Source organism: Pseudoduganella aquatica (assembly GCF_009857595.1).
Classification (GTDB): domain Bacteria; phylum Pseudomonadota; class Gammaproteobacteria; order Burkholderiales; family Burkholderiaceae_D; genus Rugamonas; species Rugamonas aquatica_A.
Genome location: NZ_WWCU01000007.1, coordinates 1 through 57,671 on the forward strand (window position 1 = coordinate 1; position 57,671 = coordinate 57,671).

A 57,671-nucleotide genomic window follows, 5' to 3' on the forward strand; every position below is an offset into this window, starting at 1 on the left:
GCGAAATCTACATCACGGTCTTGGCGACCAAGGGCGGGTACGGCATCCAGTTGCTCTGCCCCGACGTTCCGTTTTCGGGGCAGATGGAATAATACAAGGGCGGGTTAGGCGAAGCCGTAACCCGCCACGGCCGGCTACAACGCCGGCGGCAGGTTGGCCAGGAAGGCGTGGATCTGCGACACCACCGCCGCGCCTTCTCCCACCGCCGCCGCCACCCGCTTGGTGGAGTTGGCGCGCACGTCGCCGATAGCGAACACGCCGGGCACGCTGGTTTCCAGCGCCGCCCGCGAGGGCAGGTCGGCCGGGTACACCCCCTTGGAGAAGTTGGCCTTGCACTGCGCCTTGGTCACGTCGAAGCCGGTGCGGATAAAGCCCTTGGGGTCGACGTCCACGCCGCAGTCGCTGAGCCAGCCCGTATTCGGGTCGGCGCCGATAAACAGGAACACGCGGCACACGTCGTAGTCGGTTTCCGAGTCGTCCCGCCCGCAGCGCACGCGCACCTGCTGCAGCCCCAGTTCGTCATCCCCCTCCAGCGCTACAATCTCGCTATGCGTGTGCAGCACGATATTCGGCGTGGCCTGGATGCGCTCGATCAGGTAGCTGGACATGGTGGCCGCCAGGCTCGGCCCGCGCACCAGCATGTGCACCTTGGACGCGTGCCCGGACAGGAACACCGCCGCCTGCCCCGCCGAATTGCCGCCGCCTACCAGGATGACCTCCTCGGTCTTGCACAGCTTGGCCTCGATAGGCGAGGCCCAGTAGTACACGCCGCGTCCTTCGAACTGCTTCAGGTTGGCCAGCGATGGACGGCGGTAGCGCGCGCCGCAGGACAGCACCACGGTCTTGGCCTGCAGCCGCGTCAGGCTGCCGCACATTTCCACCTGCAGCGGATAGGTGTCGCAGATAAGCCGCCCGGCCGGCGCCGGAATGGCGATCTCGACGCCGAACTTCTGCGACTGCACATAAGCGCGTCCGGCCAGCGCGCCGCCGGAAATGCCGGTCGGGAAGCCCAGGTAGTTTTCAATGCGCGCGCTGGCTGCCGCCTGGCCGCCGAAGGCGCGCGTTTCCAGCGCCAGCACCGACAGGCCTTCGGACGCGGCATATACCGCCGTCGCCAGTCCGGCCGGGCCGGCGCCCACCACGATCACGTCCCACACCTTGTCGCTGCTCAGCTCGGGCAGCATGCCCAGGCAGCGGCCCAGCTCCACATTGGTGGGGTTCATTTTCACGCTGCCGTCCGGGCACACCACCAGCGGCATGTCCTCGGGCTGCGGCTGGTAGTGCTCGCACAGCGCGCGCGCCTGGGCGTCGGACTTCGGGTCCAGCACGGAATAGGGATGGCCGTTGCTCTGCAGCCAGGTCTGCAGATTGTGCAGGCGTGGATGGCCGGGCGCGCCCACCAGCACGGGGCCGCCCGACGGCGCTTCGATCAGGCCCACGCGGCGCAGGATTAGCGCGCGCACAAGGCGCTCGCCCAGCTCGGCTTCCGCCACCACCAGCGCTCGCAGCGATTCGGACGGGATCACCAGCACTTCCACGTCGCCGACCGCGTCGCCGTTGACCAGCGAAGGGCGGTCCGACAGCTGGCCCACCTCGCCGCAGAACTGGCCCGCGCCGTGTTCGATGATCAGCGAGGTGTTGCCCAGACCGTCGTAGCGGCTGATGGCCACCCGGCCTGTCAGGATCACCAGCATGCCGAAGGTGGTGCGGCCGGCTTCGAACAGGCGTTCGCCGTTGCGGAAATGGCGCACGGTGCCGAAGCGGTGCATGCGCTTGATCTCCGCTTCGCTCAGCGTGGGGAACATCTGGTGGCGGCGCGATTCCAGCGAGCTGGGCAAAGTGCCCATGGCTACGCTGGCGTTCACTTCTGCTTCGAAAGGGGTGTCGTTGGCCATGGCGGTATTCGTGAAATAAGGGGCGGGTTTTTGTTACGGACAGTCTATCGCATGCCCCGGCTTTCATGCCAACATCTTATTGGGGAGCCAGGCTGGTACAATCTTTGCAATTATTTTTTGCAATTCTCCCTGATAAGCTATTTATGCCCGTCGTCCCCTCCATCCGCGCGCTCGATCCGCGCGAAACCGAGCAGTTTTTCGTCTACCTGAACGATCACCTGAGGGACAACGGCACGCACGGCCATCCGCTGTTTCAGCCCATGCCGCGCAGCCAGTCGGTCTTCCCGGAGGAAAAAGCCGTCGCCTTTATCAAGGGCATGGGCATTGCCGTCGGCCAGCCGGGCTGGCGCCGCGCCTGGGCCGCCACCGGCCAGGACGGCATTCTCGGCCACGTCGACCTGCGCGCGCGGCCCGAGGGCGGCAGCGCCCACCGCGCCTTGCTGGGCATGGGTGTGCACCGCATGGCGCGGCGCCAGGGCCTGGGCCGGGTGCTGGTGCGGTCCGCCATGGATTGGGCGCGCCAGGCCGGCCTCGAGTGGGTGGACCTGGAAGTGCTGAGCATTAACGAACCGGCGCGCGCGCTCTACCGCGACTGCGGCTTCCGGCAGACCGGCGAAATCGCCGACATGTTCCGCATCGACGGCGAGCAGCTCGCTTACACGCTGATGAGCGTGAAGCTGTAAGGTCCGGCCAACCCCGTGCCGGGCGCGCTTTCGCGTCCCGGATTAAAATGATCTTTTTTGCTGAACGAAAACAGAACTCAATGGCTTACATGACTATTGCCGATACGATCGGCAACACGCCCCTGGTGCAGCTGAAACGCATCCCCGGCGCCGACGCCGACGCGCGCGGCAACATTATCCTGGGCAAGCTGGAAGGCAATAATCCGGCCGGTTCCGTCAAGGACCGCGCCGCCATGTCCATGCTGCGCCGCGCCGAGGAGCGCGGCGACATCAAGCCGGGCGACACGCTGATCGAAGCGACCTCCGGCAACACCGGCATTGCGCTGGCGATGGCGGCCGCCATCCGCGGCTACAAGATGCTGCTGCTGATGCCGGAAAACCAGAGCGAGGAGCGCAAGCAGGCCATGGCCGCCTACGGCGCGCAGATCCTGCTCACGCCCAAGACCGGCGGCATGGAATACGCGCGCGACATGGCCGAGCAGATGCAGAAGGACGGCAAGGGCATTATCCTGGACCAGTTCGGCAACGGCGACAATCCGCGCGCCCACTACGAGGGCACCGGCCCGGAAATCTGGCGCGACACCGGCGGCCGCGTCACCCACTTCGTCAGCGCCATGGGTACCACCGGCACCATCATGGGCGTGTCGCAGTACTTGAAGGAGCAGAGCGAGGCGGTGCGCATTATCGGCGCGCAGCCGGAGGAAGGCTCGCAGATCGCCGGCATCCGCAAATGGCCGGAAGCCTATCTGCCGAAGATTTACGACAAGGCGCGCGTGGACCAGGTGGAATACGTGACGCAGGCGGCGGCCGAGCGCATGGCGCGCAGGCTGGCTGCCGAGGAAGGCATCTTTTGTGGAATTTCGGCGGCGGGCGCGTGCGAGATTGCATTGCGCATTTCGCAGACCGTGGAGAACGCAACCATCGTGTTCATCGTCTGCGACCGGGGCGACCGCTACCTGTCGACCGGCGTGTTCCCGGCGTAAGGGCAAAGGACTTTATCCCTCCGCCCGCGCGGGGGAGGGATCGCAAACCGGGGCGGCTTAGCCCTGGTTCGGCGTTTCGCCTTCTTTAGGCTTGAACTGCTTGTCGCTGATGCGGAACTTGTTGCGGCGGTCGCCCATCAGGTAGCGCAGGTCACGAATGCTCAGATCGCTTACTTCATGCATGCGGATCAGCAGCGAAGCACCCACCGGCAGGCGGTGGTGGCGGATTTTGCTGATCACCGGTGGCGCCACTTCCAATGCGCGCGACAGGGCGGCATCGTTTTTCAGGCGCAGGTTTTCGATCAGCGTGTCGAGCAGCCGGTTCGGATTGTATTGCAGCAGATCATCGCCTTCCGAATCGCTGTTCATATCGATACCCACTTGGTTAGTCATGATTCGTCTGTTCCTTCTGTAAAGTTTGTCCTGCAAAGTGAAACACTCGGAGCCTAGCCATGTTCATCCTTACTCGGGAACGAATTCACCACACGGACGGAATTCCGAAATAACAAGTTTCATAATATATACACAATTGTACAACATCACGCAATGTAATACTTACGAGCAATAAAAAATAACTGTTGCACGTAGATATCGTTGTCCGTCCGCAACAATGTGTGAGAATTGCCGCCAGCTGCGTGTGCTACCATGCCTCTGCAGATCCCGCACCATTCTTTGTCTTTTGCACAAAGTTGAGTATAGGGCAAAATCGCTCAGCATTGCCGCACGATATGATTCCTGTCGTGTTTCCAACTATCAATTATACAATAGCTGCCACGAGGCAAGATTTCAAGTGGCTTTACGCTTCCTTACAAGTCGCGGCGCGATAATTTGATGGCGCGTCCCAGCTCCAGCACCGACATGGCGTAGAAGTAGCTGCGATTGTATTGCGTAATCGAGAAGAAATTATTGCTGCCCAGCCAGAACTCAGTCGGCTCGGAGCCGTTCTGCAAATCCACCAGACCGAAATTCATTCCTTCCGGCAAGGTGGAAGTGGTGACGACGCCGGCGGACATCAAGTCCTGCGGGCGGAATTTTGCTTCCAGGCCCTGGTTGATAAAGCGTTCCCACTGGCGGCTGGGCGAGACGGTGGCGGCATACACCAGCGGACCCGGGTCGTCGCGGCGCCAGCCGTGCGCCACCAGGAAGGCGGCCACGCTGCCGATGGCGTCGGTGGGCGAGTTGCGCAGGTCCACCCGGCCGTTGCCGTCGAAATCCACTGCGTATTTCATAATGTTGCTTGGCATAAACTGCGGCAGGCCCACAGCGCCGGCGTAGGAACCCAGCAGCGAGAAGGGATCAATGCCGGCCTGGCGCGCGTACAGCAGCGTGCTTTCCAGTTCTCCCTTGAAGAAGGCCATGCGCGCCTCGCGCGCGGGCGCCAGCGGGTAGGCGAAGGCCAGCGTGGTGAGCGCGTCCATGACGCGGAAGCGGCCGGTGTTGCTGCCATACACGGTTTCCACACCGATGATGCCGACGATGATTTCCGCCGGCACGCCGTACAGCGCCTCGGCGCGCGCCAGCGCCTCGCGGTTCTCGTTCCAGAATTTCACGCCGCCGTTGATGCGCACCGGCTCGATGAACAGCTTGCTGTAGGCCTGCCAGTTCTTCGGCTTGCCGGGAGGGGCCGGCTTCATCAGCTGCACGGCCGAGTCCACGTAGCGCACCTGCATCATGGTCGCTTCCAGTTCCTTGCGGTCAAAGCCGTGCTTGGCGGCCATTTCGTCGAGGAACTGGCCCACTTCCTTCCACTGGCCGAAATTGACGAATTCGCCTTCGTAGTCGGTTTTCTTGGCCGGGACGGCCTTGGCGGGCTTGGCTTTCTTGGCCTTCGCTTTGCTGTGCGCGGCGGGCGTGGCGGCGGCGGCTGGCGCCGGCGCGGTACCGGCCAGTGCCAATGCCAGCAGGGCGGAGGAGAGCGTGTTGGTGTGCAAAGACAGTTTCATTGAATTCGTTTCAGCAAAATGGCCAGCCTTTTGGCGGGCGCCGTTATCTCATCAGCAGGCGCTGCATACTTGAGCGCGCCATACAATTCCAGAAAGGCCAGCATGGCCTCTTTCTTATCTTCCTGCCCCGCCATCGCCTGCAGGCGGCGGGCGTAGCTGTGCGGTCCTTCGTGCGGCGCGCGCGCCATGCCGCGCCGGGCCATTATGCGGCAGAACGCCGCGTACACCGCGTCCACCGGATCCGGCGGGACCAGGGCGCGCCGTTTGCGCAGCTGCAGCATCGCCAGCGCCAGCAGGGCGGACGCCGCCAGCGCCGCGCCGCTGCGCCAGTTGCCGAAGGCGCCGGATAGTTCCGCAAGGAAACTGCTCTGCCTATCTGGATTGTAATCCAGGACCCATTGATTCCACGCATTATTCACCGCCAGTGCGCGGAATCTGAGTTTCGCCAGCCACGAATTGCTGTCATTGGCGAAATTCATCAGGCCGTCCAGGCCGGTCAGGCCGAACGGCGCTTGCTGCGGCAGCGCGCGGCCCAGGCCCTGGTTGATGCGCTCGGGCGCGACGGCGGAGGTGGGATCGACCCGCAGCCAGCCTTGGCCCTCGGCCCAGATTTCGGCCCAGGCGTGGGCGTCGGACTGGCGCACGGTGAGGTAGCCGTCCACGGGGTTCAGTTCGCCGCCCTGGTAGCCGGTGACCACGCGCGCCGGCACGCCCATGGCGCGCATCAGCACCACGAAGGCGCCGGCGTAGTGCTCGCAGAAGCCGGCCTTGCTGCCGAACAGGAAGTCGTCCACCGCGTTGCGGCCCAGCAGCGGCGGCTCCAGCGTGTAGCTGAACTGCTGGGTGCGGAACATGCGCAGCACGGCCTGGGCCGAGTCCGCGGGGCCGCCGGGCTGGCGCAGCGTGGCCGCCAGCGCCAGGGTGCGCGGGTTGTAGCCGACCGGCAGCCGCAGCGCGCGGGCCAGCTGCGCGCCGTCCAGGCTGGGCTGCAGGCGGTAGGACAGGTAGGCGCTGGCCTGGTAGCGCAGCCGCTGGTGCACGGGCTCGCGGCTGATGAACTCGAACTCGTCGCTCAGGCCGGCGCCCAGGCCGGGCATGGGCAGGTTGGGATTGGTCAGCTCCAGCGCGAACAGCCAGCGCTTGCCGGTGGGCTCCATGGTCACTTCATGGCGCAGCGGCTCGCCCAGCACGGAGGCGCGCGAGTTGCTTTCGCCGGCGCGGTAGCGGGGGCGTTCGGTGCGGGTCCAGGTGCTGCCGTCGTAGTTGCTCAGCACAATGCCGCGCCAGTAGAGCTGGTTCTGCGGCGGCAGCGGGCCGAAGAAGCGCACCCGGTAAGCCACCTCGTCCGACAGCGCCAGGCCGGTCATGCTGCCGGGCGACATGGTGTCCGAAATGCCGCTGCGGGCGCTGCGGGCGTCGCCGGGCAGGCCCCACAGCGGGCCCTGGATGCGCGGGAAGGCGAAGAACAGCACCAGGGCCAGCGGCGCGGCGGCCAGGAAGATTTTGCCCGCCACCAGCAGGCGCTGGCGCAGCGGCGGCACGGCGCCGGTGTACTGGAAGGTCATCAGCGTGGCCAGCAGCACGATGATGGTGGCCACCATGCACAGGCCGGTGAAGATGGACTGGGAGTAGAAGAAATTGGTCAGCAGCAGGAAGAAGCTGAGGAAGATGACCACGAACAGGTCGCGCCTGGCGTGCATTTCCAGCAGCTTGAAGGCCAGCAGCAGGGCCAGCATGGCCACGCCCGCGTCGCGGCCCAGCAGGGTGCGGAAGGACAGGTAGACGCCGCCCATGGCCAGCAGCGACACCGGCAGCAGCAGCCACAGCGGCGGCATGCGGCGCCCCCGCAGCGTGATGGCGCCGCGCCACAGCAGCACGCAGCAGATGACGGCGCTGGTCCACGGGGGCAGATGGCCGAAGTGCGGCGCCAGCACCAGCAGGGCTGCGGCCAGCAGCAGCAGCGTGTCGGCCTTGTCGCGCGTGAGCCGCTGCGCCCATCGTGCCAGCGGCCCGGCCGATGCTGCGCCACGCGCGCTCACGCGTAGGCCTCCTGTCCATACAGGGCCAGCGCGCGCAGGCAGGCGCTCCGGTGAGCGTCGCCCAAGGCGGGCGGCAGGTCGTGGTGGCCCAGGCGGAAGCCGTAGGGCAGGGCGCGCTGCTCGGCCTCCAGCACCCAGCGCGCCATGCGCGACAGCCGCAGCTCCAGGTCCAGGGTGTAAGGCAGAAGCGCGAAGTCGAGCACCATCTCGGCCACCGCGCCGCCCTCGAAATGCTTGGTGCTGAGCTGTCCGCCCAGCGCCGGGTCGTGCCGCGCGATCTGGCGCCAGGCCAGGTGGCGCATGGGGTCGCCCGGCTGGTAGCTGCGGATGCCGGCGAAATTATCCAGCCCCACCTGGCCGTGCCCGTCCTCGCTGGCCGCGCCGCTCACCGGCAGCGGCGGCGCGTTGTTTTCCGGAGCGGGATAGACCAGCACGCGCAGGTCCGGCTCCCAGTAAGCCCAGGCGCGGAACAGGCCGAGCGGAAAACGCGTCACCAGGCGCACGCGCGGCGCCGCCAGCCAGCCGCGCCCCTCGGTGGCTGCCGCCAGCACCAGCGCCGCGCTGCCGCCGGCCGGCACGTCGAGCGCCTGGCGCGGCTCGCCGTCGTGCTGGAAGCCCAGCCACACGCCGTAGCGGCTGCGCGCCGTGCCGTTGTGGACTTGCAGTTCGAACTGCGCCTCCTGCCCGGAGAACACCGGCTGCGCCCGCCCCGGCGCCAGGCGCAGCATGGCCAGGTTGCGGGCCGTCATGACCATGTCGGCCACGGCGCAGGCGCCGGTGAAGAAGGTCAGCGCAAAGCCCAGGCCCAGCGTGTAATTGATGGAGCCGATCAGCATGATCAGCAGCAGTCCCGTGAACGCCATGCCGGGCCGCGTGGGGACGATGAAGACGCGCCGCATCACCAGCAGCACCTCGCCCGGTTCCGGGCCGCGCAGCTGGAACAGCCAGCTGTTCAGCCAGGCCCGCAGCCGGCCGGGGGGCGGAGGGGATAGTGGCCGGGGTGCGCCGGCGTCCTGCATGGTTTGCATGGCGCGGGCTTACACCGGCACCGATGCCTGCAATTGCAGCACCAGGTCGCGGCTGGCCAGGGCCACGCCGTGCGCCGCTTTCAGTGGCCGCAGCCGGTGCGCGCAGACCGGCACCAGCACCGCCTGCACGTCCTCCGGCAGAACGTGGTCGCGCCCCTCCAGCGCGGCCCAGGCGCGCGCCGCCTGCAGCAGCGCCAGCGCCGCGCGCGGACTCAGGCCCTCGGCGAAGGCGCCGTTCTGGCGCGAGGCCTGGGCCAGCGCCTGCACATAAGTGGCCAGCGCGGGCGAGACGTGGATGCGGCGCAGGCTGCGCTGCGCCTCCAGCAATTCGGCCGAACTCATGGCCGGCGGCAGCGACTTGAGCATGGCGCGCCGGTCGTCGCCCAGCAGCAGGGCGCGTTCGGCGGCCGGGTCGGGATAGCCCAGCGAGAGGCACATCAGGAAGCGGTCCAGCTGCGACTCCGGCAGCGGGAAGGTGCCAACCTGGTGCAGCGGGTTCTGGGTGGCGATCACGAAGAAAGGCTCGGGCAACGGGCGCGTGACGCCGTCGGCCGAAACCTGGCGTTCCTCCATCGCTTCCAGCAGCCCGGACTGGGTCTTGGGCGTGGCGCGGTTGATCTCGTCGGCCAGCAGCACCTGCGTGAAGATGGGGCCGGGATGGAAGGCGAAGCCGTTCTTTTCGCGCTCGTAGATGGAAATGCCGGAGACGTCGGCCGGCAGCAGGTCGCTGGTGAACTGGATGCGGTTGAAATTGAGGCCCAGCGAAATGGCCAGCGCGTGCGCCAGCGTAGTCTTGCCCACGCCCGGCACGTCCTCCACCAATAAATGGCCGCCGGCCAGCATGCAAGTGAGCGCCAGGCGCACTTGCTGGTCCTTGCCGACGATGACCTGGCCCACCTGGCGCGCTACCGCATGCAGTTTGGTATACATGGTTCCTGTTATTATCCCGTGGTAGATTACAACCTGATTCTATGCGAGAACCCGCATGGGAACCACCCCGATCGCTGCGGTAGAGACACGAGACATGAGTACAGCAATTTACAGCCACCCAGACTGCCTGCGCCACGAGATGGGCGAGTGGCATCCAGAATCGCCCGCCCGGCTGCAAGCGATTGCCGACCAGCTCATCAATTCTCACATTGACGACCTGCTGGAACACCGCGAGGCGCCGCTGGCGGCGCTGTCCGACATAGAGCGCAACCATAGCCGCAACGCCATCGGCATTGTGCGCGACAACGTGCCGGAGGCGGGCGACTACTACCCCATCGACGGCGACACCTCGCTCAACGCCCATAGCTGGCAGGCGGCCCTGCGCGCCGCCGGCGCCGCCGTGGCGGCCACGGACGCGGTGATCGACGGCGAAATCGGCAACGCCTTTTGCGCCATCCGCCCGCCGGGCCACCACGCGCGGCCGACCGAGCCCATGGGCTTCTGCATGTTCAACAACATCGCCATCGCGGCCAAGCACGCGCTGGACGTGCGCGGCCTGCAGCGCGTGGCCATCGTGGATTTCGACGTCCACCACGGCAACGGCACCGAGGAGGCGCTGATGGACGAGCCGCGCGCGCTGATGGTGAGCTTCTTCCAGCATCCCTTCTATCCCTACAGCGCGGTGGCGGCGGAAACGCCGAACCGGGTGAACGTGCCGGTCCCGGCGCATTCCAAGGGCGACGTGGTGCGCCAGCTGGTGCTGGACAAGTGGCTGCCCGCGCTGCACGCCTTCAAGCCGGAGATGATCTTCATCTCGGCCGGTTTCGACGCGCACCGCGAGGACGACATCGGCGGCATGGGCCTGGTGGAGGCGGACTACGCCTGGATGACGCAGCAGGTGATGGCCGTGGCCAAGGACTACGCGCAAGGCCGTATCGTGAGCTGCCTGGAGGGCGGCTACAACCTGTCGGCGCTGGGCCGCAGCGTAGTGGCCCACGTGAAGGCGCTGGCGGAGCTGTAGGCCGCTCTGGCACGTCTTAACGCGGCGCCAGCTTCAGGTCCACCTGTTCGACTATATTGGGGATGGCCGCCAGCACCGCCTGGACCGTGGCCCGGCACGCCGCCGGCCCGGCTTCCTTGCGCAGCGCTTGTTCCGCCTGCGCCGCCAGCTGGCTGAGTTCGTTGGCGCCTATGGTGCCGGCCAGTCCTTTGAGCGTATGCAGCGCGGACGCGGCGCCTGCGCAGCCTTCCGTATCGAGTGCCGCGCGCAGCTCCGCCGCAATCAGCGCGGCTTCCGCATTGAAGCTGCGCAGGGCGATCTGGTAGACCGGCACCAGGCCGCCCATGCGCTTGATGGCGCCGGCCGAGTCCAGCCGCGCCGGCGGTTCGGTGCGCGCCGCCGCGCCGATTGCCGCTGCGCTAGCCGGGCCGGCTGCCGCTGCGCCGATTGCCGCCGTCACGCCGGCCGCAGCCTGTTCGCGCCGAGGTCCCGCGTGGGACAGGATGACCCCGATCAGCTGCTGCAGGTCGAAGGGCTTGCCCACGTGGTCCACCATGCCCGCCGCCAGCGCCAGATCCCGGTCCGACTGCATGGCGTTGGCCGTCATGGCGATAATGGGCGGCGCGCGCTCGCCCAGTTCGGCAAGGATGGCGCGCGTGGCCTCGTAGCCGTCCATGTCCGGCATCTGGATATCCATCAGCACCACGTCCGGCAGCGGCCCCTCGCGCCGCACGGCGGAGATGGCGTCCTGCCCGCAGGCGGCCACCTCCACCAGCGCGCCCTCGTGGCTCAGCAGCTCGCGCGCCACTTGCTGGTTGGTCGGATTGTCCTCCACCAGCAGGATGCTCACCCGGTTCAGCAAGCGCCGCGACTGCGGCGGCTGGTCCAGCAGGGCGGGGCGCTGGCCGGAGCGCGCGTCGGCCACCGCGTTGAACAGCATCGACGCCGTGACCGGCTTGACCAGAACCCCGTCCAGCACCGGCGCGGCCCGGGCAGGCTCCTGCGCCTGCTTCTGCGCCAGCTGCTCGCGGTCATATGCGGTGACCATGATGATCAAGGGCGTGGCGGCGGCGGGCAGCAGCTCGCGCAGGCGCACGCTGGTTTCCCAGCCGTCCAGCAGCGGCATGCGCCAGTCCACCAGCAGCACGTCGTAAGGGTGGCCCGCGCTGCGTTCCATCGCCAGCCGGATCGCGTCCAGGCCATTGTCGGCCGTGTCAACGCGCCAGCCGAAGGACGCCGCCATGGCCGCCAGCACCTGGCGCGCGCTGGGGTTGTCGTCCACCACCAGGCAATCCAGGGCGTGCAGCTGCGCGGGATGGCCTTGCTGCGGCGGCGGCTCCGCCTGCGGCAGCGCCAGCTCGAAGCTGAAGGTGCTGCCCTGGCCCGGCGTGCTGGCCACATCCAGCGTCCCGCCCATCATGCGGGCCAGGCGCTGCGAGATCGCCAGCCCCAGGCCGGAGCCGCCGAAGCGGCGCGCGGTGGAGGCCTCGCCCTGGGAGAAGCCGTCGAAGATATGGCTGCGCTGCTCGGGCGAGATGCCGATGCCGGTGTCGCGGATGGCGAAGGCGATGCGCGCGCCGTCCGGCCCCTGCACCGGCCGCACCGACAGCACCACCTCGCCCTGCTCGGTGAACTTGATGGCGTTGCCGGTCAGGTTCAGCAGGATCTGCTGCAGGCGCAGCGAGTCGCCCAGCAGCCAGGGCGGCAGCGCGGGATCAACCTCGAACAGCACCTCAACCGGCTTGCCGCCCACGTAGGCGGACAGGATCACGGACAGGTCGCGCAGCAGCCGGTCCAGGCTGAATGGATGCAGGTCCAGCGCCAGCTTGCCCGCTTCCACCTTGGAGAAATCGAGGATGTCGTTGAGCAGGCCAAGCAGGGCGCGCGCCGCCGATTCCGCCTTGGCTGCGTAGTCGCGCTGGCGGCCGTCGAGCTGCGTTTGCTGCAGCAGCTGCAGCATGCCCAGCACCGCGTTCATCGGTGTCCGGATTTCGTGGCTCATGTTCGCCACGAAGTCCGACTTGGCGCGGCCCGCTTCCAGCGCCTGGTCCTTGGCCTCGGTCAGTTTTTCCACCGTGCGGGCCTGCTGGCGCAAGGCGTAGCGCCCGCCCAGCAGGGAGCCGGCCGCCATGATGAACAGCAGCGCCAGGAACATGGCGTCGTTGACGGCTTCCTTGCGCCAGGGCGCCAGGAAGTCGTCGCTGGACAGGCCCACCAGCACGAACACCGGATACTGGCCGATGCGTTCGATGCTGACCACGCGCTGCAGGCCGTCGCGCACGCTGGTGGTGGTGTAGGTGGCGTGCTGGCGCTGGCTGTTCAGCACCGCCAGCGTGGGCGCCGACAGCATGACCTGGGAACCCAGCGGCACTTCGGCCACCTCCGGGTAGCGGTGCAGCATGCGGCGGTCTTTGTCCACCAGGGTGATTACGCCATTCGCCCCCACGTTGAGGGACTTCAGCACGTCGGTGATGGTGCTGGTGGTCATGTTCACATAGGCCGTGCCGCCGAAGCGGCCGTCCTCGTAGGTGAGTGCGTAGACCAGCGGCAGTACCCAGTCGCCCGTGATGCGCGACTTGACCGGCACGCCGAACACCAGTTCGCGCTCCTTCTGTGCGCGCGGGTAGAACTCGCGGATGCTCAGGTTCTGGATCTTGGACAGGTCGATGTCCTCGCCGTAGATCACCCGGCCCTCGTTGTCCGAGCCGCGCACCGAGCGCGCGTGGGGAATGCGTTCCTTGAGCGAGCGCAGATAGGCGCTGAAGGCGGCGTCGCTGAAGCGGTGCTCGGCGTGCATGGCGCGGAATTCCTGCCCGGCGCGGCGCATGGCCAGGTCCACTTCGTAGAAGTGGCCGCGCAGGAAATGTTCCAGTGTAATGGCGAGATTGCGGGAGGTTTCTTCCGCATTGGCGAAGTAGCGCTGGCGGCTTTCGTGCAGGGTGTGGAGTACGAAACCAGTGACGATCAGGAATGCCGCCGCCACTGCCACTACCAGCACAGTAAATAGCTTGCGCAATCGCCGCAGTGTCTCGAATCTCATGTGCTTACATTAACACATGGCGGGTTACGCAGCTGCGCTGCTAACCCGCCCTACGCATATATACGACACACGGAAGGCGGCGCGGGGCCGCCTGTGCTTAGGCGCCGACGCGCTTGGCGCTGGTGCTGGACCAGCGGTACAGGGCGGACACCACGGCGGCGCCCACCACCAGCGACACCACCATGGTGGCGTGTTCGCTCAGCGAGTTGGCGATGGCCAGCGGCTCGCCTTCGCCGGACAGCACGATCAGGCCGGCCAGCGCCACGTTGAACAGGCTCTCGCCGACGATGAAGCCGGACATGATCAGCACGCCCAGGCGCTTGGCCACTTCACCCCAGCTCTGGTGGTGCACGGCGCGTTCGAACAGGTAGCCGGCGACGGCGCCCACCACCACCGGCGCGGTCACGGCGCTCGGCAGGTAGATCGCCAGGCCCACGCCCAGCGGCGGCAGGCTGTACTTGTTGCCCGACGCTTTTTTCAGCACGAAGTTGAGCACCACCAGGCCCAGGCCCAGGGCGGCGCCCCAGCCGATCAGGTGCCACGGCAGATTGCCACCGATAACGCCCTTGGCCAGCGTGGAGATCAGCGTCGCCTGCGGCGCGGCCAGCGGCTGCGAGGAGATGGCCTGCAGATTGGGCGCGCCGGCAAAGCCGTTGGCGCGGTTCAGCAGCTCCAGCACCGGCGGCACCACGCAGGAACCGGCGAACACGCCGATCAGCAGCGCAACCTGCTGCTTCCAAGGCGTGGCGTCGACCAGCTGGCCGGTTTTCAGATCCTGCAGGTTGTCGTTGCCGATCACGGCCACGGCCAGCACCACGGTGGTGACGAACAGCGCAAAGGCGATCAGCGCATGCGCCACTTCCGGACCCATGATGTGCTTGCCCACCGCGCCCACCGACAGGGCGGCGCCCAGCACGGTCAGGATGGCGATGCCGGAAACCGGGGAATTCGAGGAGCCGATCAGGCCAGCCATGTAGCCGCAGACGGCGGCGGCGAAAATGCCGGCCACCAGGATGTAGCCCACGCCGACAGCGATCAGCGCCGGCGCCACGCTTTGCAGCACGCCGCCTTGCAGGAAGGAAGCCAGCAGCCAGCCGGCCGGCACCATGGCGATCAGCGTCACCAGGCCGACGATAAAGATAGGCATATCCTGCTCGGTGCGCGGCAGCACGCCGCCGTTCTGCTTGGCGTGGCGCGACGCGGCCATGGCCGACTTCAGGCCGCCGATGACGGGCTTGGCGAGGCCGGCCAGGGTCACGATGGCGGCGGCGCCGATGGCGCCCGCGCCTATCATGCGCACATCGGTTTTCCAGACTTTCAGTGCCCAGTCGGCCGCCGAGGCGTCCGCCATGGGCTGGGCCGCGGTCAGGATGGGAACCAGGATGCCCCAGGCGATGGCCAGGCCGGCCAGCATGGCGATGCCGACGGTGATGCCCATCAGGTGGCCCGCGCCGATCAGGGCCAGCGAGCTGGAAGCGCCCAGGCCGGTGGCGCCGTTGCCGGTGCGGAAATAGACCGCCATTTCGCCGGCCATCACCTTCACGGCCGCGCCGGCCGCGTACAGCGCGGAGGCCACGCTGCCCAGGATCACGGCCATCAGGCCGGCCTTGCCTTCAGCGGCGCCGGCGCGCGACGAGGTGCCCACCTTCAGCACTTCGGCGGCGGCCACGCCTTCCGGGTAGGGCAGGTCCGAGGTCGACACCAGCGCGCGGCGCAGCGGCACCGTGTACATCACGCCCAGCACGCCGCCGATGGCGCAGGCGCCGAAGGTCGGCCAGAAGGGCACATTGGCCCACCAGCCTATCATCAGCAGGCCCGGCAGCACGAAGATCACCGAGGCCAGCGTGCCGGCGGCCGAGGCGATGGTCTGCACAATGTTGTTTTCTTGAATCGTCGCGGTCTTGAAGGCGCTCAGCAGCGCCATCGAAATCACCGCCGCCGGGATCGAGGTGGCGAAGGTCAGGCCCACTTTGAGGCCCAGATAGACCTGCGCCGCCGTGAACACCAGCGTGATCAGGATACCCAGGATCACGCCGCGGACGGTGATTTCGCCTGGCGTGGATGGGGAAGCTTTAGTCATCTTGCACGACTCCCTGGAATGTTTGTAAAAAGGAAAAAATTTGTGCCTCATGATAGCCGACCTGCGGGCAAACGGATACTGCAATGGAGGCGGCAAAGGCCGGAGCAGGTAAAATAGCGGATTACACGCACGCAGCAGAAGGCAAGACATGGCAATTCAATGGTATCCGGGGCATATGAATGCCGCCAAGAAGAAGGCGGCCGAGCAGATGGAGAACACCGATCTGGTGATCGAGGTGGTCGATGCGCGCCTGCCCGAAGCCAGCTGCAACCCCATGGTGGAAGAGCTGCGCCTGTTCCGCCAGCGGCCCTGCCTGAAGATCCTCAACAAGATCGACCTGGCCGACCCGGCCGCCACCGCCGCGTGGGTGGAATACTACAACGGCCAGGAAGGCGTGACCGCCTACGCCATGACCACCAAGAAGCCGGGCGACGTGGCGCGCATTCCGGACCTGGCCAAGGCGCTGGCGCCGCACCGCGGCGTGCCGACCAAGCCGCTGCGCATCATGATCATGGGCATCCCCAACGTCGGCAAATCGACGCTGATGAACGCGCTGCTGAAAAAGCGCGTGGCCAAGGTGGGCGACGAGCCGGCCGTGACCAAGGTGCAGCAGAAGCTCTACCTGGATAAAAACACCGTGCTGGTGGACACGCCCGGCATGCTGTGGCCCAAGATCGCCATGCCGAGCGACGGCTTGATGCTGGCCGCCAGCCACGCCATCGGCTCGAATGCGCTGATCGAAGAAGAAGTGGCCGAATTCCTGGCCGGCGAAATGCTGCGCCGCTACCCCGAGCTGCTGGCCACGCGCTACGGCTACAAGGACATAGAGAGCATGGACGCCATTGCCGTGGTCGAAGGCATCGCCGCCAAGCGCGGCTACCGCCTCAAGGGCGGCGACTACGACTACGAAAAAGCGGCCCACATCTTCCTGCAGGACTACCGCAGCGGCGTGCTGGGCCGCATCTCCCTGGAGACCCCCGCCACCCGCGCCGCCGCCCTGGCCGCCTTCGCCGAAGAGCAGCGCATCAAAGCCGAACTGGCCGCCGCCAAAGCTGCCGCCAAGGAAGCCGAGCGCATGAAGGGCAAGCGCGGCACCTGACCCCTTTTGGGGTGTTGGTGCTTTTTAGCCGAAGCGGAAGCTGGAGACGGCGAGGGCGCCCATAAAGCTGTCTTCGTGGTAGACGTTGGCGGCGCCGTCGGCCGTGGCGGCGCCGTGGGCGACCATTAGCGGCAGCAGGTGCTCTTCGCGCGGGTGCGCCGCCCGTGCCGCAGGCGCGCTTTCCCAGGCCAGCAGCCGGGCTTCGCGCTCGGCCGGCGCCAGCGCCATCGATGCGCGCAGCCAGGCGTCGAACTGGTGCGAGGCTTCCGCGCCCGCCGCGCCGAACTGGCGCAGGTTATGGTAGCTCAGGCCGCTGCCGATGATCAGCACGCCTTCCTCCCGCAGCGGCGCCAGGGCGCGGCCGATGGCGATGTGCTCGGCCGGGTCCAGCCCTTGTTTCAGCGACAGTTGCACGATGGGCACGTCGGCCGCCGGGTAGATGGGCTGCATGGCCGAGAAGGTGCCGTGGTCGAAGCCGCGCAGCGGGTCGAGGTGGGCGGCGATGCCGGCGCCGTTCAGCAGCTGCTGCACGCGTTCGGCCACTTCCGGCGAGCCGGGCGCGCTGTACTGGATGTCGTAGGTGTAGTCGGGGAAGCCGCCGTAGTCGTAGATCATGGGCGGCTTGGGGCTGGCCGAAATGCGCAGCTCGCTCGCTTCCCAGTGTGCCGTCACCACCAGCACGGCCTTGGGCTTGGCGCTGCCAAGCTGGCGCGGGATGTCTTCCAGCGACGCTTTCAGCGCGTCGTAGCGGTTGCCGTAGTGGGCGAGCATCCACGGCCATGGGCCGCCGCCGTGGGACAGGAAGTAGGTGGGGAGTGCAGTGCTGGACATGGAGTGCTCCTGGTTTTCGATGCACTTACTATAGTCCCGCACTCCTTGTTCATCAATCGTGTTTTTATGGATGGATCGTTCAGGATTTGTTAATAATCCCGATGAGCGCGAACAGCCGCGCGCTGCGCATCCAGGCCAGGATGACGGCGATGGCCTGGGTCAGCAGCAGGGCCGCCAGCAGGCCGATGGTGCCGGCCGTGGGCAGGTGGACGCGGCCCAGGCCCAGCACGGCGGCCACGGCCAGCCCCAGCAGGCTGATCGCCGCGTAGCTGCCCAGCGTGGCGCCGGGACTGCGCGCGAGCAGGCGCAGGCCGTGCCACCAGGCGGCGACGGCCGAGCGGCGGCGCCGGTCCGACGCCAGCACGGCGCGGCCGGCGTCCAGCGTGGCCAGCGCCAGCGCGATCAGCAGTGCGGTGAGGATGCCGGCGGCGCCGCGCAGGTATTGGCCTTCGCTCGGGGTGATGGCGTTGTCTGCGCCGCTGCCGGCCAGGCTTTGCAGCCCGCTGGCGATGCCGATGGCGGCGCCCAGCGGCACCACGGCCCACAGCATCATCCGGAACATGCGCGGGTATTCGGCGACCGCGCCTGCAAACATGTGGCGCAGGGCCGGCTTGCCGTCGTAGCGGGCGGCGGTGGCGACCGCGCCGGTGAGCAGCGGCGACAGCAGCAGCGTGAGCACCAGCGCGGTGCCTGCGCCCAGCTGGATCGCGGCCGGATTGCGCGTCATCTCGCCCATCAGGTCGGCAATATTGGACAGGTCCAGCCGCTGCGCCAGTTCGGCCGTGTGCACGGAGTGGCTGAAGGCGGCGCCGAACTGCATCCAGAACGGCAGCGCAAGCGCCAGCGTGGGCAGCAGCAGGGCGATGGTCCACAGCGCCAGCAGGCGCCATTGCAGGGCGGCGCGGGCGGCGCGCACGCAGGTGTCGGTCAGTTTCATATGGTTGCAATCAGGGTCAGGATGGCTTGCGCGAGCGCGGCCAGGTCGAAGGTCCAGCGGCGCGCGGCGCTGCCGTCGGCCTTGACGGTGCGGCTGTCGTCGAGTTTATTGGTGTCGAGCAGGTGCTTGCGCTCGGGGTCGAGTTCGGCCGACACGGCTTTCACCGGCTTCTGCCACACGAATCGCTCCCAGCGTTCGCCGTTCTGCGGGTCCCATTTGACGGTTTCGCTGCTGCCGTCGGCAAAGCGCACCAGCAGCGTTTGCGGTACGGCCTCGCCGCGCCGGCGCACCACCACTTCGGTGCGGTAGGGGTAGGGGCCTGCGCCGTGCTTGGCGTCGGGATGGGCTTTCTCCCATTTTTCGCGCGCATCGTCGATCTGCTTGTCCACCTGGTCCTGCGTCAGCTCCACGCGCTTGCCGTTGACGATGCCGCTGCCCGGCTGCGGCAGCACTTCTTCGCTGCTGATGGACTGCACGCGGTCGTCCACCTTGCCGGTGCGGTAGACCTGCTGCGCGAACACGCGCTCCACCAGCGCGCGCTGGCCGCTGGCCTGGGCCAGCGTTTCGCGCAGGTCGGCGGTGCTGGGGTGGCGGAAGCGCCAGCGCTGGTAGTATTCCTTGAAGGCCTGCTCGGTGGCCTGCTTGCCCAGCTGCGCTTCCAGGTCGTGGAAGATGGTGGCGCTGCGGTTGTAGGCCGGGCCTATGCCTTGCAGGCGCGTGTACGCGTTCTGGCCGGCGGGGTCGGCCGGGTTCTCGCGCACCGCGCCGCCCAGTTCAAAGTGGAAGCCGTCAAAGCCGGGCGACACGCCGATGGCGCGCAGCCAGCGCGGCGCCGGATGCAGCAGCTGCCCGCGTTCGCGCGCCATGCGCATATTCCAGTATTCGTTCAGGCCTTCGTCCAGCATCGGTTCCTCGAATTCATTGGAGGCGAGGATGCCGTAGAAGTAGCCGTGTCCGAATTCGTGGATGTTGACCAGGTCCAGCTCGAATTCCTGGCGCGATTTCGGATCCACCGTGGCGTAGCTGTCGGCGGTGTAGAAGGTCGGATACTCCATGCCCGCCGCCTCGCTTGCGTTATGCGGCGGCAGCACCACGGTCAGCGTCTTGTAGGGATAGGGGCCCAGCGTTTTGGAGTAGTAGGTGAGCGCGTCCTGCGCGGCTTTCAGCGATGGCGCGGCGCTGGCCGCGAACTCCGGCATGTAGAGCACCTTGATGCTGACCGGCGGGCTGCCCGCGCCGCTCCAGCTGCCCATCAGCGGCGCTGCGTAGCGCTTGTCCGCTGTCCAGGCGAAATCGTGCACGTCGCCCTGGACGTAGTGGTGCGTGAGCATGCCGTTCTTTTCCACCGGCGCGCCTTGCAGCTCGCCGGTGGCGCCCACCGTGTAGTCCTTGGGCACGGTGAGTTTGACGTCGTAGCTGCCGAAGTCCGCGTAGAACTCTGACTCGGCGTGGTATTCGTGCACATTCCAGCGCGGCCTGGTGGCGCCGCGTTCTCCCGCCAGTTCCAGCACGCCTATCTTGGGGAACCATTGCGCCACCAGGTGGAAGCTGCCGAAGTACCCGCTGCGCGCGAGCAGCCGTGGCAGCTGGCTGTGGAAGTCGATATCGAGCGTGGTGGAGGCGCCGGCCTGCACCGGCTGCGGCAGGTCCAGCCGCACCACGGTGCGGTCGCTGGCCGGGCCGCCGTCCGGCTGCACGAAGGACTGTTCCACCTTGGCGCCGCCTTGCGTCACGCTGCGCAGGTTGATGTGGCCCCATTCGCCTTCCCTGGGATCGCGGCTGAACATGCCGCCGCCGCTGGCGCGGTGCTCGGTGAAGAAGGTGGTGCCCGCATGCTCGAAGGCGTTCAGGTAGAGGTGCAGGTAGACCGTACGCACCGGATGCGCGCTGCGGTTGCGCCAGGTGAGCTGCTGCTTGCCGTCCACGGTGTGCTTGTCCGGGTCCAGCGTGGCGGCTATCTTGTAGTCCACCACGCGGTCGGACAGGGTGGGTTCGCTGCCGGTGCGCGGGCCGCCCCAGGCGTCCGGCGCGCTGGGCGCGGCCACGGCGCCTGCCTGCGCGGGGGCGAAGGGGATGCCGGTGTCCGTGTACGGCTCGGGGATGGCGATGACCTGGACTTGCGCCAGCGCCAGCACGGCCAGCGTGGCGGCGGCGAGGGCGGCAAGGACGATGGCTGGCTTGCGGTAGGAGTGTGCGTTCATGGCGCCACTATAACGAAGCACGTAATTATTTGCCAACGAAATCATCCATACGGGGCCGGGAGTATAATGGCGGCGTTTTGGTGCCCGCGTCCATGCCCTTGGACGCAGTTAAACGGGAAACACAAGGCAGCCGGCGCTTTTTGGCAGCGCGGCGGCCAAGGTGTGCTGCCCCCGCAACGGTACGCAAGCGCCGCGCTTCTGCAATGCATGCGCGGCAGGCTGGATCGACAACCACTGCGCAGGCCAGTCCCGCGCCGGAAGGTGATCCCGTCCCGTCTTGCCAGCCCGGATACCGGCCAAACAGGTGAAAGCGCCGAAAGCCTTTCGTTGAATCCGGCCTGCGGGGACGCAGGCGGATGCTCACTACGCATAAAAGTACAACATGACCTTCTCGAATTCTAGCCGCGCGCCGGCTTCGTCGCCGCTGGCGCTTGCCGTGGCGCTGTGCTTCTCCGCCGCTATCGTTTCTTCCTCCGCCATGGCGCAAACCCAGATCGCGGGCGATGCCCTGGCCGCCGTTGTGGTGACCGGCGCGCGCTTCGACAGCGATCCGTCGCTGCTGCCCATCGGCGCCACCGTCATCAGCGCGGCCGAGATCCGCCGCGCCGGCGTGAGCGACGTGAACCAGGCCATCCGCAAGATCGGCGGCGTGCTGGGCCACCAGAGCCTGGACGGCAGCCCGGACTTCGCGCTGGACCTGCGCGGCTTCGGCACCAACAGCAGCCAGAACATGGTGGTGCTGCTGGACGGCGTGCGGCTGTCCGAGAACGAACTGAGCTCGGCCATCCTGTCGACCATCCCGGTTGATTCGGTTGAACGCATCGAGATCACGCGCGGCGGCAGCAGCGTGCTGTTCGGCGACGGCGCCACCGGCGGCGTGATCCAGATCATCACCAAGCGCCCCGGTGCGCGCAATGCCGGCACGCACGGCAGCGTGTACGCCGAAGTGGGCCAGTTCGGCCTGCGCGAAGGCCGCGCGGCGCTGACCCACAGCACCGGCGACTGGGCCTTCGACCTGTCCGGCGGCGCGCTGGACACCGACAACTACCGCGACAACAACGCCTTCAAATCGCGCAGCGTGAACGCCGGCGCGCAAGTGGGCTTTACCGACGGCCGCGCCGGCGTGCGCCTGTCGAGCACCCGCCAGGACTCGCGCTTCGCCGGATCGCTGAGCCAGGCCCAGTTCGACGCCAACCCGCGCCAGGCCGCCACGCCGAAGGACTTCGGCGCCCTCGATAGCGACCGCTTCACCGCCTTCGTCGAAGCCAAGCTCGCGGGCTACGACCTGGCCGCCGAGCTGTCGCACCGCCGCAAGGAGCTGGAAGCGACCTACTTCCACGGCACCACGTCCTCCGTGCTGGACTACGAAAGCAAGCAGACCCAGTTCTCGCCGCGCGTGCGCAAGCTGGGCCAGTTCGGCGGCGTGCTGAACGAAGCGGTGGCGGGCGTGGACTTCATCGACTGGACCCGCGAGCAGAAGGGCTCCAGCCCGAGCAAGGCCACGCAGAAATCCAAGGCGCTGTACCTGCGCGACGAAGTCAAGTGGGACGCTTTCCGCCTGGCCGCAGGCGTGCGCCGCGAGCTGTTCGAGAAGACCAACGCCGATCCGTCGCCTTGGTCGGTTGCCAACTACGACGTGACCCAGGGCGTGAACGCCTGGGACGTGCAGGGCAGCTACGCGCTGTCGTCGAAAGCCACGCTGCACGCGAAGGCCGGCCACAGCTACCGCGTGGCCAATGCCGATGAAAACGGCTACACCCTGGTGCCCAACACCGTGCTGCAGCCGCAGACCTCGCACGACCTGGAACTGGGCACCAGCTACACCGACGGCGGCGCCAAGCTGTCGGCGCGCGTGTTCCGCCACGAGCTGCGCAACGAGATCTACTACGATCCGACCGCCGGCGCGTTCGGCTTTGGCGCCAACACCAACCTGGCGCCGACCAAGCGCCAGGGCTTCGAGCTGGACGCGAGCGCCGAGCTGGCGCGCGACTGGACGCTGAGCGGCCACTACCAGCGCGTGAAAGCCACCTTCACCGAAGGCGCCATCGCCGGACGTGAAATGGTGCTGGTGCCGAAGAACGTGCTGAGCGCGCGCCTGACCTGGACCCCGGCCGACGGCCAGACCGCCGACATCGGCGCGCAGTGGGTGGACAGCCAGCGCTTCGGTTCCGATTTCACCAACAGCTGCGCCGCGCGCATTCCGTCCTACACCACGCTGGACGCACGCTATGCGCGCAAGTTTGGCGCCTGGGAAGTGGCGCTGGCCGGCCTGAACCTGGCCGACAAGCAGTACTACGGCATGGCCTTCCAGTGCCGTGGCGGCATCTACAGCTCGGACGGGCGCCAGCTGAAGCTGTCGGCGCGCTACGAGTTCTGACGCGCGCATGGCGGGTTACGGCTTTGCCTAACCCGCCCTACGTGTTGCTGATGGCCGGGGTCTTAAATCAGGCTTAAAATCCCCGCTGGCCGGGGATTTTTGCTGTATGGCCTGATGGCGAGGCCGAAAAAATGTTAATCTCGCGGCGTTATTAGCCCACTCTTATTTCCAGAAGGATCATTATGCGTTTCCTGCGCCTGATTATTGCCGCCGCCGCCCTGTCTTTCACCGCAGCCGGCGCCTCCGCCGCTGAGCCGAAGGAAGGCGTGGACTTCACCACGCTGGCTTCCCCGGTGCGCACCGACACCGGCAAGAAAGTGGAGGTTATCGAGTTCTTCATGTATTCCTGCCCGCACTGCAACGCATTCGAGCCGGCGCTGCACGAGTGGGTGAAGCAGCAGGGCGACAAGATCGCCTTCCGCCGCGTGCACTTCCCGGCAGGCGGCCCGAATGACGCCCAGGCTCATGCTTACCTGACGCTGGAAGCGATGGGCAAGCTGGAAGAGTTCCACAACAAGATCTTCCGCGCCATCCACGTTGAGCGCAACCGCCTGAACAAGGACGACGCCATGACCGACTTCCTGGTCAAGAACGGCATCGACAAGGCGAAATACCTGGAGTTCTTTAATTCCTTCGCCGTACAGACTAAAATGAAGCGTGCGGCCCAGGTGGTTACCGCCTACAAGGTGGACAGTGCGCCTACCATCGTGGTCGACGGCCGTTTCGTCACCTCGCCGTCGCAGGCCGGCCGTCCGGGCATGCCGGAGCAGGCTTCGCAGCAGGCCACGCTGCAGGTGATGGATTATCTGGTGGCCAAGGCCGCCAAGAAATAAAGCAGAACAATCATGAGCGATACTGAAAAAGAAGTGATGGCGATCTACCGCGAGTCCGCGCCGGACGAGAACAAGCTGTTCTGGCGCAGCCATGTGAACCACGTTGCATGGAGCTTGCTGCTGGTCGTGATTGCGTTTTCGGTGTGGCTGATGATAGCGCTGGCCAATGCCGAGAACCAGCGCAACGCCTACGCAGGCAAGAAGTGCGAGGACCGCATGTTCAAGGGCGAAACCGATATGGCGTGCATGAAGACGGTGCACACCAGGGAGCACTGGTGGGAGCACGTGGGCTACGCGCTCATGCACACCAAGCCATAAACGCAAAACCCGCCACGGCGGGTTTTTTTACGTGGCCTGCTTGGCGGGTTACGCACGCTGCGCGTGCTAACCCGCCCTACGCGCCGTTGCCGCCGTTGCCGGCTGTGTTGGTGGCGTAGGGCGGGTTAGCGCCGTGGCGCGTAACCCGCCGTGCAGGCTGACCGTGCAGGTGGTGCCCGCCACCAGCGTCACATCCTTGGGTATGCTGTCGAGCCGTATGCGCACCGGCACGCGCTGTGCCAGGCGCACCCAGTTGAAGGTGGGATTGACGTCGGCCAGCAGCTCGCGGCCGGTGCCCGCGTCCCGGTCGGTGATGCCGCGCGCGATGCTGTCGATATGGCCGTGCAGCAGCGCCTCGCCGCCCATCAGGCTCAGGTCCACCGGCGCGCCCGCTTTCAGCAGCGGCAGCTTGGTCTCTTCAAAATACCCCACCGCGTAGTAGGACGCGCTGTCGATAATGGCCAGCTTGGCCGCGCCCACTGCCGCGAAGTCGCCCGCATGCACATTCAGGTTGGTCACATAGCCGGACACGGGCGCGCGCACCACTGTGCGTTCCAGGTTCAGCTGCGCCAGTTCGCGTGCGGCCTGCACGGCGCGCAGCTGGGCGCCGGCGCTGTCGGCCGCGTAGCCCGCGCTCTCGCGGTTCTCGGCCGAGATGACGGCGTCGTCCAGCGCCGCGCGGCGCTGGGCTTCCTTGCTGCGGCGGCCGCGCTCAACCTGCTGGCCCGCCAGCAGCGCGTTGGCCTGCGCCAGCGCGGCGCCGTAGCGCGCTTTGTCGATGACGAACAGCACGTCGCCTTTCTGCACCAGCTGGTTGTCCTTCACCAGCACCTCGGTGACGGTGCCGGCCACGTCGGCGCTGATGTTGACGACGTCGGCCTTGATGCGGCCGTCGCGTGTCCAGGCCGATTCCATGTAGCGGTCCCAGGCGGATTTGCCCAGCCACAGGGCGCCGCACAGCAGCAGGGCGGTAATGAAGAAGCGGAATATCTTGGCGGTCATGGTCGAGAGCATAGTTAGGAATAGAGGACCAGCGTGAGGGCGCTGAAGATGCATACCAGCAGGCACAGGCGCACCAGCGCCGGGTGCCACGCGCGGCGGTACAGGCCGGCGTGGCCCAGCACCCAGTCCAGCGCGCCTTGCAGCAGCAGGCTGGCCAGGAAAATCGGCAGCAGGGTGGGAATGAGGATGCCGAACACGGCGAGTTCACGAGGCATGGCGGTCTCCGGGGCTGGTGCTTGTGCTTGTGAGCAGCTGGTCCAGCAGGCAGGTGTAAATGGAATGCAGGTCGGTGAGGGCGGTGCGCAGGCGCGCTGCGCGCTCGGGCGCGGCGGCTTCGGGCAGCGCTGCACGCACGGCGGCGCCGGCGCGCAGCACCGCGCCGACGGCCGTACCGCAGCGCTCTTGCGTGGGCGAGCGGAAGTAGGCCGCCAGGGCGGACACGCAGTCCTGCAGCGCGCGGCGCGCTTCGCTGCGGCCGGATTCGGCGATCAGCGCGCGCAGCTCCAGCACCGAGTGGCCCAGTTCCAGCAAGGTCAGGCCCTGGCGCACCACGGCGCGCGCGTCCTCGCCGGGCGCGGGACCGGAGGCGGCGTTGAGCTGGCTGAGCAGATCGCGCACGCGGTTGTCGAAGCGGTGGCGCAGCGCTGGCCAGCGCCGCCAGGCGTGCTGCGGCGCGGTGCTGGCGGCCAGCGCCTCGCGCCACAGCGCGGCGGCCACGTGGTCTTTCTGGCCCATGGTGTGCTCGGGCAGCACCACGGCGAAGATGGCCCAGGCCAGCGCCACGCCCAGCGGCATGGCCAGCGTGGTGTTGAGGAAGGCGGCGACGTCGTAATGGGCCAGGTTGAGCGGCGCGATCACCTGCGCGCTGAACAAGGTCATGCCGATGCCGACGCCGGCGCGCTTGGGATCGGTGGTCAGGTAGGCGCCGGCCGCGAACAGGGGCGCGGCGGCCAGCACCAGCATGGGGTAGCCGCTGGCCGGCATGACCAGGAAGTACTCGGTGAAGAAGGACAGCGGCCAAGCGATCAGGAAGCCCGTCATGACCTGCTTGATCATGGCGGTGGGGCGCGGCGAGGACGAGGCCAGCGCGCAGAAGATGGACGTCATCAGCACCGCGTTGACGGCGTAGGGCCAGGCCATCCAGTACCACACGCCGGCCACGGTGAGCAGGGCGGCGGCGGCGCGGAAGCCGCTGGCCAGCACGATGGCGGGCGGCGTCTTGGGCGTATAGGACTGCGGCTCGCTGGCCTGCGTGCGCTTGCGCTGCGCCAGGCCGTGGTAGGTGGCGGCGAAGTCGCCGAACTGGCGCGCGAAGCGCTCCAGCAGTTCGATGGCGGTTTCGAAGTCGATGCGGTGCGGCGAGGCGGGTTTGCCGCCGTCCGCGTCCACGTAGACGTCCGCGTTCAGGTGGGCCTGCGCGCGGGCGGCGGCGATGGCGGCGGCCAGTTCGGTTTGCAGGGCGGCCAGCGCCGGGCCTTGCAGCGTTTCGCCTTGCGCCAGCGCCGCGGCCAGCCGCGCCAGCGGCGGCTCGATCAGGGCCGGCACCGGCGATGCGGCGTCCTGGCGCAGGCGGTGCGCCAGGCGGTGCAGGGTGTAGAAGGTGGTTAGCGCGGCCATGAAGGCGCTGTTGAAGGCGTGCAGCTGGCGCGTGTGGGCGCGGGCGTGGGCGGCTTCGAAGAAGGCGGCGGCGCGGCCCGATTCCAGCGCGGCGATGTCGGCCGCGAAGCGCAGGTGTGCCAGTTCGGTTTCGGCGGGCGGCGCCTTGTGTTCCAGCACCTCGCGGCAGAAGCCGAGGAAGCGCAGGTAGCGCGCCTGCACGGTGCGCATCACCTGCGCGCTCTGGTGGCGCGGGAATAGCGCGTCGTGCACCACGGTGGCGCAGATCACGCCCAGGCTCACTTCCACCACGCGCGTGACGGCCAGCGCGAACGCGCCCGCAGGGTGGTCCAGCGCGGGGATGGCGATCATGGCGGCGGTGTAGCCGGCCAGGACGAAGCTGTACGATTGCTGGTTGCGGTACATGGCCGCGCCGCAGGTGCAGGCCGCGATCCACAGCGCCAGGCCGATGAACATGAGCGGCGCCTGCTGCGGAAACAGCGCCGTCAGCAGCAGGGCGCTGCTGCAGCCCACCAGGGTGCCGAGCAGGCGGTAGAAGGCTTTTTCCAGCACCATGCCGCTGCTGGGCAGGGCGAGGATGAAGGTGGTGGTCATGGCCGTGTTGGGCGAATCGAGGCCCAGGCGGAAGGCCAGCCACAGCGCGGTGAAGGCCGCCAGCAGGGTCTTGGCGACGAAGATCCAGCGCTCGCCTTCGGTCCCGGTCCAGCCCTGGACTAGCCTGGCCGCTCCGGCCAGCCACGCCTTGCTGTGTTGATGTGTGTAGGGGGCTGGGTCCGGGGTCATGTTTTCAGGTCAGGTTCAACTGATGTTTTCTAAATTTTCCAGCTGTCGCTTGAACAGCTGCTCCAGTAGCTTGCGGTCTTCCGCGCTGTAGCCGTCATAGGCGCGGGTGGTGCGTGCCCAGACTTCGGGCATGACTTGCTCGATCAGCGCGCGCCCGCTGTCGGTCAGCGAGATCATCACGCAGCGGCGGTCGCCGGGGCGGTTGCCGCGCGAGATCAGGCCCTGGGTCTCCAGGTCGTTGCATACGCGCGTCAGGTTGGCCGGCTTTTCCATGCAGGCCTCGCCCAGCGTGGACGCGGTCGAAGTTTCGTCGTCCGAGCCGTACAGCACGGCCAGCACCATATAGCTGGCGTCGACCAGGTCGTACTTGCGCAGCGCCGCGTTGGACAAGTCCTTCATGCGCTTTTGCACGTGATACGTCAGCCGCATCAGGCGCATGGTCTCCTCCGGAAACGCCGGCATGCGTGCGTGGATGTTCTTAAGGCGCTTGTTGGTCGCGTCAAAACTGCTCATTGCGCTCTCCTCTCCCTGTACGAAAGTATTGATTGTACTATCGTTGTATCACGGGAAATCTTGTTTAATTCCTCCACCGAGCGCCGCCATCAGCGCGGCATAGCTGTCGAGACGCCTGCTTTGCACCTGCACCATCTGCTGCTGTTCGGCCAGCAGGGTGAGGCGGGCCTGCAACACGCTGAGCGAGTCCGTCATGCCGGCGCGGAAGGCGCGGTCCGCCAGCGCGTGCGCGCGGGTGGCCGAAGCCAGCGCGCGTTCGGCCAGTTGCTGCTGCTGTTCCACCGAGCGCGCCTGGGTGACGGCGTTGGCCACTTCGGCCAGCGCCTGCACCAGCGTGGCGTTGTACTGCTCCACCGCGATGTCGTACAGCGCGTTCTGACTGCCCAGCTGGCTGCGCAATCGGCCGCCTTCGAAAATCGGCAGGCTGATGGCGGGGGCGATACCGCGCGTGGCGGAATGGATGTCCAGCAGGTGGCTGAAGCCCAGCGCCTGGATGCCGGCGAAGGCCATCAGGTTGATGTTGGGGTAGAAGTCCGCACGCGCCACGCCGATGCGCTTGGCCGCCGCTTCCACCCGCCAGCGCTGGGCCGCCAGGTCCGGGCGCCGCGCCACCAGCTCGGCGGGCAGGGCGCTGGGCAGCACGGTGGGCTGGTTCAATGTCAGCACTGGCCGGGCAATGGCGTCGCCATCGCCCGGTCCCTGGCCGATCAGGGCCGCCAGCTGGTTGCGCAGCAGGGCGACGGATTCTGCCGCCTGTTCCCGCTCGCGCCGGCCGGCCGGCAGCGTTGTTTCTATGGTGGCCACGTCGATGTCGCTGGCCAGGCCGGCGTTGCGGCGGCGCTTGGTCAGCTCAAGGATCTGCTGGCGCTGCTGCAGGCTGGCGGCCACCGCGTCCTGCATGGCCCAGGCGTTGGCCAGCTGGATGTAGCTGTGCACGATGGCCGACTCCAGCGCCAGCTTGACCATTTGCGCCTCGGCGGCGGCCATCTGCGCGTCGTGCAGGGCGGCGGCCAGCGCGTCGCGGTTGCGGCCCCACAGGTCCAGGTCGTAGTTGGCGGTGATATTGGCCGTGGTCTTGGTGGCGTAGTTGCCGGCCAGCGGCGCGGGCACGCTGCTGTGCGCGGAATACAGTTCGCGGTCGACCACGGCGCTGCCGTCCACACGCGGCAGGGTGGCTGCTTCGGCTACGCCGGCCAGCGCCTGCGCCTGGCGCACGCGCGCCTGGCTGGCCTTCAGGCTGGGATTGCCTTCCAGCGCGCGCTCCAGCAAGCGGTCCAGCTGCGGGTCGTTCAGATTGCGCCACCAGGCTTCCTTGGGCCACGCGGCTTGCGCCGCCGCGCCGTCTTTGGCGCCCTCGGCCGCTGCGGCCTGGATGGCGGCGCCCGCGTTCAGCTGCACCGGGTCCAGCTTGCGCGCTTGCGGCGGCGCGACCTTGCTCATGTCCGCGCAGGCGGTGAGCGCCAGCGCGGCGGCAAGCAGTGAGAGGGGGCGCAGCAGGGTCATGGCGGTGTCGTCCGGCCTGGATTACTTGGCGATGTGCTTGCGGGTCTGGGCGACGTCCATGTCCGCTTCGGTTTCGATCAGGGTGCCGTTTTTGCGTGCTTCGATGACTTCGGCGATGACTTCGGCGCGGGTGCGGCCGGTGCTGGCTTGCGGCTGTTTGGTGTCGGTGGCCGGGGCGGCGGTTTGGGCGGAGGCGGCAGCGGCGGCGGTGATCAAGGCGAAGGTGGCGATGAGGTTTTTCATGATGGTTCTCCTGGTTGAGTGAAAACAGTATATCACTGAATTGTTCAGTAATGAAGCAAGTAGTAACCACAAGGTGGCACAAGCGCACCGGTCTGGTGCGAAAGTGATGAAAAGGTAATGTTGGTGTGTGGAATGATAATTGCTTGCATGGCGGGTCTTCTTATCGGAAAACCCAACGACATGCGCCCAACCACAAGTGCGGTCAGCCATCAATTCCGTAGCTTGCAGCCACACATGCTGCACGTGACGGAAAATCGCGAGACCCTGAAATCCCTGGAATCTGTCTGGGATGTTTTAAATTTGCTGGGACAACTGTCCGGCACCACCACGGAAATGAGCGGCACCAAGGCCGCCTTTGCCGAACTGAGCGCCGGCCTGCTCGACAGCCTGGCCCGCACCACGCTGGACAAGCGCGTGCAGGAGCTGTGCGCGCCCGCCCAGGTGGCGATTGATGTCCTGGTGCGCAATCTGTTCGAGCGCACCGCCGACATCGGCTTCCTGGCCACCGACCACGCGCTGCGCGGGTTCGCTGCGGCCACGGAGCGCAGCCCGGCCGCGCGGGCGGACATGGCGGCGCGCCTGCAAGCGTATGTGGCGCGCTATTCGGTGTACCGCGACGTGATCTTGCTGTCGCCGTCCGGCGAGGTGCTGGCGCGGCTGCCGGGACGGCCGGACGTGGCGGTGTGCCGCGACGCGCTGCTGCGCGAGGTGCTGGACAGCACCGCGCCTTACACCGAGGCGGCGGTGCGCAGCGATCTGTTCCCGGAGGAGTCGCGCAATCTGTTCTACGCGGTGCGCGTGCAGAACGAGGCGGGCGCCGTGCTGGGCGCGCTGTTCCTGTGCTTTGATTTTGAATATGAGGTCAAGCGCATCTTCGCCAGCTTGCAGCGGCGCGGCGACTGGAGCGTGATTACCTTGCTGGACGATACGGGCATGGTGATCGCCAGCAGCGACAGCAGCCAGGTGGCGCCGGGTTCGGTGGTCGACGTGGCGCCGGGCGACGGCCATCTGATGCGCTACGCAGGCCGCAAATACCTGGCCTCGCGCCGCATGGCGCAGGGCTTCCAGGGTTATATGGGGCCGGGGTGGAGCGCGCTGGTGCTGGTGCCGCTGGATGCCGCGTTCGAGGAGGATGAGCAGGACGGGGAGGAGGCCGGCGCGTCTGCGTCGCTGGACCCGGCGGGCGGCGGCGGTCTGCTGGCGGCGGTGCTGGCCGACGGCTCGGCTTTCCCGCCTGAGCTGCAGCGCATTCCGCCGCAGGCCGAGGCGATCCAGCGCGAGTTGAGCCGCTCGGTGTGGAACGCGAATATCCGCCAGGGCCAGGCGCGCCAAGGCGCGGCCGGATCGTCCGGGGCGGCTGCGCCGGCGAGCAATCCCGCCTTCTCGCGCGTGCTGCTGGCCGAGATCGTGCGCACCGGCACGCGCATGAAGGAGGTCTTCACGCGTTCGATCGGCAAATTGCAGGCGATGGCGGTGGCCGCGCATCTGGACGATTGCCGTTTCCATGCGGCGCTGGCGATCGATATCCTGGACCGCAATCTTTACGAGCGCAGCAACGATTGCCGCTGGTGGGCGCTGGACCCGCTGCTGTGCGGCCTGCTGGCGCAGCCGGACGGCCAGCAGGAAGCGATGTCGGCGCGGCTGCGCGCCATCAACGACCTGTACACGGTCTACGACAGCCTGCTGCTGTTCGACGCGGAGGGTGTGGTGGTGGCGGTGTCGCGTCCCCATGCGGAGCAATGGCTGGGGCGGCGGCTGGATGCGCCGTGGCGGCAGCAGGCCGTGGCGCTGCGCGACGCGCAGCGCTACGCCGTGTCCGAATTCGTGGCGGACGATTTGTACGGCGGCCGTCCGACCTGGATCTACGCGACACCGCTGCAGGACGGCGGCGGCCGCGTGGCGGGCGGCATCGCCGTGGTGTTCGACTCCGCGCCGCAGCTGGCCGCGATACTGGAGGCGGCGCGGCCGCCCAAAGTCGCGAAAGCCTGCACGCTGTTCGTGGACGCACTCGGCGGCGTGATCGCGTCCAGCGACCCGCGCTGGCAGCCCGGCAGCCGCATCGACGTCCCGGCGGAGCTGCTGGCCGAAGCCGCAGCCACCGCGTCCGGCGCGGCGCGGCTGGTGCTGCTGGACGGGCAGGTGATGGCGGTGGGCGCGCGCGCGTCGTCCGGCTACCGCGAGTACCGGGGCAGCGAGGGGGCTGCGGGGCAGGCGGTGCTGGCGCTGGTCTGCGTGCCGCTCGGCGCCTGGAATGGCGGCCTGGCCGCGCCAGGGCGTGCGCCCGCCAGCGCTGCCGCGCCGGCGATGTCCGTCCCGCAGCCGCAGCCTGCGGACGGTGCGGAGCGGCTGGAAATCGCTAGCTTCCACGTCGGCAGCTACCTGCTGGGCGTGGCCGCGTCGTCGGTGGTGGAGGCGATACCGTTCGGCGGCTGCGTGCAGTTGCCCAACGCCGCGCCCGCAGTCTGCGGCGCCGCCATCTACCAGGGCGCCACCATGCTGATCTACGATTTGCAGCGCGCGCTGGGCGTGGCCTCCAGCGTGCCGCGCGCGGACATGCTCACCGTTGTGCTGGCCGACGCGAACGGCAAGCGCTTCGGCGTGCTGGTCGAGCGCCTGGGCGACATCCCGGTGGTGCCGGTGGCCGACATCGCGCCGGTCAACCATGTGTTCGTGGGCATCACGCCGGTGCTTGCGTCCATTGTCAAATCGGCCGATGCGGCAGGGCAGATGCTAACCCTGCTGTCGGTGGAGCACATGGCGGCGGTGCTGCGCGACGCGCCCCTGGCCGGGCAGCAGGCTCACGCCGTCCAGTAGCGCTGCGCGGCGGCGCGCCATGGGGTGCGCCGCCCCGGCGGTGGCTTTGTTACAGTGGTCTTCAATGCAAACAGCTTACGGAGGCCACCATGTCAGGCAACAGCACACTGGATCCCGATAACTTTCCCACGGCACCTGACCGCGGCCTGGGCAAAGGCCACGGCACCGGCGCCCTGGGACCGAGCGACAGTTCGGATTCCGGCAGCGATGTGAGCGGCGGCACGGCCGGCGCGGAACTGGGCGACGCGGACCTGGACAGCGATACCGATTCGGGCGGCACCGGCGAACGCGCCGCGCCGGGACGCGATACGGCGCAGAAGGACGGCGCCGACATCAACGTCGACCACGTTGAAACAATCCCGCTGGTGGAGGCTGAGCGGGACGAATGAGTCAGCTGGCGGCGGCCATCACCTCCGCCAGCCAGTCCACGAACACCCGCACGCGCGGCGAGAGCTGGCGCTGCTGCGGGTACATGGCCGATACCGCCATCTCCGGCGGGCGCCAGTCGTCCAGCACCGCGCGGAAGCTGCCGTGCGCCAGCTGCGCGGCCACGTGGTAGCGCGGTAGCTGGATCAGCCCAAGGTGATTGGCGCAGCACTGCACATAGGCCTCCGCATTGCTGACCGAGACGGAGCCGGACAGCTGCACGCTGCGCGGTTCGCCGTCCACCACGAAATCAAACGGGAACACCTTGCCGCTGGCGATGGAATAGAAATTCACTGCGCGGTGGCCCGCCAGCTCGTCCAGCGTGCGCGGCGTGCCGTGCTGGTCCAGGTAGGCCGCGCTGGCGCAGGTGACTTGCCGCAGGCTGGCCACGCGCCGCGCCACCATGCTTGAATCGCGCAGCACGCCGCCGCGCAGCACGCAGTCCACACCCTCGCGCACCATGTCCACCAGCCGGTCGCCCATGCCGATTTCCAGTTCAAGCTCCGGATAGCGGGCGAAGAACTCGCCCAGGCGCGGCAGCACGAAATGGCGCGCCAGCGTGCCTTGCAGGTCCACCCGCAGCTTGCCGCGCGGCGCCGCGCCGCTGTGGCCAAAGCCCGCCTCGGTCTCGTCCACGTCCGCCAGGATGCGCACGCAGCGCTGGTAGTACGCCTGACCGTCCGGCGTGGCGCTCACGTGGCGCGTGGTGCGCTGGAGCAGGCGCACGCCCAGCCGCGCCTCCAGCTGCTTGATGGTGTGCGTGGCCGTGGCGGCCGGCAGCTTCAGGTTGTCCGCCGCGCGGCTGAAACTGCCCAGTTCCACGATGCGGGTGAACAGCCGCATGGCGTCCAGTCTGTCCATGAATTATTGTGAATTATTGAATTGTGTTAGCAATTTTAGTGCATTTATTGGTCGTGTTGAATGAGTGATACTCAATCCATCAACGAATCCGCCAACTAAAGGAGCCGCACCATGAACAGCAAACAGCAACAAGTCGCCATCGTCACCGGCGCATCGCGCGGCATAGGCGCCGCCATCGCCCAGCGCCTGGGGCGCGAGGGCTACGCGGTGGTCGTCAACTACGCCGGCAACGCGGCCGAAGCGGCCCGGGTGGTCCAGGCCATCGCGGATGGCGGCGGCAGCGCAATCGCCGTCCAGGCCGACGTGGCCGATCCGGCCGCCGTGCGCGCGCTGTTCGACCAGGCCATCGCCCAGCTGGGCCGGGTCGATGTGCTGGTCAACAACGCCGGCATCATGCCGCCCCAACTGCCGGCGCTGGCCGACACCGGCGACGATACCTTCGACCGCCTGGTGGCCGTCAACCTCAAGGGCAGCTTCAACACCATGCGCGAAGCGGGCACCCGGCTGCAGCACGGCGGCCGCGTCATCAACTTTTCGTCCAGCCTGGTGGGCACGCGCCTGCCCGGCTACGCCGTGTACGCCGCCACCAAGGCCGCGGTTGAAACCATGACCAATATCCTGGCCAAGGAAATGCGCGGCAAAGGCATCACGGTCAACGCCGTGGCGCCGGGGCCGACCGCCACCGCCCTGTTCCTGGACGGGAAAACGCCGGAAACCATCGCCCGGCTGTCGGCCATGGCGCCGCTGGAGCGCCTGGGCACGCCGGACGACATCGCCGCCGCCGTCGCCTTCCTGGCAGGCCCGGACGGCGCCTGGATCAACGGGCAGACGCTGCGCGCCAACGGCGGCATGGTGTAAAACCGGCCGCCCGGATTGTAAATTGATACATACTGTACCAAGGTACAAGATACAATCCGCCCCCGGAGCGCTAGCATTGCTGGAACAGGGGATAGTCCGGGCGGAATAATGGGCATGGTTTTGAATATGGCGGATCGCTGCATGGGCGCGGCGCGGCGTGGGGCTGCGCGGCTGGCCGACGCTTGTCTGCCGCGCGCGCTGCTGCAGCGCATGGCGTCGCGCCGGGTATCGATCGCGCTGATCGTGAGCCTGGCGCTGGCGGCGCTGGTAACGCTGGTGCTGCTGGGTTTTGCGGTGCTGTCCTACAGCCAGGAGCGCGACGAGCGCTGGAAGGCGCTGCACCGCCAGCTCGACGCCAGCGCCGACCAGCTGACCGCCGCCATCGCGCTGCCGGCCTGGAATTTCGACGACCGCCAGATTATCGCCATGGTGCAGGCCAGCCTGAACAACCGCGACCTGTACGGCTGCTCCGTCACCCTCAGCAACAAGGTGCAATTCGTCTTCCTGCGCAACGCCGAGGGCGTGCTGGAACAGGTGGAGCAGGAGCCGGACATTCCGGCGCTGCGCACGGCCATGCGCCCCATCCGCATGGCGGGGCGCGAGATCGGCGTGGTGAAGATGTACGTCACGCCGCAGTACGTGCTGCAAACGCTGCGCGAGCGCCGCATTGCGCTCGGCTTTGCCATCGTGGCGCTGGACGTCACGCTGGTGCTGGGCGTGTATCTGCTGCTGTGGTATCTGATGCTCAAGCCGCTCAAGTCGGTGGGGCAGTACGCGGCCAGCGTGAAGGCCGGCGGCGCCGGCGCGCGGCCGGACCAGTCGCTCTTCCTGGGCGAACTGAAAACGCTGAACGAATCCATCCTGGAAATGGTGGACCTGCTGGACCAGCGCTACAGCGCCATGCAGGCCAGCGAGGAGCGCCTGGCCATCGCCACCGACGCGGCCCATATCGGCATCTGGGACTGGGACGTGGACACCAACCAGTTGCTGTGGGACCGCGAGATGCACCGCCAGTACGGCGTGCCGCCGGGCGCCTTCGACAGCACGCTGGACGCGTGGGAGGCGCGCCTGCTGCCGGAGGATCTGGTGCAGGTGAACGCACTGCTGGAAAAAGTGCGCAGCGGCGAACGCAGCTACCTGGCCGAATTCCGCATCCGCTGGCCGGACGGCCAGCTGCGCCACATCAAGGCGGCGGGCAAGCCATTCCGCGACGCCAGCGGCGCGCTGCGCCGGCTGGTGGGCGTGAACTACGACATCACCGACATCAAGCTGGCCGAGGAGGAGCTGCGGCGCCACCGCAACCACCTGGAGGAGCTGGTGGCCGAGCGCACCGAGGCGCTGTCGGTGGCGGTGACCGAGGCCAAGGCGGCCAACCGCGCCAAGAGCGTGTTCCTGGCCACCATGAGCCACGAGCTGCGCACGCCGCTGCATTCGGTGATCGGATTTTCGCGCCTGCTGGCCGATTCGCAGTCCATGACGGAAGAGGAAAAGCGCAACCTGGGCGTGATCAACCGCTCGGGCCAGCACTTGCTCACGCTGATCAACGACCTGCTGGAACTGTCCAAGATCGAAGCCGGCCGCATCACTCTGCAGTCGACGGTGGTGGCGGTGGAAGGCGTGCTGCGCGAGGTGATGGACATGCTGGGCGCGCGCGCCCGCCAGGCCGGGCTGCACATGACGCTGGACTGCCACGGCCTGCCGCCGGCCGTGCAGATGGACGGCGCGCGCCTGCGCCAGGTGCTGCTCAATCTTGTATCGAACGCGGTGAAGTTCGCGCAGCAGGGCAGCGTGATGCTGATCGCGCGCGCCGCGCCGCTGGAGGAGGGGCGCTACCGGCTGTCGTTCTCGGTGCGCGACACCGGCAAAGGCATCGCCAAGGAAGACCAGCAGCGCATCTTCGAGCCCTTCGTCCAGACCGACAACACCGGCGCGCAGGAAGGCACGGGCCTGGGGCTGACCATCTCGCGCGAGTTCGTGCGCATGATGGGCGGCACGCTGGAAGTGGAGTCGGAGCTGGGGCGCGGCGCGGAATTCCGCTTCACGCTGGAGGTGAGCGGCGCCAACTACGTGCCGGGAGAGGCGCTCAACACGGTGGAGGCGCTGGATCCGTCGCAGCGCGGCCGCCGCATCCTGGTGGTGGACGACAACGCCGACAGCCGCCACCTGATCCACAGCCTGCTCTCGCCGCTGGGCTTTGAAGTGGAACTGGCGGCCGACGGCGCGGCCGGGCTGGCGGCGCTGCGCCGCTTCCAGCCGGCGCTGGTGTTCATGGACTGGCGCATGCCGGGCCTGGACGGCCTGGCCGTGATACGGCAGCTGCGCGCCGAACCGGCGCTGGTGCAGCCGCGCGTGGTGATGATGACCGCGCACGCCTTCGAGGAGGAGCGGCGCGAATCGCTGGCGGCTGGCGCCGACGAATTCCTGTGCAAGCCTATCGAGCAGGACCGGCTGTTCCAGGTGCTGGAGCAGCAGCTGGGCGTGCGCTTCCGGCGCCGTCAGCGCCTGCCGTCCGCGCCGCGCGCGCCGCTGACGGAGGCGCGCCTGGCGTTGCTGCCCTACGAAGTGCTGGTGTCGGTGCGCGAAGCGCTACACCTGCTGTATCCGGCGCGCGCCCTGCAGCTGCTGGAAGCCTTCCGCGCCGACCACGGCGACACCGTGCAGGCGGTGGAAGCCATGCTGGAGCAGCACCAGTACCCGCAGCTCTGCAGCATGATAGACGCGGTTTGCGCGGGGCAGGCGCCCTGAGGCGCCCGCCTGGGCTGCCTATTTGTACAGCACCCCGGGCAGCCACAGGCCGATGGCAGGGAACAGATACAGCAGGACCACGCCCAGCACCTGGATCGCCATGAAGGGCATCATGCCGAGGAATATCTGGTTCAGGGTCACATGGGGCGGCGCCACGCCCTTCAGATAGAAGGCCGACATGGCCACCGGCGGCGACAGGAAGGCTGTCTGCAGATTCATCGCCACCAGCAGGCCGAAGAACAGCGGGTCGATATTGAAGTGGCCCAGCAGGGGGATGAAGATGGGCATGAAGATCACGATGATCTCGGTCCACTCCAGCGGCCAGCCGAGCAGGAAGATGATGACCTGGGCCAGCAGCATGAACTGCACCGGCGTGAGCTCCATGCCCAGCACCCAGGTGTTGATCAGCTCCTGCCCGCCCAGCAGCGCGAAGGCGGCCGAGAAAATGCTGGAGCCGACAAACAGCCAGCACACCATGGCGCTGGTCTTCGCCGTCAGGTGGGCCGACTCGCGCAGCATGCCGAAGTTGAAGCGACGGTAGGCGATGGCCAGCAGCATGCCGCCGAACGCGCCCATGGCCGCTGCCTCGGTGGGCGTGGCGAAGCCGAACACGATGCTGCCCAATACCGCCAGGATCATGAACGCCAGCGGGAATAATGACCCCATCAGCATTTTCAGTATCTCCAGGCGGGCGAAGGAGAAGAAGACGTAGAACAGCAGCAGCGCCGCCGTGCCGGCCCCCAGCGCTATCCAGAAGCTGGCCGGCGCAGGCCTGGAAGGCTGCGCGCCTGACGCCGCATCGGCTGCGGGCGCCGGTGCGGCAGCGCTAGCAGCCGGGGTGGCAGGTGTCGCTGGCCCGGCCGGCGCGGCTGGCGATACTGCGCCCGCGCCTTGCCCGGAGGCTGCCTTGCCGGCCGGCGTTTCCGCGCCCGGCGGCTCGGCCAGGTCGTTGCTGGCAGGCGGTTCTTCCAGTCCGCCTGCGGGCGCCGGTTCCGCCAGCGTTCCGGCGTCGCTGGCGGACGCGCTCAAGTCCTGCGTGCTGCCCAGTTCCACCAGCTCGGTGGGCGCTGCGGCAGGCGCCGTGACGACGCGGTAGCTCACCCCCATCAGGGCGGCAAACGCCAGCGCGGGCAGCAGGGCGATAAGCAGCTGCTGCGCCAGCGCGCGCTTGCCCGCGCCGCCAGGCGCCGGCCCCGATTGCGCCAGCGCGCCGGCCAGTCCCGGCAGGGCCATTGCGCGTCCGCTGGCCGTCATGGCCTGCGCGAACGGCGGCAGGGCCACGCGGCGCTCCTCGGCGGACAGTGGCGGCGCGGCGTCCGGTTTCAGCTTGGCCACCAGCATCACATAGCCCACGTACAGCACGGCCAGCATAATGCCGGGGAACAGCGCGCCCGCATACAGCTTCACCACCGATACGCCCGCCGTGGCGCCGTAGACGATCAGCAGCACCGACGGCGGTATCAGTATGCCCAGGCAGCCACCGGCCGTGATGGCGCCCGCCGACAGCCGCGTGCTGCAGCCGGCCTTCAGCATGGCGGGCAAAGCCAGCAGCCCCATCAGCGTGACCACCGCGCCGACAATGCCGGTGGCCGTGGCGAAAATGGCGCAGGTGACGATGGTGGCCACCGCCAGCGAACCCGGCACCCGTGCCATGGCAATGTGCAGGCTTTTGAACAGCTTTTCGATCAGATTGGCGCGCTCCACCAGGTAGCCCATGAAGACGAACAGCGGGATAGAAATGAGCACGTCGTTCGCCATCACGGAATAGGCGCGCTGCACCATCAGATCCAGCGTGAGCTGTATCGCCTGGTTGGGATCGCGGCTATGGAAGGCGTACCAGGCGAACAGCACCCCCATGCCCATGAGCGTGAACGCGGTGGGGAAGCCCAGCATGATGGCCACCACCACCAGGGCCAGCATCAGCAGGCCAACGTGGCCGTTCGTCATGTCGGCAGGGGCGGGCATGAGGGCGAACAGCGCAATGACGATGGCCACCAGCATGGACAGGCCGAACCAGATTTCCTTCCTCATGTTGCTTCTCCCGTGCCGTCGGCGTGGACCATTTCCTTCAGCTTGCCGACGTCCACTTCTTCCACGTCCGGCTCGCGCGAGGGCCAGGCGCCGTCGCGCAGGCACAGCACGCAGCGCACGATCTCCACCAGCCCTTGCAGCAGGAGCAGCACGCCGGAAACCGGGATCACCATCTTGAAGGGATACAGCGGCGGCCCGTTCGCCGTCAGCGTGGAGTGCTCATTGATGGCCAGCGACTCGGCCGCGTAGGCGTAGCCGGCCCATACCAGCGCCACTACGCCGGGGATGAAGAACACCACATACAGCAGCAGGTCCAGGCCGGCCTGCAGGCGCGGCGGGAAAAAGCTGTACAGCACGTCGCCGCGCACGTGGCCGTTTTTGGCCAGGGTGTAGGCGCCTGCCATCATGAAGGCAGCGCCGTACATCATGATCATCAGATCGAAGGCCCAGGGATTGGGGCGGTTCAGCGCGTAGCGCGCGAACACTTCCCAGGAAATGAGGAAGGTGAGCGCCACGATCAGCCAGGAAAATGCCTGGCCGATCCAGCTGCTCATCCGGTCGATGAAAAACAAGAAGTTCTGCATGCGGCGGCTCCGGAAAGGTGTGGGCGGGCCGGCGCGCGCGGTGCTGCCGCGCGCGCCGGATGCTGCGCGTTCCGGTATCAGGCCCTCTTGCCGAAGTAGTGGTTGTAGGCCATGCGGCGCGGGTTATTGGTGTCCATGTCCCACTTCATGGCGCGCGCCGCGAAGGCGCGCTGCGACTTCTCCACTTCGCGGAACAGCGGATTGTCCGCGCCCTTCTTGGCCACCACCTCGTCCCACACCTTCAGCTGCTCCTGCAGCAGGGTGTCGGGCGTCTTGTAGAACTTTACGCCGTCCTTCGATTGCAGCTCGCCGTAGTCCTTGGAATAGCGGTCGATCGCCTTCCACGACATGTCGGCCGACGCCGCCTCGACGGCGTTGTCGATGATGGCCTTCATCTTGGCGGGCAGGGCGTCGTATTTGGTCTTGTTGAAGGTGATCTCGAACTGCTCCGAGCTTTGGTGGAAGCTTTGCAGCATGCACACCTTGGACACGTCCGGGAATCCCAGCAGGCGGTCGGAGCTGGCGTTGTTGAACTCCGCGCCGTCGAGCAGGCCGCGGTCCATGGCGGGCACGATCTCGCCGCCGGGCAGCGCATTGACCGCCGCGCCCATGGCGGTGAACAGGTCGATGGCCAGGCCGTTGGTGCGGAACTTCAGGCCTTTCAGGTCGTCCTTCTTGGTGATGGGCTTCTTGAACCAGCCCAGCGGCTGGGTGGGCATGGGGCCGGTGAGGAAGGACACCACGTTGGCGCCGATGGAGGAGTACAGCTTGACCAGCAGCTCCTTGCCGCCGCCGTATTTATGCCAGGCCAGCACCATGTTCGCGTCCATGCCGAACACCGGGCCGGAGGTCCACAGCGCGATGGCGCTCTGCTTGCCGTAGTTGTAGCCCATCACGCCGTGGCCGCCGTCCAGCGTGCCTTTCGACACCGCATCGAGCAGGCCGAAGGCGGGCACCACCGAACCGGCCGGCAGCACCTCGATTTTCAGCTCGCCGCCGGTCATGTCGTTGACCTTTTTGGCAAAGTCGCCCGCGTATTCGTGGAAGATGTCCTTGCTCGGCCAGGTGCTCTGGAAGCGCAGCTGGGTGGGCGCCTGGGCGTTGGCGATCATGGGCAGGGCGAGCGCGGCGCCGGTGGCGCCGGCGGCGGCGTTGCCCAGGAACTTGCGGCGGGCGTTGATGTTCTGCTTGGCTGGGGTGTCGATCTTCTTCATCGTATGTCTCCTGTTGTAGTTTTGTAACCGGAACGATAAATCCTGACGTGGTGCTGCGAAAGTACGGCGGTGCTGCCTCCTGTCTGTTCAGACACTGATAACGGAATTGCAAGAATGTTCCTGCATACTTACAGATTGCTTACACGGGACTTACAAGGCGCAGGCGATGGCAAAGTCGACGTGATAATGCTCATCGTGCCGCACCCAGGGCGTGTCTTGCATGAAGCGCAGGTGGCGGCGCAGGTAGGGGCCGCGCGGTGTGGCCAGCAGTTGCGGCAGGTAGCGGGGATCGAAGATCACCAGCGCCAGATCGGTTTTCTGCGCCAGCGCCGCCAGCCGCAGTTGATAGAGATGCTCCGCCATGGCCGGGAAATCGATGCGGTAATCGCCGTAGCGCGCCTGCGCGTCGAACTCGATATCGTAGCCGTAGCGGTTGAGCGGGGTGGATGGCAGCAAGGCGGACTTGCCCTCGGCATCCAGCACCGGCACGAAGAAATCCACGGAAGTGCCGTTCTGATGCGTCTTGTGGGGGTTGAACGGGCCGCCGTTTTTCAGCCCGGTTTCGCCGTACACATAGTGCGTTGCCGGCCGCGAAGCCGCCAGCGCCGCATAGGCCTGGCCCACGACCCGCCCGACGGTGGAATGCACGTAAGTCCTGCCGGCCGATGCGGCCAGTGTGCTGTAGGCTGAAAAATTCTCGCCCCGGACCGGCAAGGGCACGCTGCGTTCAACCCGTCCGCTCGCGGTGCGGCCATGGCACTCGCTTTCCACCGCTCCCGCAGCCTGGATATGGCAAACAGCGCAGACAAGGCCAAAAATTGGAAGGGCTTTCATTTTCTCCTGTATGTGCATCGCTGTCTTTTGAGGATAGCATGGCGGCGCGTGAGGGGGCGCTGAGGGATGTCAAAGCGATCGGCGAAAAAAAGCCTGCGCCGTGGCGCAGGCTTTCTTGAGGGGCGGACCGCTCGCTTGGCTGTACTTAAGCGAAGTTGGCGGCCGCGAAGTCCCAGTTCACCAGGTTGAAGAAGTTCTCAACATACTTCGGACGCAGGTTGCGGGTGTCGATGTAGTAGGCGTGCTCCCACAGGTCGCAGGTCAGCAGCGCTTTGTTTTCGGTGGTCAGCGGGGTGGCGGCGTTGGAGGTGTTGACGATGTCCACGGTGCCGTCCGGCTTTTTCACCAGCCAGGTCCAGCTGGAACCGAAGTTGCCTACGCAGGACTTGGTGAATTCTTCCTTGAACTTGGCGAAGGAACCCCATTTGGCGTTGATCGCGTCGGCCAGCGCGCCGGTAGGCTCGCCGCCGCCGGCTGGCTTCAGGCCATTCCAGTAGAAGGTGTGGTTCCAGACCTGGGCCGAGTTGTTGAAGATGCCACCGGACGACTTCTTGATGATCTCTTCCAGCGACAGGGCTTCGAATTCGGTGCCCTTGATCAGGTTGTTCAGATTGGTGACATACGCTTGGTGGTGCTTACCATAGTGGTATTCCAGCGTTTCTTGCGAGATGTGCGGCGCCAGGGCGTCGATTGCATACGGCAGAGGTGGCAGAGTATGTTCCATGTGTCTATCCTTTTGGTGTGGGCTGAAAGTTATTGTTTGCTGAAACAGCCATTATTGTAAACCTTTCAGCGCCGCCGCGTGGTCTCTCGCACCACCAGCTCCAGAGGGGGCACTTGCGCCTGCACCGGCTCGCCGTGGATCAGGCGCAGCAGCGCATTGGTGGCCACCAGGCCCATGTCATATAGCGGCTGGCGTATGGTCGTCAGCGGCGGCGTGGTATAGGAGGAGCCGGGCAGGTCATCGAAGCCCACCAGCGACACGTCGTCCGGCACCCGGATGCCCTTGCGGTACAGGCACAGGCGTACGCCGTAGGCGCTCTGGTCGTTGGCCGCGAACACGGCGGTGAACTGCTGGCCGGTGTCGAACAGGTGGCTGACGGCCAGCAGGCCGCTGTTTTCGTGGAAATTACCCTCGACCATGAGCTTGGGATCCAGCTCGATGCCGGCCTCGAACAGGGCGCGCCGGTAGCCCGCCGCGCGTTCCTCGGCGTCGATATTGTTGGCCGGGCCGGACACGAAGGCGATGCGCCGGTGGCCCAGCTCGATCAGGTGGCGCACCGCCATCCAGGCGCCGTATTCGTTGTCCAGCTTGAAGCCCAGCGCGCTGCGCGTGTTCAGCGAGCGCCCGGTGGAGACGATGGGGCGCTGGCCGGAGAACTGCAGCACGGTCTCGTCCGACATGCGGCCCGAAAGCAGGATAATGCCGTCCACCTTGCGCGCCAGCAGCAGGCGGATGCGGTCCGCTTCCTCCTCCGCGTTCCAGTGGCCGCTGACGATGACCGAGGCGTAGCCCGTGCCCTTCAGGCCGTCGTCCACGCCGCGCAGGGTTTCGTCGAAGTAGGGCGAGGAAATATCCTGCACCACGATGCCTATGGTCTGCGAGCGGCCTTTTTTCAGGCCCTGGGCCATCAGGTTGGGCGCGAACTTGGTGCGGGCGATGGCGGCCATGACGGCCTGGCGCTTGTCGTCGGACACCTTGGCGGTGCCGTTCAGGATGCGGGAGACGGTGCTGGGCGACACTCCGGCTTCGCGCGCGACGTCCAGCAAAGTCGAAGGGGAGGTATGGTCGTCGTCGCTCAAGGTCGGTCCTGTCGTTGTTTTTTGAAATCCTTTTCAGGGCCAGCATAGCATAGTTTTTCTGGGATTTTCGCTCTTGCGCAGCGGCTTTGCCGAGTTAAAAATCGCACAGTTGTTCAAAATATTATGATTGACTTCAATTTTAAGTGGGTGTTAAATGCACACACTCTTGAAAACGTTTTCAAAAGACAGACACCACCGCCAACGACATGACCACACCTGATTCCGCTCCGACCACCATGCCAGCATTCCCATCGACTTTCACCTGGGGCGTGGCGACCAGCGCCTACCAGATCGAAGGCGGCGCCACTGCCGATGGCCGTGGTCCGTCCATCTGGGACACGTTCACGCACACCCCCGGCAAGATCACCGACGCCAGCACCGGCGACGTGGCTTGCGACCATTACCACCGCTATGCCGAGGACGTGGACATCATCGCCTCGCTCAATGTGGACTCCTACCGTTTCTCCATCGCCTGGCCGCGCGTGCAGCCCGACGGCAGCGGCGCCTGGAACGAAGCGGGCTTCGACTTCTACAGCCGCCTGCTGGACAAGCTGGCCGAAAAAAACATCGCCGCCCACGTCACGCTGTACCACTGGGATTTGCCGCAAGCCCTTGAAGATAAAGGCGGTTGGCTGAACCGCGACACCGCCGCGCACTTCGCCGTGTACGCCGCCGAAGTGGCGCGCCGCTTCGGCAACCGCGTGGCCACCATCGCCACCCACAACGAACCCTGGTGCACCGCCAACCTGGGCTACGGCACCGGCCAGTTCGCCCCGGGCATGGCCGATCCGGCCGCCGCCGTGAGCGCCTCGCACCACCTGCTGCTGTCGCACGGCCTGGCCATGCAGGCGATGCGCAAGCTGAACGTATCGGCCAAGCTGGGCATCGTGCTGAACCAGTGGACCGCCACCCCGGCCACCGATTCCGCCGCCGACATCAAGGCCGCCGAAGTGGAGTGGGCGCGCTCCGTGGCCTGGTTCATGGACCCCATTTTCAAGGGCAGCTACCCGGAGCTGGCGCTGGCAAACAACGACTGCTCTTTGCTGTCCATTCATGAAAACGATTTCAACGATATCCGGCAGGACATCGACTTCCTGGGCGTGAATTACTACTTCCGTGCCTTCGTCAGCACCGAGACGCCGCCGCGCCAGCCCGAATTCAAGCTGGGCAAGACCGACATGGGCTGGGAGATCTACCCGCAAGGCCTGACCGAGCTGCTGGTCAAGCTGCACGCCGAATACACGCTGCCGCCGGTCTACATCACCGAAAACGGCATGGCCGTGGCGGACCAGCTGCAGGATGGCGCGAATGGCCGCCAGGTCAAGGACCAGCCGCGCATCGACTACCTGAAGATGCACCTCGCCGCGCTGCACGACGCCATGCAGGCGGGCGTGGACGTGCAGGGCTACTTCTACTGGAGCCTGCTGGACAACTTCGAGTGGAACTCGGGTTATCTGCGCCGCTTCGGCCTGATCTACGTGGACTACGACACCCAGCAGCGCACGCTGAAAGACAGCGCGCACTGGTACCGCAATTTCATCAAGGAGCAATGACCATGCAGGAGCCCAACATGGATTCGAGCTGATTTCAGCTGGAGTGCCGCAGTAGCCAAAGAGCTATGCAACACCATCAATCAACGGAATAATAGAGGAATGACAATGAAAAACTCGCACACCAAAGCGATGTGGAAACTCGCGCCACTCGCCCTGCTGACCGCCAACGCCTTCGCGCAGGAGGGCGCCGCAGCCGCCGCCAGCGCCATGCCTGCCGCCGCCGCCGCCCCGATCGAAGCCGCCGCGCCAGCACGCAACGGCGAGATGGAAAAGATCATCGTCACGGCCACCCGCCGCAACACCTTTGTGCAGGAAACCCCGCTGGCGATCACCGCCTACAACCAGGACACGCTGGCCAACAACCAGGTAAAAGACCTGGCCTCGCTCACCACCATGGTGCCTAGCCTGGTGGTGGAGCAGCACGGCGACTCGGGCGGCGTGCACGTCTACATGCGCGGCGTGGGTTCCGCCAACCACACCGAGCTGGGCGACCCGGCCGTGGCCTTCTACATCGATGGCATCTACTCGCCGCGTCCGCAGGGCGCCACCGCGCTGATGTACGACCTGTCCCACGTCGAGGTGGCGCGCGGCCCGCAAGGCACGCTGAACGGCCGTAACTCCACCGCCGGCGCCGTCAACCTGGTGTCCGGCGCGCCCAGCACCGAGAAGGTGTTCGGCTCGGCCGGCATGACCATAGGCGACTACCACCGCCTGCAAACGCAAGCGATGATCAACATCCCGCTGGCCGACGACGTCGCCCTGCGCATCGCCGCCATCAGGGACAGCCATGACGGCACCGTGGACTTCCGCAAGGGCTCCAACGTGCTGCCCGGCGCGAAGAAATACGGCGCCGAAGACAAGATGGGCGCCCGCGCCTCGCTGATGTGGCGCTTCACCCCCGAGCTGAAAGCCACCGTCATTGCCGACTACTATAAAGACCAGGGCGCCGGCAACGTCTACCTGGCCGCCGAACCGGCTGCCGGCACCGAACTGCGCTCCGCGCTGATCGACAGCCCGGGCAACCTGGACCAGTCCATCACCACCTTCAAGGGCAAGCTCAATTACCATCCGAGCGACGCGCTGGACCTGACCTACCTGGGCAGCTGGAGCCGCTACAAGCGCGCCAACGTGAACGACGCCGACGCAGGCCTGTTCCCCGGCTTCAAATCCGAAAACCGCACCGAGTGGGCCAAGTTCGACAGCTACTCGCACGAGCTGCAAGCGCGCTCGGACAACGACGCGCCGTTCCAGTGGGTGGGCGGCCTGTTCCTGTTCGGCGAGAAGAATAAAGTGCGCTTCGACATCGACCGCAGCCAGATTTCGCAAGCCACCGTGCAGCAGGACATCGCCGCCGGCAACGTCATCTTCGTGCGTCCGACCGTGGGCCAGTACGCATCGGCCATGTCCTTTATCCAGGGCGACCGCCAGCTGAAATCCAAAGCCGTGTTCGCGCAGGGCAGCCTGCAAGTGAACGACGAACTGAAAGCCACCGTCGGCGCGCGCTACACCAAGGACCACAAGTTCGACATCGGCGGCCAGAACTGGGCCTGCCCGAACTGGCCCGCCAACGTCCCGCTGGGCACCACCGTGCTGACGCCGGACCAGATCAAGCAGCTGGTCACGCCGGGCACCGGCACCATCAACACCCACAACATCGGCCCTGGCGGCGTGGTGAGCGCAGCCACCTGCGGCAACACCTTCGGCGACAACACGGCGGACCTGAAATACGGCCAGGCCACCTGGCTGGGCCGCGTGGAATACAAGCTGCGTCCCGAGATCCTGCTGTACGGTTCGGTCACCACCGGCTTCCACTCGCCAGCCATCGGCGACGGCGGCGCCACCACCAAGCCGGAAAAACTGACCAGCTATGAGCTGGGCATGAAGTCCGACCTGCTGGACCGCCTGCTGACGCTGAACGTGGCCGCCTTCCACATGAAGTACAAGGACAAGCTGGAATCGCAAGTGGTGAACAGCGTGCTGGCCAACTTCAACGCCGCCGGCGCCACCGTGAACGGCGTGGAAGCGGAGTGGACCTGGCGTCCGACCAAGGTGGACCGCCTGACCGGCAACGCCACCTGGCTCGACGCCACCTACGACAGCTTCATGTCCTGCGACGTGGACGCGGCACGCGCCAAGGGCCTGTCCTGCGGCTCCACCGCGCCCAACGTGGACGTGGGCGGCAGCGTGATGAAACACGCGCCGAAGTTCGCCACCACGCTGCAGTACGAGCACGACTTCGCCACCAGCAAAGGCCTGTTCACGCCACGCATTTCGGCCCACTACGAAGGCCAGACCTTCGTCGGCGCAGGCGCCTTCAGCAACGACGTGCCCGGCCATCCGGGCGTGAAGAAGCAGAAAGCCTACTCCACGCTGGACCTGAGCCTGCGCTTCCAGCCGATGAACAAAGCCTACACGGCCGAGATCTTCGTGCAGAACGCAACCGACCGCGAAGTGAAGCTGGACGTGGTGGAGCTGTGCACCGACACCGGCATGCCATGCCAGCCTACCCAGCAGATCTACGGCGCGTTCTATAATGCTCCGCGCACTGTCGGTGCGCGCGTGTCGATGAAGTTCTAACCGACCCTGCAAGGCCGGGGTCAGTCCCGATGGGACTGACCCCAGGTTGTGCCGTGGGTTCAAAGGTGGCAACCATGAAGATCGAAAATATTCCCCAGCATTCCCTCGCATTCTTTGACGAAGATGGCGGCGGCGGCGCGCGCTACGAGCGCCCCTGGCTGCTGGCCGACATCGGCGGCACCAACGCCCGCTTCGGCCTGCAGACGGCGGCCGGGCGCATCGACGCCATCTGGGTGGCCGAATGCGCGGCCTATCCCACGCTGGGCGCGGCCATCGTGCAATACCTGTCGCAGCCCGCCACGGTGGCTGCGGGCGGCTACCAGGCGCGCCAGGCCGGCATCGCCATCGCCAACCCCATAGACGGCGACGCGGTGCGCATGACCAACCACCACTGGTCGTTTTCCATTGAAGCGATCTGCTCCCAATTCAGCCTGACCTCGCTGCACGTCGTGAACGACTTTGCGGCACTGGCGCGCGCCGTGCCGTTCTTGTCGGCGCAGCACCGCGTGCAGGTCGGCGGCGGCGAGGCACGCGAGCGCGGCGTGATAGGCCTGGTCGGCGCAGGCACGGGCCTGGGCGTGTCCGGACTGGTCCCGGCGGGCAAGGAGTGGATAGCGCTGGACAGCGAAGGAGGGCACAGCACCTTCGCCGCCGTCAGCGAGCGCGAGATACATATCCTGCAGCGGGCCAGCGAGCGCTATGGCCACGTGTCGGCCGAGCGGCTGGTGTCCGGGCCGGGCATACGGCTGATATACGAAGTGCTGGCCGAGCGCGCAGGCGCGGCGCCGCAGGCGATACAGGGCATAGACACGCCGGCCATTATCGAGCGCGGCCTGCGCGGCGAATGCCTGGTGTGCGTGGAGACGCTGGAGACCTTCTGCGAGATGCTGGGCACCATCGCGGGCAACGTCGCCATTACACTGGGCGCGCGCGGCGGCATCTATATAGGCGGCGGCATCGTGCCGCGCCTGGGCGGATTCCTGGCGCGCTCGGGCTTCCGCGCACGCTTTGAGCACAAGGGACGCTTGAGCGGCTATATTTCGCAGATACCGACCTATGTCATCACGGCCGAGTATCCGGCGCTGATCGGCATGTCGGTGATACTGGCCGAGCTGGCGTAGCGCTGGCGGGTTACGCGCTTCACGCTAACCCGCCCTACGAGATGCAGTCGATGCGGGATGGCGCGTAGGGCGGGTTAGCGCGAGCGTAACCCGCCGGTGCCGCCGCTTGCCGGCTTGACGTCCGCGATTTCAATTTCGGCGCTGCCCTCGGCCAGCCGCACGGTCACACTGTCGCGCGCGTGCAGCTGCGACGGCGCGCGCACGATGGCACCGTCCTGTCCCGTCACAATGGCGTAGCCGCGTTCCAGCGTGCGCTGCGGATTCAACATCTCCAGCTGCGCCGCCAGCGCGTTGAGCGCATCGCGCTTCTGCGCGTGTCCGTTGGCGATGCTGAGCGCCGCACGCCGCTGCAACCCCTCCACCTGCATCCTCAGCGCGCGCACATCCGGCCGCAGCGCCGACCAGCGCGACTGCAATTTATCGAAGCTCACCCGCGCATACGCCAGCGGCGCGCGGTTGGCGTGCGTCAGCGCCGTGGCGTGGGCCTGCAGCTTGCTGCGCTGCTGCGCGATCTGCGCCGTGGGGCTGAGCAGGCGGCGCGTATAGCCGTCCAGCGTCTGCGCCGCGTCGCCCAGTGCGCGCTGCATGGCGCGGCGCAAATCGTTGGCGTCGGCGCGCAGGGAGGCCAGCCAGTCCGCGCGCGGCGTGGCGGCCAGTTCGGCTGCGGCGGTGGGCGTGGCCGCGCGCAGGTCGGCGGCAAAATCGGCGATGGTGAAATCGGTCTCGTGGCCGATGCCGCAGATGACGGGCACATTGCTGTTGGCCACCGCATACGCCACCGCCTCGTCGTTGAAGGCCCACAAATCCTCGATGCTGCCCCCGCCCCGGCACACGATCAGCACCTCGCACTCGGCGCGCGCGGAGGCGGTGTTGATGGCCGCCGCGATCTGCCCCGGCGCCTGCTGCCCCTGCACCAGGGTGGGATAGAGCACCACGCGCACATGGGGGGCGCGCCGCTTCAGGGCCGTCAGCACGTCGCGCAGGGCGGCGCCGGTGGGGCTGGTGACCACGCCCACGGTGCGCGCAAACAGCGGCACGGCGCGCTTGCGGTCCTGGTCGAACAGGCCGGCGGCGCCCAGGCGCTCCTTCATGCGCAGGAAAGCCTCGAACAGCGCGCCCACGCCGGCGCGGCGTATCGCTTCCACATTGATCTGGTAGTCGCCGCGCGGGCCGTACAGCGTGACCAGCGCCCGCACTTCGACCTTGTCGCCCTCGCGCGGCACGAAGCCCGCGTACTGCGCCCGGCCGCGGAACATCACGGCCCGCACCTGGGCCGCATCGTCCTTCAAGGTGAAATACCAATGTCCCGAACTGGCACGGGTGAAATTGGAAATTTCGCCGGATATCCACGTCAGTGGAAAACTGCGCTCCAGCAGCCGGCTGACGGCCTGGTTGAGCGCGCTGACGCTGATGACGTCTGCTTGCGGCTTGTTGCTATCGTCTGGAAGGAAGGTGTTCATCGTTCAGGAAAGGGAAACTGTCCACAAAATCACGCGGAGGTCATGCTTATGTCATACATCACTTTTTAAGGCAAGTCTTTTTCGTAAATGATTGATTTTAAAAGGTAAACAACCATGCCGCATTAGCGGGCAATGGCAGAAAGTCCTTATGGATCAAGCACTTTGCAGCAGGGGCGGGTGGTTACGCACAAAGTTATCCACAAAAAATGTGAGGAACTTTTTGGTATCAAAAGGGCTTTGCTGTGAACAAGTACGCCTGTGCTAAAAATTTACGCATAGAAATATTTACTTTATAAATCAAGTACTTAATGCCTTGCCCGGGCGCTTGCTCACAATTTTATCCACAGAAGATGTGCAGAACTCCACTTGGATACCAGTGGCCGGCGTTGCAGACCAATCGGCAGCGGGCGCCCGGAAGCGCTGTCTAAAATTTAATCAGATAAACTAAAGCGTGTTGAATCAATGAGATAGCATGTGATTTTCGGCCTTGCGCACAATCTTATCCACATAATATGTGCAGAAGTGCACAGTTGTACACGTGCGTAGCAGAAAGTAACCGGCGGTGGCCGAGTGTGGCTCGCTGCCTGTTTTTTAATCTTTGGTGTTTTATCCTTATAAATCATGGGCTTAACATGCAATCTTTGACCTTGCGCACAATTTTGTCCACAGTTTTTGTGCAGAATGAAGAAGTTGTTCAAAAACAGCTGAGGAAAGCCGGGTTTTCATATCAAGAATCATACAAAAGCGGGCTATTCTCGTCATATGCGAAATTTTTGCGCACGGCAAAAAAGTGCTTATGAATCAAAGACTTTGCTGTCCATCAATGTCATTGCTAACAATCTTATCAACAGAATATGGGGAGAAGTGTGGACAGTCGTTTCCGCGCGGCCGGCTTGGAGACTGCAATATTTTTACGCATGGCAAGTTTTCCCTTATGGATCAAGGGCTTGATGCGAAGTGGGATGCCTTGCTAACAATCTTGTCCACAGAAAATGTGCAGAATGGAGGATAAGTCCGAGAATGGCGTGGCACTTGCCGATCAGGCCCCAACAAGATACATTGCGCGTCTAGGCATTCCTGCCTGCGCAGCCCCCCAACACAGGAGTTCGTTTTGCTCGCCATTATCCAAGCAGCAGGCTGGCCCATCTGGCCTTTGTTGATCGCCTCCATCGTCGCCACCGCCCTCATTATTGAACGCCTGCTGTTCCTGCGCCGCGCCAAGATTATTCCGCGCCAGCTGCTGGACGAAGTGGTGGGCGTCTACCGCAGCGGCAACATCACGCCGGACGTGATCCAGAAACTGGAACAAAGCTCGCCGCTGGGCGTGGTGCTGTCGGCCGCGCTGCGCAATATCGAGTCGCCGCGCGAAGTGATGAAGGAAACCATAGAAGAAGCCGGCAGCGGCGTGGCCCACATGCTGGACCGCTTCCTGACCACGCTGGGCACGATCGCCACGCTGGCCCCGCTGATGGGCTTGTTCGGCACGGTGGTCGGCATGATCGAGATTTTCGGCGCGCAGAACGCCACCGGCACCAACCCGGCGCAGCTGGCGCACGGCATCTCGGTGGCGCTGTACAACACCGGCTTCGGCCTGGCCATCGCCATGCCCACGCTGGTGTTCTACCGCCACTTCCGCGCGCTGGTGGACAGCTTCATCATCGAGATGGAGCAGCAGGCGATTAAATTTGTCGACGTGGTCCACTGCTCGCGGAAGACCTGACCATGGGCATGAACTTCCGCCGCGGCCAGCACCGCGAAGACCCGGAGATCAACCTGATCCCTTTCATCGACGTGCTGCTGGTGATACTGATCTTCCTGATGGTGACGACCACGTACAGCAAGTTCACCGAGCTGCAGATCACGCTGCCGACGGCCGAGGCCGAGAAGGCGCACGAGCGGCCCAACGAAATCAACGTAACGGTGGACGCCAAGGGCAACTACACGGTGAACAACGTGCCGGTGTCGTTCCAGAACGTGGCGGGGTTGGCCGAATCGCTGAAAAGCGCGGCCAAGGACGCCAAATCGCCGGTGGTCATCATCAACGCCGACCAGTTCGCGATGCACCAGATGGTCATCAACGTGATGGAAGCAGCGCGGTTGGCCGGCTACGACAAGCTCACCTTCGCCGCCCAGACCGGCACCGCCAAATAAGAAACCTCCCAACGATTCAGCCCCTTCCTACAAGCAGCCTGAGCCGCATTCACCCCACTTCGGGGTCAGACCCCGAAGTGGGGTGAATGCGGCTCAGTTCGTTGGGGTGGGGGCTGCTAATAAAGTTCTAATGTCTAAAACTTCCTCGCTTGAATTGACGCTGACGCGCAATTGGCTGCGCAAGGGGCCGCTTGCGTGTGCGCTGTGGCCGCTGTCGCTGCTGTTTGGTGCGTTATCCGGCTTGCGCGGGGCGCTGTTCCGCTGGGGCGTGCTGAAGTCGGAGCGGCTGCCGGTGCCGGTGGTGGTGGTGGGGAATATCTTTATCGGCGGCACGGGCAAGACGCCGCTGACCATTTGGCTGGTGCAGGCTTTGCAGCAGGCGGGTTTTACGCCGGGCGTGATTTCGCGCGGCTTCGGCAGCAAGGACGGCGCGCCGCGCCTGGTGGGGCCGCGCTCGACCCCGCAGGAGGTGGGCGATGAGCCGCTGCTGATCGCCCTGCGCACCGGCTGCCCGGTAATGGTGGGCCGCGACCGCGCCGCAGCGGGCAGGGCGCTGCTGGCCTTGAATCCTGCCGTGGATGTGCTGGTGGCGGACGATGGCTTGCAGCACTATAAGCTGCAGCGCGATGTGGAAATCGTGCTCTTCGACGGGCGCGGCGTGGGCAATGGCTGGCTGCTGCCGGCCGGGCCGCTGCGCGAGCCGCCTTCGCGCCGGCGCGATTTTACCGTCGTCAACACGGCCGCGCTGACCGCCGAGCTGGCCGACAGCGTGGCGCCGCTGTCCAGCATGGCCCAGCGCGCCCTGGGCCGCGCGGCGGCCACCGGCCAGGCCTCCGTGCCGGTGCAGATGGTGCTGGCGGGCGATATCGCCGAGCGCCTGGCCGACCGCAGCGAGCGCGTGCCGCTGGCCGAACTGGCGCGGCGCCCGCTGCGCATCGCGGCGGCGGCCGGCATCGGCAATCCGGCGCGCTTTTTCGGCATGCTGCGCGCCGCCGGACTGGACGTCATCGAGCTGCCTTTGCCCGACCATCATGATTTCCTCGACCACCCATTCGACGGCCTGGATGCGGATCTCATCCTGATGACCGAGAAGGATGCAGTAAAATGTGCCCAAATTGAAGAACTGAGGGACGACCCGCGCTTGTGGGTGGTTCCGGTGACAGCGCGCATCGATGCCGCGCTGGCCGAATACATTGTGGAGAAATGTCGTGGATGCTCGTCTGCTTGATATCCTGGTCTGCCCCGTTTGCAAGGGCCCGCTGGAGTACGATAAAAAAGCCCAGGAAATGATTTGCCGCGGCGACCGCCTGGCCTACCCGATCCGCGATGGCATCCCCATCATGTGGGCCGATGAGGCCCGTACCCTGCAGGATGCGGTGGAATAAGGACGGAACCGTGAGCTTTGTCGTCATTATCCCGGCGCGCCTGGCGTCCACCCGCCTGCCGAACAAGCCGCTGGCCGACCTGGGCGGCAAGCCCATGGTGGTGCGCGTGGCCGAGCGGGCCGCGCAGGCCGGCGCGGCCCGCATCATCGTCGCCACCGACCATGAGGACATCCGCGCCGCCTGCGAGCAGCACGGCGTGGAGGTGTGCATGACGCGCGCCGACCATCCTTCCGGCACCGACCGCATCGCCGAGGTGGCGCGCGCGCTGGACCTGGCGCCGGATGCGGTGGTGGTCAATCTGCAGGGCGACGAGCCGCTGATCGATCCCGCGCTGCTGGCCGCCGCCGCCGCCCGCATCGGCGCCGATGTGCCCATGTCGACCTGCGCCCACCCGCTGCACGAGGCGGCGGACGCGTTTAACCCGAATGTGGTGAAGGTGGTGCTGGACAAGGCCGGCCGCGCCCTGTACTTCTCGCGCGCCACCATCCCGTGGCATCGCGACGCCTTCGCCAAGGACAAGAGCGTGCTGCCGGGCGCGGACTCGGCTTACGTGCCGCTGCGCCATATCGGCCTGTACGCCTACCGCAACGATTTCCTGCAGGCCTATCCGCAGCTGGCGGTGTCGCCGCTGGAGTCCATCGAGGCGCTGGAGCAGCTGCGCGTGCTGTGGCACGGCTATCCGATCGCGGTGCATGTGACCGACGCGGCCCCCGCCGCCGGGGTCGATACGCCGGAAGACCTGGAGCGCGTGCGCCGCCATTACGCCGCCTGATCCGCCCCGGCCGCCGGGCCGCGAGGCGGATTGCCCACGCTTTTTTCTTTTCCTTGACTCTTTCGTGTTTTTGGCATGCCAAATCGTCCACAAACTGGCGTCAGGCGGGCGTTTTGTGGTAAGTTTCGTGACGAAGGTAGACGAAGCGTCAGCATTTCCAACCATACCACCAGATTCTTATAATCGTTTTAGGACTTTTCATGCGTCTCATTCTGTTAGGAGCACCCGGAGCCGGCAAGGGCACCCAAGCGAATTTCATCAAGGAAAAATACAACATTCCTCAGATCTCCACCGGCGACATGCTGCGCGCGGCCATCAAGGCCGGCACGGAAATGGGCCTGGCTGCGAAAAAGGTCATGGACGCTGGCCAACTGGTATCGGATGACATCATCATCGGCCTGGTGAAAGAGCGCCTGAAAGAGGCCGATTGCGCCAACGGCTACCTGTTCGACGGCTTCCCGCGCACCATCGCGCAGGCTGACGCCATGAAGGACGCCGGCGTGAAAGTGGACTACGTGCTGGAAATCTCGGTGCCGGACGCTTCCATCATCGAGCGCATGGACGGCCGCCGCTGCCACCCTGGCTCGGGCCGCGTGTACCACGTGAAATTCAATCCGCCTAAAGTCGAAGGCAAGGACGATGTCACCGGCGAAGACCTGGTGCAGCGCGACGACGACAAGGCCGAGACCGTGAAGAAGCGCCTGGATGTGTACCACAACCAGACCGAGGTTCTGCTGGGCTACTACAACACCTGGGCACAGTCCGGTGACAGCGTCGCGCCGAAGTACCGCAAGATTGAAGGCGTGGGCGCCGTGGAAGAAATCCGCGACCGCGCGTTCGCCGCCTTGTCGAACTAAGCTTCCCGCACCCCGCAGTACCCCTCCGCAGGCGGACCCATCGGTCCGCCTCGTCGTTTCCGCCCCTCCCCAAGCTCTTCAACAAGTTGTTCCAAAGTACAACAGACGGTACGCCTGCGCGCTACTACACTAGACGTGGGGATTCCGTACATCATATGGAGGCAAAAAATGAATATGAGAGACTGGAGCATAGGCCGCCGGCTGGCCTTGGGTTTCACGGTGCTGCTGGCAGGGCTGATCTTCAATACCGGCTTCGGCATCTACCGCCTGCAGGGCAGCGCCGACGCCACCCGCGCCATGATGGAAGTGCCGCTGGCCAAGGAGCGATTGATCTCCGAGTGGTACCGCATCGTCTACGCCGGCATACGCCGCACCACCGCCATCGCCAAGAGCAGCGACACTTCGCTGGCCACCTTCTTCGCCGAGGACATCGCGGCCTCCACCAAGCGCGCCCAGGAGCTGATCAAGCAGATCGAGGTCCTGACCACCGACGAGGATAAAAAACTGATGGCCGACCTGGTCGCGTTCCGCAAGGGCTATGTGGACTCGCGCGACGGCATCAACAAGGCCAAGGCGGCCGGCAATATGGAGGAGGCGGCCAGGCTGCTGACCAACGTGTACCAGCCCGCCGCCAAGGGCTACGAGGCCATGCTGCAGAAGCTGCTCGAGCACCAGAACAAGCAGATCGACGACGCTGCGCGCGAGATCGACGCGGTTACCGCGCAAAGCCGCAATCTCCAGCTGGTGCTGACGGCCTTGACGGTGGCCTTCAGCGTGGCCTTCGCCTGGTGGCTGTCGACCGGCATTACGCGGCCGATGCGGCAGGCGGTGGACCTGGCCCGCCGCGTGGCCGATGGCGACCTGACCGGCGAGCCGGGCGGCGGCAACGCGCAGGGCAGCGGCCACGCCAAGGATGAAACCGGACAGCTGCTGCTGGCGCTGGAGGACATGCACCACGGCCTGGTGCGCATCGTGAGCCAGGTGCGCACCGGCACCGACGCCATCACGGCGGCGTCCGGCGAGATCGCCAGCGGCAACCTGGACCTGTCTTCGCGCACCGAGCAGCAGGCCAGCTCGCTGGAGGAGACCGCGTCCTCGATGGAGGAGCTGACGTCGACCGTGCGCCAGAACGCGGACAATGCGCGCGAGGCCAACCAGATGGCCATGGCGGCGTCGGACGTGGCCCGCAAGGGCGGCGAGGCGGTCTCGGACGTGGTGGGCACGATGCAGTCGATCGACGAGTCTTCTCGCAAGATCGTCGATATTATCGGCGTGATCGACGGCATAGCGTTCCAGACCAATATCCTGGCGCTGAACGCGGCGGTGGAGGCGGCGCGCGCGGGCGAGCAGGGCAGGGGCTTTGCGGTGGTGGCGTCCGAGGTGCGCAACCTGGCGCAGCGTTCGGCCGCGGCGGCGCGCGACATCAAGACCCTGATCGGCGATTCGGTCGACAAGGTCGGCGCCGGCACCCGCCAGGTGGCGCAGGCCGGCGCAACGATGCAGGAGGTTGTGGCCAGCATTGAGCGCGTTACCGTCATCATGGGCGACATTACCCATGCCAGCCAGGAGCAGAGCGCGGGCATCGACCAGGTGAACGGCGCCATCACGGAAATGGACAACGCCACCCAGCAGAACGCCGCGCTGGTGGAGCAGGCCGCCGCCGCCGCCCAGTCCATGCAGGACCAGGCCAGCGAGCTGGCGCTGGCGGTCAGCGTGTTCAAGCTGGACGGCATGGCGCACGGCGCCG

46 protein-coding genes and 1 riboswitch (1 of these 47 running past the window's edge) are annotated in these 57,671 nt (G+C 66.3%); of the genes, 21 read left to right on the plus strand and 25 right to left on the minus strand.

All coding sequences use genetic code 11. The annotated features are described in order from the left end of the window. Window positions 1–134 precede the first annotated feature (134 nt). Window positions 135–1,847, minus strand: coding sequence for an FAD-dependent oxidoreductase (locus GTP77_RS08510; protein WP_229202134.1), 1,713 nt, complete (start codon window positions 1,845–1,847; stop codon window positions 135–137). Window positions 1,848–2,038: 191 nt separating this feature from the next. Here GTP77_RS08510 and GTP77_RS08515 point away from each other — a divergent pair, with 191 nt between their 5' ends. Further along, the gene (locus GTP77_RS08515) at window positions 2,039–2,578 is read left to right on the plus strand and encodes a GNAT family N-acetyltransferase (RefSeq protein WP_161071748.1); all 540 of its coding nucleotides are present in this window, start codon (window positions 2,039–2,041) and stop codon (window positions 2,576–2,578) included. 80 nt (window positions 2,579–2,658) lie between these two features. Next, the gene (gene cysM, locus GTP77_RS08520) at window positions 2,659–3,561 is read left to right on the plus strand and encodes a cysteine synthase CysM (RefSeq protein ID WP_161071749.1); all 903 of its coding nucleotides are present in this window, start codon (window positions 2,659–2,661) and stop codon (window positions 3,559–3,561) included. Between the two features lie 57 nt (window positions 3,562–3,618). Here the strand turns inward: cysM and GTP77_RS08525 are convergent, their stop codons facing one another. From GTP77_RS08525 to GTP77_RS08545, 5 genes are all read right to left on the minus strand, one after another. Continuing rightward, window positions 3,619–3,954 (minus strand): hypothetical protein, encoded by a 336-nt coding sequence (locus GTP77_RS08525; protein ID WP_082552264.1) that lies wholly within the window; start codon window positions 3,952–3,954, stop codon window positions 3,619–3,621. 413 nt (window positions 3,955–4,367) lie between these two features. After that, a complete protein-coding gene (gene mltB / locus GTP77_RS08530; RefSeq protein ID WP_161071750.1) occupies window positions 4,368–5,504 on the minus strand; it encodes a lytic murein transglycosylase B in 1,137 nt (378 codons plus the stop codon). Continuing rightward, window positions 5,501–7,543: a transglutaminase TgpA family protein gene (locus tag GTP77_RS08535; protein WP_161071751.1), complete on the minus strand. Its 2,043-nt coding sequence runs from the start codon at window positions 7,541–7,543 to the stop codon at window positions 5,501–5,503. The genes mltB and GTP77_RS08535 overlap by 4 nt, the downstream gene beginning before the upstream one ends. Further along, window positions 7,540–8,571 carry a DUF58 domain-containing protein gene (locus GTP77_RS08540; RefSeq protein ID WP_229202126.1) on the minus strand — a complete coding sequence of 344 codons (1,032 nt, stop codon included), beginning with the start codon at window positions 8,569–8,571 and terminating at the stop codon, window positions 7,540–7,542. Before GTP77_RS08540 ends, GTP77_RS08535 begins: the two co-directional genes overlap by 4 nt. A gap of 9 nt (window positions 8,572–8,580) precedes the next feature. After that, window positions 8,581–9,501, minus strand: a complete 921-nt coding sequence (locus tag GTP77_RS08545) for an AAA family ATPase (protein ID WP_161071752.1) — start codon at window positions 9,499–9,501, stop codon at window positions 8,581–8,583. 94 nt (window positions 9,502–9,595) lie between these two features. On the opposite strand from GTP77_RS08545, the gene GTP77_RS08550 reads away from it, so the two are divergent. Further along, complete coding sequence (locus tag GTP77_RS08550) at window positions 9,596–10,522, plus strand: histone deacetylase family protein (RefSeq protein WP_161071753.1); 927 nt, start codon at window positions 9,596–9,598, stop codon at window positions 10,520–10,522. Window positions 10,523–10,538: 16 nt separating this feature from the next. Here GTP77_RS08550 and GTP77_RS08555 read toward each other — a convergent pair whose 3' ends face one another. Beyond that, window positions 10,539–13,541, minus strand: coding sequence for a hybrid sensor histidine kinase/response regulator (locus GTP77_RS08555; RefSeq protein ID WP_161071754.1), 3,003 nt, complete (start codon window positions 13,539–13,541; stop codon window positions 10,539–10,541). A gap of 97 nt (window positions 13,542–13,638) precedes the next feature. Then, window positions 13,639–15,621, minus strand: a complete 1,983-nt coding sequence (locus GTP77_RS08560; protein ID WP_161071755.1) for an OPT family oligopeptide transporter — start codon at window positions 15,619–15,621, stop codon at window positions 13,639–13,641. 148 nt (window positions 15,622–15,769) lie between these two features. Between GTP77_RS08560 and ylqF the strand changes: the two genes are divergently transcribed. Continuing rightward, the gene (ylqF, locus tag GTP77_RS08565; RefSeq protein WP_161071756.1) at window positions 15,770–16,720 is read left to right on the plus strand and encodes a ribosome biogenesis GTPase YlqF; all 951 of its coding nucleotides are present in this window, start codon (window positions 15,770–15,772) and stop codon (window positions 16,718–16,720) included. Window positions 16,721–16,744: 24 nt separating this feature from the next. Here the strand turns inward: ylqF and GTP77_RS08570 are convergent, their stop codons facing one another. The 3 genes from GTP77_RS08570 to GTP77_RS08580 form a co-directional block, all read right to left on the minus strand. Then, a complete protein-coding gene (locus tag GTP77_RS08570; protein WP_161071757.1) occupies window positions 16,745–17,551 on the minus strand; it encodes a DODA-type extradiol aromatic ring-opening family dioxygenase in 807 nt (268 codons plus the stop codon). 79 nt (window positions 17,552–17,630) lie between these two features. Continuing rightward, window positions 17,631–18,488 (minus strand): hypothetical protein, encoded by an 858-nt coding sequence (locus GTP77_RS08575; RefSeq protein WP_161071758.1) that lies wholly within the window; start codon window positions 18,486–18,488, stop codon window positions 17,631–17,633. Continuing rightward, the gene (locus GTP77_RS08580; RefSeq protein WP_161071759.1) at window positions 18,485–20,689 is read right to left on the minus strand and encodes a M1 family metallopeptidase; all 2,205 of its coding nucleotides are present in this window, start codon (window positions 20,687–20,689) and stop codon (window positions 18,485–18,487) included. The genes GTP77_RS08575 and GTP77_RS08580 overlap by 4 nt, the downstream gene beginning before the upstream one ends. A gap of 61 nt (window positions 20,690–20,750) precedes the next feature. Next, window positions 20,751–21,004, plus strand: a riboswitch (cobalamin riboswitch). Between the two features lie 67 nt (window positions 21,005–21,071). On the opposite strand from GTP77_RS08580, the gene GTP77_RS08585 reads away from it, so the two are divergent. The 3 genes from GTP77_RS08585 (at window position 21,072) to GTP77_RS08595 (ending at window position 24,217) form a co-directional block, all read left to right on the plus strand. Beyond that, window positions 21,072–23,066 carry a TonB-dependent receptor gene (locus GTP77_RS08585; RefSeq protein ID WP_161071760.1) on the plus strand — a complete coding sequence of 665 codons (1,995 nt, stop codon included), beginning with the start codon at window positions 21,072–21,074 and terminating at the stop codon, window positions 23,064–23,066. A gap of 182 nt (window positions 23,067–23,248) precedes the next feature. Continuing rightward, the gene (locus GTP77_RS08590) at window positions 23,249–23,899 is read left to right on the plus strand and encodes a thiol:disulfide interchange protein DsbA/DsbL (protein ID WP_161071761.1); all 651 of its coding nucleotides are present in this window, start codon (window positions 23,249–23,251) and stop codon (window positions 23,897–23,899) included. Window positions 23,900–23,911: 12 nt separating this feature from the next. Then, window positions 23,912–24,217 (plus strand): hypothetical protein, encoded by a 306-nt coding sequence (locus GTP77_RS08595; RefSeq protein ID WP_161071762.1) that lies wholly within the window; start codon window positions 23,912–23,914, stop codon window positions 24,215–24,217. 66 nt (window positions 24,218–24,283) lie between these two features. Here GTP77_RS08595 and GTP77_RS08600 read toward each other — a convergent pair whose 3' ends face one another. The 6 genes from GTP77_RS08600 to GTP77_RS08625 are packed head-to-tail and all read right to left on the minus strand — an operon-like array spanning window position 24,284 to window position 29,878. Then, window positions 24,284–25,219 carry an efflux RND transporter periplasmic adaptor subunit gene (locus tag GTP77_RS08600; RefSeq protein WP_161071763.1) on the minus strand — a complete coding sequence of 312 codons (936 nt, stop codon included), beginning with the start codon at window positions 25,217–25,219 and terminating at the stop codon, window positions 24,284–24,286. A gap of 14 nt (window positions 25,220–25,233) precedes the next feature. Next, window positions 25,234–25,434, minus strand: a complete 201-nt coding sequence (locus GTP77_RS08605) for a DUF1656 domain-containing protein (protein ID WP_161071764.1) — start codon at window positions 25,432–25,434, stop codon at window positions 25,234–25,236. Beyond that, the gene (locus GTP77_RS08610; protein WP_161071765.1) at window positions 25,424–27,619 is read right to left on the minus strand and encodes an FUSC family protein; all 2,196 of its coding nucleotides are present in this window, start codon (window positions 27,617–27,619) and stop codon (window positions 25,424–25,426) included. The genes GTP77_RS08605 and GTP77_RS08610 overlap by 11 nt, the downstream gene beginning before the upstream one ends. 15 nt (window positions 27,620–27,634) lie before the next feature. After that, complete coding sequence (locus GTP77_RS08615) at window positions 27,635–28,132, minus strand: MarR family winged helix-turn-helix transcriptional regulator (protein WP_161071766.1); 498 nt, start codon at window positions 28,130–28,132, stop codon at window positions 27,635–27,637. Between the two features lie 48 nt (window positions 28,133–28,180). Then, window positions 28,181–29,635 (minus strand): efflux transporter outer membrane subunit, encoded by a 1,455-nt coding sequence (locus GTP77_RS08620; protein ID WP_161071767.1) that lies wholly within the window; start codon window positions 29,633–29,635, stop codon window positions 28,181–28,183. Window positions 29,636–29,656: 21 nt separating this feature from the next. Next, a complete protein-coding gene (locus tag GTP77_RS08625) occupies window positions 29,657–29,878 on the minus strand; it encodes a DUF4148 domain-containing protein (protein WP_161071768.1) in 222 nt (73 codons plus the stop codon). Window positions 29,879–30,178: 300 nt separating this feature from the next. On the opposite strand from GTP77_RS08625, the gene GTP77_RS08630 reads away from it, so the two are divergent. Both GTP77_RS08630 and GTP77_RS08635 read left to right on the plus strand, forming a co-directional pair. Beyond that, on the plus strand, window positions 30,179–32,692 hold the full coding sequence (locus tag GTP77_RS08630) for a chemotaxis protein CheW (protein WP_161071769.1): 2,514 nt from the start codon (window positions 30,179–30,181) through the stop codon (window positions 32,690–32,692). 89 nt (window positions 32,693–32,781) lie between these two features. Next, entirely contained in the window at window positions 32,782–33,081 is a 300-nt protein-coding gene (locus tag GTP77_RS08635) for a hypothetical protein (protein WP_161071770.1), read from the plus strand. Between the two features lies 1 nt (window position 33,082). On the opposite strand, the gene GTP77_RS08640 is transcribed toward GTP77_RS08635, so the two are convergent. Then, complete coding sequence (locus GTP77_RS08640; RefSeq protein ID WP_161071771.1) at window positions 33,083–33,979, minus strand: LysR family transcriptional regulator; 897 nt, start codon at window positions 33,977–33,979, stop codon at window positions 33,083–33,085. A 111-nt stretch (window positions 33,980–34,090) separates the two neighbouring features. On the opposite strand from GTP77_RS08640, the gene GTP77_RS08645 reads away from it, so the two are divergent. Next, window positions 34,091–34,837 carry an SDR family oxidoreductase gene (locus tag GTP77_RS08645; RefSeq protein WP_161071772.1) on the plus strand — a complete coding sequence of 249 codons (747 nt, stop codon included), beginning with the start codon at window positions 34,091–34,093 and terminating at the stop codon, window positions 34,835–34,837. A 114-nt stretch (window positions 34,838–34,951) separates the two neighbouring features. After that, window positions 34,952–37,582 (plus strand): ATP-binding protein, encoded by a 2,631-nt coding sequence (locus tag GTP77_RS08650; protein ID WP_229202127.1) that lies wholly within the window; start codon window positions 34,952–34,954, stop codon window positions 37,580–37,582. An 18-nt stretch (window positions 37,583–37,600) separates the two neighbouring features. Here GTP77_RS08650 and GTP77_RS08655 read toward each other — a convergent pair whose 3' ends face one another. From GTP77_RS08655 to GTP77_RS08680, 6 genes are all read right to left on the minus strand, one after another. Next, on the minus strand, window positions 37,601–39,613 hold the full coding sequence (locus tag GTP77_RS08655; protein ID WP_161071773.1) for a TRAP transporter large permease subunit: 2,013 nt from the start codon (window positions 39,611–39,613) through the stop codon (window positions 37,601–37,603). Further along, on the minus strand, window positions 39,610–40,197 hold the full coding sequence (locus GTP77_RS08660; protein WP_161071774.1) for a TRAP transporter small permease subunit: 588 nt from the start codon (window positions 40,195–40,197) through the stop codon (window positions 39,610–39,612). Before GTP77_RS08660 ends, GTP77_RS08655 begins: the two co-directional genes overlap by 4 nt. A 77-nt stretch (window positions 40,198–40,274) precedes the next feature. Continuing rightward, complete coding sequence (locus GTP77_RS08665) at window positions 40,275–41,411, minus strand: TRAP transporter substrate-binding protein (protein WP_161071775.1); 1,137 nt, start codon at window positions 41,409–41,411, stop codon at window positions 40,275–40,277. 150 nt (window positions 41,412–41,561) lie between these two features. Continuing rightward, window positions 41,562–42,245 (minus strand): penicillin-insensitive murein endopeptidase, encoded by a 684-nt coding sequence (locus tag GTP77_RS08670; RefSeq protein WP_161071776.1) that lies wholly within the window; start codon window positions 42,243–42,245, stop codon window positions 41,562–41,564. A 145-nt stretch (window positions 42,246–42,390) separates the two neighbouring features. After that, entirely contained in the window at window positions 42,391–42,969 is a 579-nt protein-coding gene (sodB, locus tag GTP77_RS08675) for a superoxide dismutase [Fe] (protein ID WP_161071777.1), read from the minus strand. A 65-nt stretch (window positions 42,970–43,034) separates the two neighbouring features. After that, window positions 43,035–44,048: a LacI family DNA-binding transcriptional regulator gene (locus tag GTP77_RS08680; protein ID WP_161071778.1), complete on the minus strand. Its 1,014-nt coding sequence runs from the start codon at window positions 44,046–44,048 to the stop codon at window positions 43,035–43,037. Between the two features lie 206 nt (window positions 44,049–44,254). On the opposite strand from GTP77_RS08680, the gene GTP77_RS08685 reads away from it, so the two are divergent. From GTP77_RS08685 to GTP77_RS08695, 3 genes are all read left to right on the plus strand, one after another. Next, window positions 44,255–45,601: a GH1 family beta-glucosidase gene (locus tag GTP77_RS08685; RefSeq protein WP_229202128.1), complete on the plus strand. Its 1,347-nt coding sequence runs from the start codon at window positions 44,255–44,257 to the stop codon at window positions 45,599–45,601. 105 nt (window positions 45,602–45,706) lie between these two features. Then, window positions 45,707–48,178 (plus strand): TonB-dependent receptor, encoded by a 2,472-nt coding sequence (locus tag GTP77_RS08690; protein WP_161071779.1) that lies wholly within the window; start codon window positions 45,707–45,709, stop codon window positions 48,176–48,178. A 74-nt stretch (window positions 48,179–48,252) separates the two neighbouring features. Then, on the plus strand, window positions 48,253–49,299 hold the full coding sequence (locus GTP77_RS08695) for a glucokinase (protein ID WP_161071780.1): 1,047 nt from the start codon (window positions 48,253–48,255) through the stop codon (window positions 49,297–49,299). 74 nt (window positions 49,300–49,373) lie between these two features. On the opposite strand, the gene xseA is transcribed toward GTP77_RS08695, so the two are convergent. Next, a complete protein-coding gene (gene xseA / locus GTP77_RS08700; RefSeq protein ID WP_161071781.1) occupies window positions 49,374–50,759 on the minus strand; it encodes an exodeoxyribonuclease VII large subunit in 1,386 nt (461 codons plus the stop codon). 1,111 nt (window positions 50,760–51,870) lie between these two features. Between xseA and GTP77_RS08705 the strand changes: the two genes are divergently transcribed. The 7 genes from GTP77_RS08705 to GTP77_RS08735 form a co-directional block, all read left to right on the plus strand. Next, on the plus strand, window positions 51,871–52,479 hold the full coding sequence (locus GTP77_RS08705; RefSeq protein ID WP_161071782.1) for a MotA/TolQ/ExbB proton channel family protein: 609 nt from the start codon (window positions 51,871–51,873) through the stop codon (window positions 52,477–52,479). 8 nt (window positions 52,480–52,487) lie between these two features. Further along, window positions 52,488–52,910 (plus strand): ExbD/TolR family protein, encoded by a 423-nt coding sequence (locus GTP77_RS08710; protein ID WP_161071783.1) that lies wholly within the window; start codon window positions 52,488–52,490, stop codon window positions 52,908–52,910. Between the two features lie 130 nt (window positions 52,911–53,040). Further along, a complete protein-coding gene (gene lpxK, locus GTP77_RS08715; RefSeq protein WP_161071784.1) occupies window positions 53,041–54,138 on the plus strand; it encodes a tetraacyldisaccharide 4'-kinase in 1,098 nt (365 codons plus the stop codon). Then, window positions 54,119–54,295, plus strand: coding sequence for a Trm112 family protein (locus GTP77_RS08720; RefSeq protein ID WP_082219489.1), 177 nt, complete (start codon window positions 54,119–54,121; stop codon window positions 54,293–54,295). The genes lpxK and GTP77_RS08720 overlap by 20 nt, the downstream gene beginning before the upstream one ends. 10 nt (window positions 54,296–54,305) lie before the next feature. After that, entirely contained in the window at window positions 54,306–55,067 is a 762-nt protein-coding gene (kdsB, locus tag GTP77_RS08725; RefSeq protein WP_161071785.1) for a 3-deoxy-manno-octulosonate cytidylyltransferase, read from the plus strand. A 200-nt stretch (window positions 55,068–55,267) separates the two neighbouring features. Then, window positions 55,268–55,924 (plus strand): adenylate kinase, encoded by a 657-nt coding sequence (gene adk, locus GTP77_RS08730; RefSeq protein WP_161071786.1) that lies wholly within the window; start codon window positions 55,268–55,270, stop codon window positions 55,922–55,924. Window positions 55,925–56,092: 168 nt separating this feature from the next. Then, window positions 56,093–57,671 carry the 5' portion of a methyl-accepting chemotaxis protein gene (locus tag GTP77_RS08735; protein WP_161071787.1) on the plus strand. It continues 170 nt past the right edge of the window, so the window shows 1,579 of its 1,749 coding nt (coding positions 1–1,579); the start codon lies at window positions 56,093–56,095; its stop codon lies beyond the right edge, outside the window.

Bases quoted from the DNA above. Each gene is read 5' to 3' on its own strand.
- GTP77_RS08510 (WP_229202134.1), bottom strand. From the start codon at position 1,847: ATGGGCACTTTGCCCAGCTCGCTGGAATCGCGCCGCCACCAGATGTTC.
- GTP77_RS08515 (WP_161071748.1), top strand. From the start codon at position 2,039: ATGCCCGTCGTCCCCTCCATCCGCGCGCTCGATCCGCGCGAAACCGAG.
- cysM (WP_161071749.1), top strand. From the start codon at position 2,659: ATGGCTTACATGACTATTGCCGATACGATCGGCAACACGCCCCTGGTG.
- GTP77_RS08525 (WP_082552264.1), bottom strand. From the start codon at position 3,954: ATGACTAACCAAGTGGGTATCGATATGAACAGCGATTCGGAAGGCGAT.
- mltB (WP_161071750.1), bottom strand. From the start codon at position 5,504: ATGAAACTGTCTTTGCACACCAACACGCTCTCCTCCGCCCTGCTGGCA.
- GTP77_RS08540 (WP_229202126.1), bottom strand. From the start codon at position 8,571: ATGCAAACCATGCAGGACGCCGGCGCACCCCGGCCACTATCCCCTCCG.
- GTP77_RS08545 (WP_161071752.1), bottom strand. From the start codon at position 9,501: ATGTATACCAAACTGCATGCGGTAGCGCGCCAGGTGGGCCAGGTCATC.
- GTP77_RS08550 (WP_161071753.1), top strand. From the start codon at position 9,596: ATGAGTACAGCAATTTACAGCCACCCAGACTGCCTGCGCCACGAGATG.
- GTP77_RS08555 (WP_161071754.1), bottom strand. From the start codon at position 13,541: ATGAGATTCGAGACACTGCGGCGATTGCGCAAGCTATTTACTGTGCTG.
- GTP77_RS08560 (WP_161071755.1), bottom strand. From the start codon at position 15,621: ATGACTAAAGCTTCCCCATCCACGCCAGGCGAAATCACCGTCCGCGGC.
- ylqF (WP_161071756.1), top strand. From the start codon at position 15,770: ATGGCAATTCAATGGTATCCGGGGCATATGAATGCCGCCAAGAAGAAG.
- GTP77_RS08570 (WP_161071757.1), bottom strand. From the start codon at position 17,551: ATGTCCAGCACTGCACTCCCCACCTACTTCCTGTCCCACGGCGGCGGC.
- GTP77_RS08575 (WP_161071758.1), bottom strand. From the start codon at position 18,488: ATGAAACTGACCGACACCTGCGTGCGCGCCGCCCGCGCCGCCCTGCAA.
- GTP77_RS08580 (WP_161071759.1), bottom strand. From the start codon at position 20,689: ATGAACGCACACTCCTACCGCAAGCCAGCCATCGTCCTTGCCGCCCTC.
- GTP77_RS08585 (WP_161071760.1), top strand. From the start codon at position 21,072: ATGACCTTCTCGAATTCTAGCCGCGCGCCGGCTTCGTCGCCGCTGGCG.
- GTP77_RS08590 (WP_161071761.1), top strand. From the start codon at position 23,249: ATGCGTTTCCTGCGCCTGATTATTGCCGCCGCCGCCCTGTCTTTCACC.
- GTP77_RS08595 (WP_161071762.1), top strand. From the start codon at position 23,912: ATGAGCGATACTGAAAAAGAAGTGATGGCGATCTACCGCGAGTCCGCG.
- GTP77_RS08600 (WP_161071763.1), bottom strand. From the start codon at position 25,219: ATGACCGCCAAGATATTCCGCTTCTTCATTACCGCCCTGCTGCTGTGC.
- GTP77_RS08605 (WP_161071764.1), bottom strand. From the start codon at position 25,434: ATGCCTCGTGAACTCGCCGTGTTCGGCATCCTCATTCCCACCCTGCTG.
- GTP77_RS08610 (WP_161071765.1), bottom strand. From the start codon at position 27,619: ATGACCCCGGACCCAGCCCCCTACACACATCAACACAGCAAGGCGTGG.
- GTP77_RS08615 (WP_161071766.1), bottom strand. From the start codon at position 28,132: ATGAGCAGTTTTGACGCGACCAACAAGCGCCTTAAGAACATCCACGCA.
- GTP77_RS08620 (WP_161071767.1), bottom strand. From the start codon at position 29,635: ATGACCCTGCTGCGCCCCCTCTCACTGCTTGCCGCCGCGCTGGCGCTC.
- GTP77_RS08625 (WP_161071768.1), bottom strand. From the start codon at position 29,878: ATGAAAAACCTCATCGCCACCTTCGCCTTGATCACCGCCGCCGCTGCC.
- GTP77_RS08635 (WP_161071770.1), top strand. From the start codon at position 32,782: ATGTCAGGCAACAGCACACTGGATCCCGATAACTTTCCCACGGCACCT.
- GTP77_RS08640 (WP_161071771.1), bottom strand. From the start codon at position 33,979: ATGGACAGACTGGACGCCATGCGGCTGTTCACCCGCATCGTGGAACTG.
- GTP77_RS08645 (WP_161071772.1), top strand. From the start codon at position 34,091: ATGAACAGCAAACAGCAACAAGTCGCCATCGTCACCGGCGCATCGCGC.
- GTP77_RS08650 (WP_229202127.1), top strand. From the start codon at position 34,952: ATGGTTTTGAATATGGCGGATCGCTGCATGGGCGCGGCGCGGCGTGGG.
- GTP77_RS08655 (WP_161071773.1), bottom strand. From the start codon at position 39,613: ATGAGGAAGGAAATCTGGTTCGGCCTGTCCATGCTGGTGGCCATCGTC.
- GTP77_RS08660 (WP_161071774.1), bottom strand. From the start codon at position 40,197: ATGCAGAACTTCTTGTTTTTCATCGACCGGATGAGCAGCTGGATCGGC.
- GTP77_RS08665 (WP_161071775.1), bottom strand. From the start codon at position 41,411: ATGAAGAAGATCGACACCCCAGCCAAGCAGAACATCAACGCCCGCCGC.
- GTP77_RS08670 (WP_161071776.1), bottom strand. From the start codon at position 42,245: ATGAAAGCCCTTCCAATTTTTGGCCTTGTCTGCGCTGTTTGCCATATC.
- sodB (WP_161071777.1), bottom strand. From the start codon at position 42,969: ATGGAACATACTCTGCCACCTCTGCCGTATGCAATCGACGCCCTGGCG.
- GTP77_RS08685 (WP_229202128.1), top strand. From the start codon at position 44,255: ATGACCACACCTGATTCCGCTCCGACCACCATGCCAGCATTCCCATCG.
- GTP77_RS08690 (WP_161071779.1), top strand. From the start codon at position 45,707: ATGAAAAACTCGCACACCAAAGCGATGTGGAAACTCGCGCCACTCGCC.
- GTP77_RS08695 (WP_161071780.1), top strand. From the start codon at position 48,253: ATGAAGATCGAAAATATTCCCCAGCATTCCCTCGCATTCTTTGACGAA.
- xseA (WP_161071781.1), bottom strand. From the start codon at position 50,759: ATGAACACCTTCCTTCCAGACGATAGCAACAAGCCGCAAGCAGACGTC.
- GTP77_RS08710 (WP_161071783.1), top strand. From the start codon at position 52,488: ATGAACTTCCGCCGCGGCCAGCACCGCGAAGACCCGGAGATCAACCTG.
- lpxK (WP_161071784.1), top strand. From the start codon at position 53,041: ATGTCTAAAACTTCCTCGCTTGAATTGACGCTGACGCGCAATTGGCTG.
- adk (WP_161071786.1), top strand. From the start codon at position 55,268: ATGCGTCTCATTCTGTTAGGAGCACCCGGAGCCGGCAAGGGCACCCAA.